General features: G+C 68.6%; 51 protein-coding genes (2 of these 51 cut by a window edge). 16 read left to right on the top strand and 35 right to left on the bottom strand.

The genetic code is table 11. From position 1 onward, the window contains the following. The 5 genes from AB4851_RS05745 to AB4851_RS05725 all read right to left on the bottom strand — a co-directional run. Positions 1-512 carry the 5' portion of a PilZ domain-containing protein gene (locus tag AB4851_RS05745; RefSeq protein WP_414448812.1) on the bottom strand. It extends 388 nt beyond the left edge of the window, so 512 of the gene's 900 nt are visible here — the first part of the coding sequence; it begins with the start codon at positions 510-512; its stop codon lies beyond the left edge, outside the window. Between the two features lie 241 nt (positions 513-753). Next, positions 754-960, bottom strand: a complete 207-nt coding sequence (locus AB4851_RS05740) for a YbdD/YjiX family protein (protein ID WP_414440539.1) — start codon at positions 958-960, stop codon at positions 754-756. A 19-nt stretch (positions 961-979) separates the two neighbouring features. Next, the gene (locus tag AB4851_RS05735) at positions 980-3,058 is read right to left on the bottom strand and encodes a carbon starvation CstA family protein (protein ID WP_414448811.1); all 2,079 of its coding nucleotides are present in this window, start codon (positions 3,056-3,058) and stop codon (positions 980-982) included. A gap of 221 nt (positions 3,059-3,279) precedes the next feature. Continuing rightward, positions 3,280-4,314, bottom strand: a complete 1,035-nt coding sequence (locus AB4851_RS05730) for an ABC transporter substrate-binding protein (RefSeq protein WP_414448810.1) — start codon at positions 4,312-4,314, stop codon at positions 3,280-3,282. A gap of 131 nt (positions 4,315-4,445) precedes the next feature. After that, positions 4,446-5,084, bottom strand: a complete 639-nt coding sequence (locus AB4851_RS05725; protein WP_414448809.1) for a LysE family translocator — start codon at positions 5,082-5,084, stop codon at positions 4,446-4,448. Positions 5,085-5,775: 691 nt separating this feature from the next. On the opposite strand from AB4851_RS05725, the gene AB4851_RS05720 reads away from it, so the two are divergent. After that, complete coding sequence (locus tag AB4851_RS05720) at positions 5,776-6,939, top strand: porin (RefSeq protein ID WP_414448808.1); 1,164 nt, start codon at positions 5,776-5,778, stop codon at positions 6,937-6,939. Between the two features lie 112 nt (positions 6,940-7,051). Here the strand turns inward: AB4851_RS05720 and AB4851_RS05715 are convergent, their stop codons facing one another. From AB4851_RS05715 to pqqA, 6 genes are all read right to left on the bottom strand, one after another. Beyond that, a complete protein-coding gene (locus AB4851_RS05715; RefSeq protein WP_414448807.1) occupies positions 7,052-9,040 on the bottom strand; it encodes an alpha/beta hydrolase family protein in 1,989 nt (662 codons plus the stop codon). Continuing rightward, on the bottom strand, positions 9,009-10,190 hold the full coding sequence (gene pqqE / locus AB4851_RS05710; protein WP_414448806.1) for a pyrroloquinoline quinone biosynthesis protein PqqE: 1,182 nt from the start codon (positions 10,188-10,190) through the stop codon (positions 9,009-9,011). Before pqqE ends, AB4851_RS05715 begins: the two co-directional genes overlap by 32 nt. Beyond that, positions 10,187-10,465 carry a pyrroloquinoline quinone biosynthesis peptide chaperone PqqD gene (gene pqqD / locus AB4851_RS05705; RefSeq protein ID WP_414440546.1) on the bottom strand — a complete coding sequence of 93 codons (279 nt, stop codon included), beginning with the start codon at positions 10,463-10,465 and terminating at the stop codon, positions 10,187-10,189. The genes pqqE and pqqD overlap by 4 nt, the downstream gene beginning before the upstream one ends. Next, complete coding sequence (gene pqqC, locus AB4851_RS05700) at positions 10,462-11,214, bottom strand: pyrroloquinoline-quinone synthase PqqC (RefSeq protein ID WP_414448805.1); 753 nt, start codon at positions 11,212-11,214, stop codon at positions 10,462-10,464. The genes pqqD and pqqC overlap by 4 nt, the downstream gene beginning before the upstream one ends. Positions 11,215-11,288: 74 nt before the next feature. Then, positions 11,289-12,200, bottom strand: coding sequence for a pyrroloquinoline quinone biosynthesis protein PqqB (pqqB, locus tag AB4851_RS05695; RefSeq protein ID WP_414448804.1), 912 nt, complete (start codon positions 12,198-12,200; stop codon positions 11,289-11,291). A 107-nt stretch (positions 12,201-12,307) separates the two neighbouring features. Beyond that, positions 12,308-12,385, bottom strand: coding sequence for a pyrroloquinoline quinone precursor peptide PqqA (gene pqqA / locus AB4851_RS05690; protein WP_013691668.1), 78 nt, complete (start codon positions 12,383-12,385; stop codon positions 12,308-12,310). Between the two features lie 249 nt (positions 12,386-12,634). Here pqqA and AB4851_RS05685 point away from each other — a divergent pair, with 249 nt between their 5' ends. Further along, positions 12,635-12,913 carry a DUF2164 domain-containing protein gene (locus AB4851_RS05685; protein WP_414440549.1) on the top strand — a complete coding sequence of 93 codons (279 nt, stop codon included), beginning with the start codon at positions 12,635-12,637 and terminating at the stop codon, positions 12,911-12,913. A 103-nt stretch (positions 12,914-13,016) separates the two neighbouring features. On the opposite strand, the gene AB4851_RS05680 is transcribed toward AB4851_RS05685, so the two are convergent. Beyond that, positions 13,017-13,997, bottom strand: a complete 981-nt coding sequence (locus AB4851_RS05680) for an alpha/beta fold hydrolase (RefSeq protein WP_414448803.1) — start codon at positions 13,995-13,997, stop codon at positions 13,017-13,019. A 162-nt stretch (positions 13,998-14,159) separates the two neighbouring features. On the opposite strand from AB4851_RS05680, the gene AB4851_RS05675 reads away from it, so the two are divergent. Further along, positions 14,160-14,744: a CGNR zinc finger domain-containing protein gene (locus tag AB4851_RS05675; protein WP_414448802.1), complete on the top strand. Its 585-nt coding sequence runs from the start codon at positions 14,160-14,162 to the stop codon at positions 14,742-14,744. A 130-nt stretch (positions 14,745-14,874) separates the two neighbouring features. On the opposite strand, the gene AB4851_RS05670 is transcribed toward AB4851_RS05675, so the two are convergent. The 12 genes from AB4851_RS05670 to AB4851_RS05615 form a co-directional block, all read right to left on the bottom strand. After that, a complete protein-coding gene (locus tag AB4851_RS05670) occupies positions 14,875-17,574 on the bottom strand; it encodes a penicillin-binding protein 1A (protein WP_414448801.1) in 2,700 nt (899 codons plus the stop codon). Positions 17,575-17,599: 25 nt separating this feature from the next. Continuing rightward, on the bottom strand, positions 17,600-19,219 hold the full coding sequence (locus AB4851_RS05665; RefSeq protein WP_414448800.1) for an ABC transporter ATP-binding protein: 1,620 nt from the start codon (positions 19,217-19,219) through the stop codon (positions 17,600-17,602). After that, entirely contained in the window at positions 19,219-20,328 is a 1,110-nt protein-coding gene (locus tag AB4851_RS05660) for an ABC transporter permease (protein WP_414448799.1), read from the bottom strand. Before AB4851_RS05660 ends, AB4851_RS05665 begins: the two co-directional genes overlap by 1 nt. Then, positions 20,282-21,331, bottom strand: coding sequence for a microcin C ABC transporter permease YejB (locus AB4851_RS05655; RefSeq protein WP_414448798.1), 1,050 nt, complete (start codon positions 21,329-21,331; stop codon positions 20,282-20,284). Before AB4851_RS05655 ends, AB4851_RS05660 begins: the two co-directional genes overlap by 47 nt. 4 nt (positions 21,332-21,335) lie before the next feature. Next, positions 21,336-23,183: an extracellular solute-binding protein gene (locus AB4851_RS05650; RefSeq protein ID WP_414448797.1), complete on the bottom strand. Its 1,848-nt coding sequence runs from the start codon at positions 23,181-23,183 to the stop codon at positions 21,336-21,338. Between the two features lie 130 nt (positions 23,184-23,313). Continuing rightward, positions 23,314-26,064, bottom strand: a complete 2,751-nt coding sequence (locus AB4851_RS05645; RefSeq protein WP_414448796.1) for a TonB-dependent receptor — start codon at positions 26,062-26,064, stop codon at positions 23,314-23,316. A gap of 262 nt (positions 26,065-26,326) precedes the next feature. Beyond that, positions 26,327-26,902, bottom strand: a complete 576-nt coding sequence (locus tag AB4851_RS05640; protein ID WP_414448795.1) for a helix-turn-helix domain-containing protein — start codon at positions 26,900-26,902, stop codon at positions 26,327-26,329. A 13-nt stretch (positions 26,903-26,915) separates the two neighbouring features. Next, positions 26,916-28,115 (bottom strand): tetratricopeptide repeat protein, encoded by a 1,200-nt coding sequence (locus AB4851_RS05635; protein ID WP_414448794.1) that lies wholly within the window; start codon positions 28,113-28,115, stop codon positions 26,916-26,918. 16 nt (positions 28,116-28,131) lie between these two features. Next, positions 28,132-28,560, bottom strand: coding sequence for an ExbD/TolR family protein (locus AB4851_RS05630; protein WP_414448793.1), 429 nt, complete (start codon positions 28,558-28,560; stop codon positions 28,132-28,134). A gap of 9 nt (positions 28,561-28,569) precedes the next feature. Further along, the gene (locus AB4851_RS05625) at positions 28,570-28,992 is read right to left on the bottom strand and encodes an ExbD/TolR family protein (RefSeq protein ID WP_414448792.1); all 423 of its coding nucleotides are present in this window, start codon (positions 28,990-28,992) and stop codon (positions 28,570-28,572) included. Between the two features lie 11 nt (positions 28,993-29,003). Continuing rightward, positions 29,004-29,909, bottom strand: coding sequence for a MotA/TolQ/ExbB proton channel family protein (locus AB4851_RS05620; protein ID WP_414448791.1), 906 nt, complete (start codon positions 29,907-29,909; stop codon positions 29,004-29,006). Positions 29,910-30,005: 96 nt separating this feature from the next. Further along, on the bottom strand, positions 30,006-30,710 hold the full coding sequence (locus tag AB4851_RS05615; RefSeq protein ID WP_414448790.1) for an energy transducer TonB: 705 nt from the start codon (positions 30,708-30,710) through the stop codon (positions 30,006-30,008). Positions 30,711-31,602: 892 nt separating this feature from the next. Here AB4851_RS05615 and AB4851_RS05610 point away from each other — a divergent pair. The 9 genes from AB4851_RS05610 (at position 31,603) to AB4851_RS05570 (ending at position 41,108) form a co-directional block, all read left to right on the top strand. Next, positions 31,603-33,432, top strand: coding sequence for an ATP-binding protein (locus AB4851_RS05610; RefSeq protein WP_414448789.1), 1,830 nt, complete (start codon positions 31,603-31,605; stop codon positions 33,430-33,432). Next, complete coding sequence (locus AB4851_RS05605; RefSeq protein ID WP_414448788.1) at positions 33,429-33,839, top strand: response regulator; 411 nt, start codon at positions 33,429-33,431, stop codon at positions 33,837-33,839. Before AB4851_RS05610 ends, AB4851_RS05605 begins: the two co-directional genes overlap by 4 nt. Further along, positions 33,811-34,191 carry an Hpt domain-containing protein gene (locus AB4851_RS05600; protein ID WP_414448787.1) on the top strand — a complete coding sequence of 127 codons (381 nt, stop codon included), beginning with the start codon at positions 33,811-33,813 and terminating at the stop codon, positions 34,189-34,191. Before AB4851_RS05605 ends, AB4851_RS05600 begins: the two co-directional genes overlap by 29 nt. 54 nt (positions 34,192-34,245) lie before the next feature. Further along, positions 34,246-34,584 (top strand): STAS domain-containing protein, encoded by a 339-nt coding sequence (locus tag AB4851_RS05595; RefSeq protein ID WP_414448786.1) that lies wholly within the window; start codon positions 34,246-34,248, stop codon positions 34,582-34,584. Positions 34,585-34,737: 153 nt separating this feature from the next. Further along, positions 34,738-35,595, top strand: a complete 858-nt coding sequence (locus AB4851_RS05590; RefSeq protein WP_414448785.1) for an ABC transporter substrate-binding protein — start codon at positions 34,738-34,740, stop codon at positions 35,593-35,595. Next, on the top strand, positions 35,592-38,621 hold the full coding sequence (locus AB4851_RS05585) for a SpoIIE family protein phosphatase (protein ID WP_414448784.1): 3,030 nt from the start codon (positions 35,592-35,594) through the stop codon (positions 38,619-38,621). Before AB4851_RS05590 ends, AB4851_RS05585 begins: the two co-directional genes overlap by 4 nt. Before the next feature lie 135 nt (positions 38,622-38,756). After that, positions 38,757-39,008 carry a hypothetical protein gene (locus tag AB4851_RS05580; RefSeq protein WP_414448783.1) on the top strand — a complete coding sequence of 84 codons (252 nt, stop codon included), beginning with the start codon at positions 38,757-38,759 and terminating at the stop codon, positions 39,006-39,008. Then, positions 39,005-40,024, top strand: coding sequence for a glycosyltransferase (locus AB4851_RS05575; protein WP_414448782.1), 1,020 nt, complete (start codon positions 39,005-39,007; stop codon positions 40,022-40,024). Before AB4851_RS05580 ends, AB4851_RS05575 begins: the two co-directional genes overlap by 4 nt. Then, the gene (locus tag AB4851_RS05570) at positions 39,942-41,108 is read left to right on the top strand and encodes a glycosyltransferase family 2 protein (RefSeq protein ID WP_414448781.1); all 1,167 of its coding nucleotides are present in this window, start codon (positions 39,942-39,944) and stop codon (positions 41,106-41,108) included. Before AB4851_RS05575 ends, AB4851_RS05570 begins: the two co-directional genes overlap by 83 nt. Positions 41,109-41,237: 129 nt before the next feature. On the opposite strand, the gene AB4851_RS05565 is transcribed toward AB4851_RS05570, so the two are convergent. Then, positions 41,238-41,927 (bottom strand): response regulator transcription factor, encoded by a 690-nt coding sequence (locus AB4851_RS05565; protein WP_414440561.1) that lies wholly within the window; start codon positions 41,925-41,927, stop codon positions 41,238-41,240. A 191-nt stretch (positions 41,928-42,118) separates the two neighbouring features. On the opposite strand from AB4851_RS05565, the gene AB4851_RS05560 reads away from it, so the two are divergent. Together AB4851_RS05560 and AB4851_RS05555 are read left to right on the top strand one after the other, a co-directional pair. Continuing rightward, positions 42,119-43,543: a cache domain-containing protein gene (locus tag AB4851_RS05560; protein WP_414448780.1), complete on the top strand. Its 1,425-nt coding sequence runs from the start codon at positions 42,119-42,121 to the stop codon at positions 43,541-43,543. Beyond that, positions 43,540-44,193: a response regulator gene (locus tag AB4851_RS05555; protein ID WP_414448779.1), complete on the top strand. Its 654-nt coding sequence runs from the start codon at positions 43,540-43,542 to the stop codon at positions 44,191-44,193. Before AB4851_RS05560 ends, AB4851_RS05555 begins: the two co-directional genes overlap by 4 nt. Before the next feature lie 24 nt (positions 44,194-44,217). Here the strand turns inward: AB4851_RS05555 and AB4851_RS05550 are convergent, their stop codons facing one another. Together AB4851_RS05550 and AB4851_RS05545 are read right to left on the bottom strand one after the other, a co-directional pair. Next, positions 44,218-44,739, bottom strand: a complete 522-nt coding sequence (locus AB4851_RS05550; protein WP_414448778.1) for a cupin domain-containing protein — start codon at positions 44,737-44,739, stop codon at positions 44,218-44,220. Positions 44,740-44,883: 144 nt separating this feature from the next. After that, a complete protein-coding gene (locus AB4851_RS05545; protein ID WP_414448777.1) occupies positions 44,884-45,480 on the bottom strand; it encodes a phospholipid-binding protein MlaC in 597 nt (198 codons plus the stop codon). Between the two features lie 314 nt (positions 45,481-45,794). On the opposite strand from AB4851_RS05545, the gene AB4851_RS05540 reads away from it, so the two are divergent. Both AB4851_RS05540 and AB4851_RS05535 read left to right on the top strand, forming a co-directional pair. Beyond that, positions 45,795-48,425, top strand: a complete 2,631-nt coding sequence (locus tag AB4851_RS05540; RefSeq protein ID WP_414448776.1) for an MMPL family transporter — start codon at positions 45,795-45,797, stop codon at positions 48,423-48,425. After that, entirely contained in the window at positions 48,418-49,383 is a 966-nt protein-coding gene (locus AB4851_RS05535; protein ID WP_414448775.1) for a VacJ family lipoprotein, read from the top strand. The genes AB4851_RS05540 and AB4851_RS05535 overlap by 8 nt, the downstream gene beginning before the upstream one ends. Positions 49,384-49,459: 76 nt before the next feature. On the opposite strand, the gene AB4851_RS05530 is transcribed toward AB4851_RS05535, so the two are convergent. From AB4851_RS05530 to AB4851_RS05495, 8 genes are all read right to left on the bottom strand, one after another. Continuing rightward, positions 49,460-50,041 (bottom strand): carboxymuconolactone decarboxylase family protein, encoded by a 582-nt coding sequence (locus tag AB4851_RS05530; RefSeq protein WP_414448774.1) that lies wholly within the window; start codon positions 50,039-50,041, stop codon positions 49,460-49,462. A gap of 41 nt (positions 50,042-50,082) precedes the next feature. Further along, complete coding sequence (locus AB4851_RS05525; protein WP_414448773.1) at positions 50,083-51,423, bottom strand: aspartate aminotransferase family protein; 1,341 nt, start codon at positions 51,421-51,423, stop codon at positions 50,083-50,085. 65 nt (positions 51,424-51,488) lie between these two features. Further along, positions 51,489-52,544 (bottom strand): C45 family autoproteolytic acyltransferase/hydolase, encoded by a 1,056-nt coding sequence (locus AB4851_RS05520; protein ID WP_414448772.1) that lies wholly within the window; start codon positions 52,542-52,544, stop codon positions 51,489-51,491. Positions 52,545-52,731: 187 nt separating this feature from the next. Further along, entirely contained in the window at positions 52,732-52,995 is a 264-nt protein-coding gene (locus AB4851_RS05515) for a hypothetical protein (protein WP_414440570.1), read from the bottom strand. A 16-nt stretch (positions 52,996-53,011) separates the two neighbouring features. Further along, entirely contained in the window at positions 53,012-53,713 is a 702-nt protein-coding gene (locus AB4851_RS05510) for a phosphorylase (RefSeq protein ID WP_414448771.1), read from the bottom strand. A gap of 4 nt (positions 53,714-53,717) precedes the next feature. Then, positions 53,718-56,009, bottom strand: coding sequence for a squalene--hopene cyclase (gene shc, locus AB4851_RS05505; protein WP_414448770.1), 2,292 nt, complete (start codon positions 56,007-56,009; stop codon positions 53,718-53,720). Between the two features lie 293 nt (positions 56,010-56,302). Continuing rightward, positions 56,303-57,151: a presqualene diphosphate synthase HpnD gene (hpnD, locus tag AB4851_RS05500; protein ID WP_414440573.1), complete on the bottom strand. Its 849-nt coding sequence runs from the start codon at positions 57,149-57,151 to the stop codon at positions 56,303-56,305. Between the two features lie 187 nt (positions 57,152-57,338). Continuing rightward, positions 57,339-57,486, bottom strand: the 3' portion of a protein-coding gene (locus AB4851_RS05495) for a hypothetical protein (protein WP_414440574.1). It continues 185 nt past the right edge of the window; the window shows 148 of its 333 coding nt (coding positions 186-333); its start codon lies beyond the right edge, outside the window; its stop codon occupies positions 57,339-57,341.

Raw genomic sequence — 57,486 nt, 5'->3', positions numbered from 1 at the left:
GGCTCGTACGCCACCGCCTCCACCACCGACGTGAACCAGTAGACGGCCGACTGACCGATCGCCATCGCATCGACCTGATCGTTCGGCGCGAAATCCACGGCGCGCGGCTGCAGCGGCCGCACGAACAGCGGGCCGGACGGATGGGTGCCGAGCAGGCGGAAGCGGTTCAACTGGCGCATCGTCGAGCCGCGGCGGCGCAGGCCGATCATCGCGTCGGCAGGCAGCGCCAGACGCGGCGCCGCCGACGCGGACGCTGCCGATTGCAGCGCCGCCGCATTCGCTTCGGCGTCGGCCAGTTGCGCATCGGACACGCAGTCGGCCTGGGCGCTGTCGCGTTCGACACGGCGCACCGGCGCGAAACGCGCGAACAGGAAGGCGATGGCGTCGGCGTCGAGCGTTGCGCCGGCCGGCATCAGCGGCGCGCCGCCGGCGTCGAACAGCGGCCAGGGCAGCGGCGCATCGGCCGTCAGATCGGTGGCGACAACGGGCAGGACGGGACGGGTTTCGGTCATCGGGCTCACTTTGGGCGTAGAGATCTTGATTCGTATGACGGCGGCATACGTAAAAACCTGAGCACGCAGTGATACCTCAAAACGCGGCTGCCCGCATCCATCACGGGATTTTTGTATTGCCTCGATGAATGCGTCGACATGAAAATCGTCGGGTTCGGATTCGGCGCCGAGCGGCGCCCATGAAAAAAGCGCGGGCCGACCAGGCCCGCGCTTCGTTTGTGCTTCCACACCGCTTACCGGCTCAACAGCACTTCCCCGCCCCGCTGCCGTAGCGCGCGTTCTGCCGCTCGCGGAAAAACGCCTCGTACGTCATCGGCTCGCGATCGGGATGCGTCGCGCGCATGTGCGCGACGTAGGTTTCATAGTCGGGCACGCCGACCATCAGCCGCAGCGCCTGGCCCAGATAGCGGCCCGCGCTGCGCAGGTCGTCGCCGAGATCGGTGAACATGGTGCGCCCCCCGTGCCGTTCAGCGCCCGCTGCCGAGCGCCTGCCCGGCGGGCAGCGGCTCGAACGGCGTCTCGTTCGAAGTGGGCCTGGCCGCGCGGCGCGCGCGCAGCACGGCGATCACGCCATACACCGCGATGCTGACCACCACGAACATGAACAGCCCCGCCAGCACCGCGTCGATGTAGTCGTTGACGATGATCCGCTGCATCTGCGCGATCGACTTGGCCGGCGCGAGCACGGTGCCCGCATCCACCGCGGCCTGCAGCTTCGCCGCATGCGCGAGGAAGCTGACCTTCGGGCTGGCGTCGAACAGCTTCTGCCAGCCGGCCGTCAGCGTGCACATCAGCAGCCACACGGTCGGCACGATCGTGACCCACGCGAAGCGCTCGCGCTTCATCTTGAACAGCACGACGGTGCCGAGGATCAATGCGATCGCCGCGAGCATCTGGTTCGAGATGCCGAACAGCGGCCACAGCGTGTTGATGCCGCCGAGCGGATCGACCACGCCCTGATACAGGAAGTAGCCCCACGCGGCCACGCACAGCGCGGTGGCGACGAGGTTGGCCGGCAGCGATTCGGTGCGCTTGAACGCCGGGTGGAACGTGCCGAGCAGGTCCTGCAGCATGAAGCGGCCCGCGCGCGTGCCGGCATCCACGGCCGTCAGGATGAACAGCGCCTCGAACAGGATCGCGAAGTGATACCAGAACGCCATCATCGCCTGGCCGCCGATCACTTGATGGAGGATCTGCGCCATGCCCACCGCCAGCGTGGGCGCGCCGCCGGCCCGCGCGACGATGGTGGTTTCGCCCACCGCCTGCGCGGTTTGCGCGAGCATCTCGGGCGTCAGCACGAAGCCCCATTGGCTGACGGTTTGCGCGACGGCTTCGGGCGTCGTGCCGAGCACGGCGGCCGGCGCGTTCATCGCGAAATAGATGCCCGGCTCGATCACGCTGGCGGCCACCAGCGCCATGATCGCCACGAACGATTCCATCAGCATCGCGCCGTAGCCGATGAAGCGCAGGTTCGCTTCGTTGTCGACCAGCTTCGGCGTGGTGCCCGAGGCGATCAGCGCGTGGAAGCCCGACACCGCGCCGCACGCGATCGTGATGAACAGGAACGGGAACAGATGGCCCGACCACACCGGGCCGCTGCCGTCGACGAACTTCGTCAACGCGGGCATCTTCAGCTCCGGCGCGACGAACAGGATGCCGATCGCGAGGCCGAGGATCGTGCCGATCTTCAGGAACGTCGAGAGGTAATCGCGCGGTGCGAGCAGCAGCCACACCGGCAGCACCGAGGCGATGAAACCGTAGCCGATCAGGATCCACGTCAGTTGCGTGCCCGAGAACGTGAACAGCGCGGCGAGCACCGGCGAATCGTGCACGTGCTGGCCGAACGCGATCGAGGCCATCAGCAGCACGAAGCCGATGATCGACACCTCGCCGATCCGGCCCGGGCGGATATAGCGCGTGTAGATGCCCATGAAGATCGCGATCGGGATCGTCGCGGCCACCGTGAAGGTGCCCCACGGCGAATTGGTCAGCGCCTTCACGACGATCAGGGCGAGCACCGCGAGGATGATCACCATGATCAGGAACGCACCGAACAGCGCGATCACGCCGGGCACGGTGCCCAGTTCCATCTTCACGAGATCGCCGAGCGAGCGGCCGTTGCGGCGCGTCGAGATGAACAGCACGATGAAATCCTGCACCGCACCCGCGAACACCACGCCGGCCAGCAGCCACAGCATGCCGGGCAGGTAGCCCATCTGTGCGGCCAGCACCGGCCCGACCAGCGGCCCGGCGCCCGCGATGGCGGCGAAGTGATGGCCGAACAGCACGTACTTGTTGGTCGGGACGTAATCGAGGCCGTCGTTGAACTTGACGGCCGGCGTCATGCGCAGGCCGTCGAGCTGCACCACGCGAGTGGCGATGAAACGGCTGTAGAAGCGGTAGGCGATCAGGTAGACGCAGATCGCCGCGATCACGATCCACAGCGCACTGATGCGCTCGCCATGGGCGAGTGCGATGGTTCCGAACGAGAACGCGCCGAGCAGCGCGACTGCAATCCAGAGCAGGGTTCCGGAAGCCCGATTCATGGTGTCTCCTGGCTATTTTTCGACATCGTCGCGCCGCAAGACAGCGCGAACTGGCGGACGCGCGAGGCCCGTTTCGACGGGCCCGGCGCTGCCGCGTATTGTTCGCGTTCGGGGTTCCGCTCACAAGCGGACAACTACGTAAGCCCGCTACGTAGCAATGCGTACGGGTAAGTCAGGGGAGCACCGGCGGACGCCGGCGCGGCGGGGGTCAGCCGTGAGGTTCAGCCATGAGCCACGTCGCGCACCGAGATGGCGGCCACGTCCACGCGCGACGGCAGGATCGCATCGCGTTGCGCGCGATCGGCCACGCGTTGCAGCACGGCGATATCGTCGGAGGTCACGGCGCGCTGCGCGATCGACGCACGGCCCGTGATGTCGGCGGCGGCATCGGGCGGCAGGCGCGTCAGCGACGCATACACCTTCGCGTAATCGGTCGGATGCGCGAGCGCCCAGCGGCCGGCCTGTTCGAGCCGCGTCAGCACGTCGGCCAGCGCGGCGCGCTTGGCGCGATCGGCCAGCGTGGGCGCGGGCGAGGTCAGGAAGCCGAGGCCCGAGTTGATGCCGCTGCCGTCGCGCACGATGCGCGCGCCGCGCCGCACCACGTGGCCGTAGTACGGATCGAACGTGGCCCAGATGTCGATGCGCTTCGATTCGAACGCCGCGAACGCATCCACCGGCAACACGAAGCGCACCTCCACGTCGTGCCGCGACAGCCCGCGCTCTTCCAGCGCGCCATACAGTTGGTACTGCGAAATGCTGCCGCGCGCCGACGACACGATCACCGTCTTGCCCTTCAGGTCGGCCACGCTGCGCACCGCCGAATCGGGCTGCACCACGATGCCGAGCGCGGCGGCCGACCCGGCGCGCGTCGCGACGATCCGCAGGTCGGGATCGCCGAGCGCCGCCGTCAGCACCGGCAGGTCGCCCGCGGGCGCCAGGTCGATCGCGCCGGCGCGCTGCGCCTCGAACAACGGCGCGGCGCCCTGGAAATTGGCCCAGCGGAATTGGTAGCGCGTGCCGTCGAGCACGCGCGCGGCCTCGGCCAGCGCGCGCAGGCCGCCGGCCTGGTCGCCGAGCACGAGCGTGACGTTCGAGACATCGATGTCGCCCTGCGCGGCGTGCGCGAGTGGCGGCGCGACGGCGAAACCGGCGAGCGCCGCGCCGGACAGCCCGGCGAGATCGGCAAGTCGGCGCAACGCGCGGCGACGGGCGGGCGACAGTGCGGGCAACAGCGGCTGGGAGGATTCACGACGCATCGATGGTGGCCCCGAATGGCGCCGCGCCCCGGTGGCGCGGCAGGCCGCCAAGATTAAGGAAGCGCGCCGCCGCGACCAACCATCGAAATGCGAAATGCTTATCAGCGGCGGCGGGCCGCTTCAGGCAAGCCTCAGGAACGCAGCGAACGGATGAAGCCCACCGCCAGCACGGCATAGAAGCCGCCGCAGAACAGGCCGAAGGCCTTGCGCGTGCGCGCGAAGAACGGCCCGGCCGCGCGCGCCGAAAACGCCAGCGCATAGCCCATGAAGATGCCGGTGCCGAGCAGCGCGCAGAAGCCCACCAGCACGAAGCTCGTCCAAGCCGGTGCGTGCGGCGACAGCCCGAGCGAGGTCACGGTCAGCCAGGTCAGGATCGCCTTCGGGTTGGTCAGGTGGATGCCGAGGCCTTGCAGATAGAAGCGCGTGAGCCGACGGCCGTGCGCCGGCGCGGCCACGGCCAGCGGGTCCTGCGGCGACAGCGCGCCGCGCACCGCCTTGTACGCCAGCCAGAACAGATACAGCGCGCCCAGCACCTTGAGGGCGATCAGCCATTGCCGGTACGACATCAACAGCGCGGACATGCCGGCCGCCGCCGTCACGCCCCAGCACAGCGAGCCGCTGATCACGCCGGCCGCCATCGCGAACGCCGGCTTGCGGCCGTGATGGAGCGCCGTGTTCGCGATCGACAGATTGGCGGGGCCGGGCGACAGCGTGCCCACCAGATAGACGGCGAACGCGACGCCGAGATTGGAAACCACTTCGACGGACATCGTGACGATCCTTGGGGGCGGTGGCGAAGCACGGAGGGCGACGCGGGCGCATCGGCACGCGTCGGGGTCGGCCGATTATGCGCCGCGCCACGGCGCGCGACAGAGACGCCTGCCACGGCGCACGGCCGGAACTGTCACGTCGTTTCGAGCGGACACTTGGCGGCGAGCGGGAAGAAAGCGAACCATGAAATGGCGATGCACGCGATGGCGCAAGATGAATCGGCAATTCGAATTCCGATTAAAAATCGAAATTCATTATTGCGATTATTGGAGTGTCGCGCATAAAAAAGAGCGGCCGAAGCCGCTCAAGCGTGACTCGTCTGTCTACCCACAGAAAGTGGAAACGAGTGCGCGAACACTAACACCGATCACATCACGCTATTGATCCGATTTAGTTAATTAATCATTGCAGAATCACAAGGAATCAAGCACCGCGGCCTTGCTGCTCAATCCTTGGGCAGAATTGTTTCCAATTCAGACGAAAGTGCGCGGAACAAGCCAGATGATTCGGCTTCATTTTTTCATTTAAAAGAATAATACGGAAAATCTAACAAATCTTTCTGTGTAATCCGTCCGTATTGTTTTCGATACAACACTGAATTTCATTTTTCCGAATTAAATCTGTCTGGTTAGTCTCACGTCACTCCAAAACCACCACACGCAACCCAACTGCCAATAGGAGCTGACACACATGAAACGCATCGCCCTGACGCTCGTTTCGCTCGCATCCATCGCAGCGATGAGCAGCGCCCACGCCCAATCGAGCGTGACGCTGTACGGCCTGATCGACACGTCGCTGACGTACGTGAACCACGCCCAAGGTTCGAAGAATTCCTGGCTGCTGGGCAACAGCAGTAACGGCAACCTGTCGGGCACGCGCTGGGGCATCAAGGGCAGCGAAGATCTCGGCAGCGGCCTGAAGGCGATCTTCCAGTTGGAAGACGGCTTCAACCCGAGCACGGGCGGCCTGGGCCAAGGCGGCCGCATGTTCGGCCGTCAGGCGTTCGTGGGCCTGTCCAGCGACCACTTCGGTACGGTCACGCTGGGCCGCCAGTACGATCCGCTGATCGACCTGATCCAGCCGATCACGGCCGACAACTACTTCGGCAGCGCGTTCGCCACGGCAGGCGACGTCGACAACTACGACAACAGCTTCCGCGTCGACAATGCCGTCAAGTACACCTCACCGCTGATCTCGGGCGTGCAGTTCGAAACGATGTACTCGTTCGGCGGCATCGCCGGTTCGACGAGCTCGAAGCAATCGTACTCGGCCGCCGTGTCGTACAACGGCGGCCCGGTGGCCCTGGCTGCCGGCTACTACTACGCAGCGAACACGGCCGGCAACGCAGGCCAGCGCGCAGGCTGGTCGAGCACCTCGGACGGCACGTTCGACGGCCCGATCAACGGCGGCTACCAGACGGCGCACTCGCTCGGCATCGCACGCGTGGCCGGCCAGTACACGTTCGGCGCATTCACGGCCGGCGCGAGCTACAGCAACGCGCAATACAGCCGCGACGGCGCCTCGACGTTCGCCAAGGCCGAGCGCTACAACACGGGCCAGGGCTTCCTGAACTACCAACTGAACCCGTCGCTGCTGCTGGGCGTGGGCTACAGCTACACGAAGGCCACCGGCGACACGTCGGCAACCTATCACCAGGCATCGCTGGGCGCGGACTACACGCTGTCGAAGCGCACCGACATCTACATGACGGCCGCCTACCAGCACGCCAGCGGCACGACGCGCGACTCGGTCACGGGTCAGACCGTCGCCGCGCAAGCGTCGATCGGCTCGTACGGCTACGCCGGCACGAACTCGCAAACGCTGGTCAACCTCGGCCTGCGTCACCGCTTCTAAGCATCGGGGCAACGGCGCGGGCGGTTCGCTTCGAATCGCCCGCGGCACCCGCGCAAACGAATGGCCGCCCTCGGGCGGCCATTTTCATTGCAGCGACGACAGCGGCAGCGCGTTACAGCGCGCCGTCGAGAATGCGCCGGTAGAACGCGTGCTCGGCGTCGAGCGCGTGCGCCTGGTTCGCGGCCTGGCGGAAGCCGTGCCGCTCGTCGGCGTAGTAATGCACCTCGTTCGGCACGCCGTTCGCGTCGAGCGCGGCGGCCATCGAGCGCGTCTGGTCGGGCGTGACCACCGCGTCCAGCTCGCCCTGGAAGAACACCACCGGCACGCGGATCGCATCGGCGTGCACGAGCGGCGTGCGCGCCAGATAGCGCTCGCGGTCGGCCACCGGATCACCGATCAGCCAGCGCAGGTAGCGCGCCTCGAACTTGTGCGTGTGCGCGTCGAGTTGCAGCGGATCGCTGACGCCGTACAGGCTCGCGCCGCCGCGAAACACCTCGCGGAACGCCAGCGCGCACAGCGCCGTGTAGCCGCCCGCGCTGCCGCCGCGCACGAACGCGCGTTCGGCATCCACCAGGCCTTGTTCGGCCAAGTGCGCGATGGCGGCGCAGGCGTCGTCGACGTCGGCCACGCCCCAGGTCAGGTGCAGCGCCTGCCGGAACGCGCGGCCGTAGCCGGTGCTGCCGCGATAGTTCAGCAACACGATCGCGAAGCCGCGCTGCACCCAGTATTCGAGGCGCGGGCTGTACACGGCATAGTTCGCGGCGGTCGGGCCGCCGTGAGCGAACACCACGACGGGCGGGGCGGTGCTTGCGGTCGCGTTGGCGTTGGCGTTGGCGTTGGCGTTGGCGTTGGCGTTGGCGTTGGCGTTGGCGTTGGCGTTGGCGTTGGCGTTGGCTGCGGCTGCGGCTGCGGCTGCGGCTGCGGCTGCGGCTGCGTCGGCATCATCGGCCGCCTCGGGCAGGTACAGATAACCGTAAGCCTCGCCGTCGCCGCTCGGAAAGCGCAGCGCGCGCGGCAGCGTGATCCGCTCGATCGGCATCGACGGCGTGACCGCGCGCAACACCTCGACGCGATGGTCGCGGCGATCGATCGCGAGAATCGCGGCCGGGCAGGTGGGCGACGCGGCGATGCAGTACAGATGCGTCGCGTCGGCCGCCAGGTGATGGAACTGGCTGTAGTCGAGCGCGAGCGGCGTCAGCGTGCCGTCGGCGTCGCGCACGCCGAGCCGGCCCCAGCCGGATTCGAACCAGGTCGAGAAACTGCCTCCGCCGTCGAGCGGCAGCCAACTGCATGCGCCGAGCTGCCACGGCGCGGCGGCGTGGTCGCCGGCCTCGGCCGGCAGCGGTGCGAGCGCGGCCGTGTTTTCCTGACCGGCGCCGTCGCCATCGAGCCGCCACGGCTGCCAGAAATTCGCGCGATCGGTCAGGCACACGAGCCGCCCCTCGGCGTCGAACGCGGGCTGCTGTACGGCCTCGTCGTCGGCCGCGCCGGCGATCGTGCGCGCGGCTTCGCCGCCGTCGCGCAGCATCAGGCGCGTGGCTGTCCACGGTTGATGCGGATGCTGCCATTCGATCCAGGCAAGCCGCGCGCCGTCGGCGCTGCGCACCGGCGCGGCGTAGAAATCCGCGCCCTCGGCCAGCACCTCGCGCGCACCGTCGAGCAGGCCGATCGACACCAGCCGGTGCGTCTCGCCATCCTGCTCGACGGCGAGAATCCGGCCATGCGCGTGGCGCAGGTCACCGTAGCGCAACCCTTCGGGCGTCAACGGCTGCGGCTCGGCCAGGCTGTCCGGCGCGAAGCGGTAGATGCGCTGGTCGCGCTCGTTGACGAACGCCAGGTGCTCGCCCGCCACGCAGAACGCGCCGCCGCCGTATTCATAGACGCGCCCGCGTGCGCTGAAGCCGTCGGGGCACACGCACTCGATCGCGCCGTTGCGCGCGCGCCAGATCCGGCACATCGCGTCGGCCGGATCGTATTCGGTCCAGTAGACGCCGGACGCGCCGGCCGTCAGTTCGACGAAATCGCGGCCGGCGGCCACGGCTTCGGCGGCCGTCAGCGGGGCGGCGCGCTCACGGGTTGAGTCGTTTGGATTCCTTGGCATTTCGGAAGATCAGCGGGTGCGTGGTAGTGGGCCGGGGCTGCACGGCTTCATCGCGCGCGCGCAGGATCACCGGGTGATGGGGCGACTTGCCGCAAACCGGGTCGGCATTGGCCGCGTCGCCGGTCAGCATGTAGGCCTGGCAGCGGCAGCCACCGAAATCCTTCTGCTTCTCGTCGCACGAGCGGCACGGCTCGGGCATCCACGCATCGCCGCGAAAGCGGTTGAAGCCGAACGAGTCGTGCCAGATATGCCGCAGGTCGTGATCGCGCACGTTCGGGAACGCGATCGGCAATTGCCGCGCGCCGTGGCACGGCAAGGCGGTGCCGTCGGGCGTGACGGTCAGGAAGATGCTGCCCCAGCCGTTCATGCAGGCCTTCGGCCGCTCCTCGTAATAATCGGGCGTCACGAAGATCAGCTTGCACGGGTGATTCTGCGCGGCGAGCTTCTCGCGATAGTCGTTGGTGATGCGCTCGGCGCGCTCCAGTTGCGCGCGCGTGGGCAACAGCGCCTCGCGGTTCAGGTAGGCCCAGCCGTAGAACTGGCAGGTCGCCAGCTCCACGAAATCGGCATCGAGCGCAATGCACAGCTCGATGATGCGATCGATGTGATCGATGTTGTAGCGGTGCGTGACGAAGTTCAGCACCATCGGATAGCCGTGCGCCTTCACCGCGCGCGCCATCTCGAGCTTGTGCGCGAACGCCTTGTCGGAGCCGGCCAGCATGTTGTTGACCTGCTCGTCGCTCGACTGGAAGCTGATCTGGATGTGATCGAGGCCGGCGCGCTCGAACGCGTCGAGCTTGGCCTCGTCCAGGCCGATGCCCGAGGTGATCAGGTTGGTGTAATAGCCGAGCCGGCGCGCCTCGGCGATCAGCTCGGGCAGGTCGGGCCGCACCAGCGGCTCGCCGCCCGAGAAGCCGATCTGCGCGGCGCCCATCGCGCGCGCCTCGCCCATCACGCGCACCCAGTCGGCGGTCGTCAGTTCCTCGCCCTGTCGCGCGAAATCGAGCGGATTCGAACAGTACGGGCATTGCAGCGGACAGCGGTAGGTGACTTCCGCGAGCAGCCACAGCGGCAGACCGACCGGCACGGCCGGTGCGGCGGCGGAAGCGGGCGCAGAAACGGAAGCGGCGGTGGCGAGGGCGTCCGTCATTCGCGCAGTTCGATCCAGTGCTTGTCGAGCGCCACCAGCATGAACTGTTCGACATCCTCACCGAGTTCGGGCACGCCCGGAAACTGCGCGTCGAGTTCGGCGACGATGGCGGCCACGCTGCGCTGGCCGTCGATCAGCCCGCCGATCGCGGCCGCGCTCTCGTTCAGCTTGATCATCCCTTCGGGGTACAGCAGCACGTGCGCGTCCTGCGCCGGCTCGAACTGGAAGCGGTAGCCGCGCCGCCAGACCGGGGTGCGTGATCGATCGAAACTCATGGTGCGATTCCCTTGTGCCAGGCACGCTCGGCGGTGACGGTGTGATATGGCGGTCGGTTCAGCTCGTAGGCCATCGACATCGCGTCGAGCATGGTCCACAGAATGTCGAGCTTGAACTGGAGGATTTCGAGCATACGCTGCTGCGCGTCGTGGCTCGTGTAGTGCTGCAACGTGATCTGCAGCCCGTGCTCCACGTCGCGACGCGCCTGGCCGAGCCGCGAGCGGAAGTAGTCGTAGCCGGCCGGGTCGATCCACGGGTAATGGCGCGGCCAGGTGTCGAGCCGCGACTGGTGAATCTGCGGCGCGAACAATTCGGTTAACGAACTGCTGGCCGCTTCCTGCCAGCTCGCGCGGCGCGCGAAGTTGACGTAGGCGTCGACAGCAAAGCGCACGCCCGGCAGCACCAGCTCCTGCGAGCGCAGTTGATCGGGATCGAGGCCCACGGCCTGGCCGAGACGCAGCCACGCCTCGATGCCGCCGTCCTCGCCCGGTGCGCCGTCGTGATCGAGCAGGCGCTGGATCCACAGCCGGCGCACCTCGCGATCGGGGCAATTGGCGAGGATCGCCGCATCCTTCATCGGGATGTTGACCTGATAGTAGAAGCGGTTCGCGACCCATCCCTGGATCTGCTCGCGCGTGGCGCGCCCTTCGTACATGGCGACGTGATACGGGTGATGAATATGGTAGAGCGCGCCTTTGGCGCGCAAGGCCTGCTCGAACTGTTCGGCGCTCAGGGCGGTCTGGCTCATGGTTCCTTCCATTCCTTCCAGTGGTTCGGATGTTGCGGGGCGGGCCGAGGCCCGCGAAACGGCGCGGCCTGCGTTCAGAGGTCGATCCGCATGCCGTCGAACGCCACCTCGATGTGCCGCCGCGCGAGTTCCGCGCGTTCCGGCGACGCTTCGTCGAGGATCGGATTGGTGTTGTTGATGTGCGTGAGGATCTTGCGCGGCGCCGGGAAGCGTTCGAGCACCTCGATCATGCCGCCGGGGCCGCTCTGCGCGAGATGGCCCATCTGGCGGCCGGTGCGCGTGCCCACGCCGCGGCGCTGCATCTCGTCGTCGTGCCAGAGCGTGCCGTCCACGAGCAGGCAATCGGCTTGCGCCATGCGGGCGGCCAGCGCGTCGTCCACCACGCCGAGGCCCGGCGCGTAGTACAGCGTGCCGCCGGTGCGCAGGTCTTCCACCATCAGGCCGATGTTGTCGCCCGGATGCGGATCGTGACGATGCGGCGAATACGGCGGCGCGGCGCTTTCCAGCACGAACGGCAGGAAGCGCAGGTTCGGGCAGGCCGGCACGGTGAACGCGCGCTCCGGCTCGACCGGGTTCCAGCGCAGGCCGCCGTTCCAGTGGCGCAGCATGGTGAACAGCGGAAAGCCGGTGCTGAGGTCCTCATGAACCATGTCCGTGCACCACACGTCGAGCGGGCAACCCTCGCGCAGGCTCAACAGCCCGGTGGTGTGATCGATCTGGCTGTCCATCAGCACGATCGCGGCGATGCCGGTGTCGCGCAGCGCGCGGCCCGGCTGCATCGGCGCGAACTGCTGCAACTGGGCGCGGATGTCGGGCGAGGCGTTGCAGAGCACCCACGACACGCCGTCGTCGGAGATCGCGATCGACGATTGCGTGCGGGCGCGGGCGTCGACGCTGCCGTCGCGAAACCCGGCGCAGTTCGCGCAATTGCAGTTCCATTGCGGAAAGCCGCCGCCGGCGGCGGAGCCGAGGATCTGGATATGCATGCGTGTGATCGGTGAGGGGCCGACGCCGGCACGAACGCCGGGGCCGGCCACAAGAAAAATAGCCTCGGCGAACCGAGGCTAGGCATGGCCTTGGGAGCGGCGTCGAATCAACGATTCGAGATGTACATCGTGATTTCGAAACCGAGGCGCAGGTCGGTGTAGGCAGGCTTGATCCACTTGGACATGGCAATTCTCCATTCGGGCGATACGGGCAGCCCGGCGTGACGCCGGGCACGAGACGACCGTGAAACGCCAACGCAAACGCGCGGCAGGAGCCGCGCGACTGGTTTTTGTTTCGGAAAGGTCTGCGGGCATCCTATCACTTTGTCCGATCCGGTGAATTCCGGCGCCAGCAAGCGATCGTGCCCCGTGACCGTGGCAAAGCCGCTGCGCTAAGATGCCTGCTCCTCTCCCTCTCGCCCCCGCCGCCCGCCATGAGCATCGAATTGACGAAGGAAGCCCGCGCCGACGCCATTGCGTCGCTGCAGCGCTATTTCGAAAGCAACATGGACGAGCCGATCGGCAATGTCGCTGCGGGCGCGCTGCTCGGCTTCTTCCTGGAAGAAATCGCCCCGACCGTCTACAACCAGGGCGTCGCCGACGCGCAGACGCACCTCCAGGAGCGGCTCGCGGAACTCGACTACACGGTGCACGAGGACGAATTCACGTACTGGTCGCGCCAGGCGCCGAAGGCCAAGAGCCGCAGCAAGTAACGGGCCTCGCGGCGGCGGCTTTTGCCGCTTTTGCCGCAGTGGGCACTGATACCGTGGATACGTTATCCGGCCGCGCCGTTTCGTTCGACGCGGCCCGCCTCGCTCAACGGCGCGGCACGTTCTGGTCGAGGAAGCGGTGGATCACCGGCGCGATCTCGGCCACGTTGGTTTCCAGCGCGAAGTGGCCCGCGTCGAAGAACTGCACCTGCGCCTTCGGCACGTCGCGCTTGAACGCTTCCGCGCCCGGCGGCAGGAAGAACGGATCGTTCTTGCCCCACACGGCCAGGATCGGCGGCTGGTACTTGCGGAAATATTCCTGGAACGTCGGATACAGCGCCACGTTGCTCGCGTAGTCGCGGAACAGGTCGAGCTGGATCTCGTCGTTGCCGGGGCGCGCGACGAACGCCGCGTCGAGCGTATAAGCCTCGGGGGCGACCTGTTCCGGGTCCTTCGCGCCGTGCGTGTATTGCCACTTGATCGCATCGGGCTTCAGGAACGCGCGCAGCGCGTCGCGATTGGCCTGCGACGGGTCCTTCCAGTACTTCTGGATCGGGTTCCAGCCGTCGCTCAGGCCTTCCACATAGGCATTGCCGTTCTGCGACACGATCGCCGTCACGCGCTCCGGATGCGCCGCCGCGAGCCGCCAGCCCACCGGCGCGCCGTAGTCGAACACTTCCAGCGCGTACGTGTCGAGATGCAGGGTTTCGGTGAAATGATCGATCGTCTGCGCCAGATGATCGAACGTGTAGGCGTAGTGGCTGCGATCGGGGCTTTCGGTGAAGCCGAAGCCCGGCAGATCGGGCGCGATCACGTGATAGCGGTCGGCCAGACGCGGCATCAGATCGCGATACATGAACGACGAAGTCGGGAAGCCGTGCAGCAGCAGCACGGTGGGCGCCGACGGGTTGCCGGCCTCGCGGTAGAACACCTTCACGTCGTCCACCTGCACGTAATGGTGACTGATCACGGGCGCAGCGGCGGCGCGCACATCGGGCGACGCCGCGTGCGCCTCGGCACCGCCCGCAAGCCCGCCGACCACGCCGACCGTCATCAGCGCACCCATCAGCAACGTATTGATCTTCATGGCAAAACCTCAGATTGAAATGTGACCCGGAAACCCGCACGGTTGCCGTCTAGCGTCATGTAACTGGCAACAACGTTTTTTCAGGTTACGGATGCTCAACGTAACCTGTCAACAGGTTTTTTATGAGTTACAATCCGTCCATCGATTTTCCGGGGGTTCAGGATGAGCACCGCAAGCACGGCCGAGGGCGCGACGGCGCTGTTCGTCGGCGACGATCTCGCGCTCGATTTCATCAACACGAAGTACGGCGTGGACGACGGCCGGCGCGACCTGCTCACGAGCGACGCGGCCGTGGTCGACTGGCTCATGCAGGCCGGCGTGCTGCCAGCCACGGATCGCGGCACCGCGCCGGCCGGCCTGCTGGACGCGGCGCTGGCGCTGCGCACGAGCGCACGCACGCTGGTCGAGCGGCGTCAGGCCGGCCAATGGGCGGACCCGACCACGCTCAACGCGGTGCTGGCGTCGGGCCGCCATCATCTGGAATTGCAGTGGACGCAAGCGGGCGAGCCGGCGCTGGTGTCGCGGCGCACGGACCTCGGCGCGGCGGCGGTGCTGCTGCCGGTGGCCGAGGCGCTGGCGCGGCTGCTGGCCGAGGCCGATTTCGGCCTGGTGCGCAAATGCGAGTGCGACGAGTGCACGCTGCTGTTCCACGACCGCACCAAATCGCATCGGCGGCGCTGGTGCAGCATGGCGATGTGCGGCAACCGGATGAAGGTCGCAGCGTATCGGGCCCGGCAGAAGGGATGAGCGAAGGGGGAGGCGCGGGGATCGGGGCGGTGGAGCGCCCGCGTAGGCGGTGGAAAGGCAGGACAAGCCGTGAAGCGCGATCGCGGTGCGGCGGCGGTTTGAGCCGCTGCCGCGCCGCGATCGGTCGGGATCAAGGATTCGTGCCGTTGCCGCCCGTGGAGGGCGCGTCGGGCGTGGGCGTCGGCGAATCCGAAGGCGGCTCCGACGGGAAGCCATTGCCTGCGCCTCCGCCGTTCGCTCCGGCGTTGCCGGGGTTGTAGGCACCGTTTCCGGTACCGCCGTCACCCCCGCTCGCGCCATTGCGTCCACGATTGCCCGCAGCCGGCGCGGGCTGCTGCAACACCGGCGGCGCGGACGCGCTGAACGTATCCACCCCCGACGCCGCCCGCGCACCCGCCGCGCCGCGATTCAGGAACGCGCCGAGCGGGTCCGAACCACCATCGGCCGCCGCCGCCGTGCTGGCAGCGCTAGCGGCACTGGCCGCGCTCGCCGCCTGCTGCTGCGCCTCGTCAGGCACCGGTGCAGGCGCCGGCGTCGCACGCGGCTTCGCCGGCGCGGCCGTCTTCTCCGGCTTCGACGGGAACAGATACGTCATCCAGTCGGTCAGCTTGACGCGCAGCGTATCGAAGAAGCCCGGCGGCGATTCGGTGTCGAACTTCGCACGCGCATCGATCAGCCTGGCGCGCAACGCACGCTGGTAGAAATCGCCGACCATCGGCAACGCGCTGCGCGCGCCTTGCCCCCAGTTGTCGCCGAGCGTGACGCGACCATCGTCGAAGCCCACCCACGCGCCCGCCACGAGCTGCGGCTGCATCAGGATGAACCAGCCGTCGGTATTGCCCTGCGTGGTGCCGGTCTTGCCCGCCACGTCGCCGCGAATCCCGAAGCGCGAGCGGATCGCCGCGCCGGTGCCGCGATTGATCACGCCGCGCAGCGCATCGACCAGCGTGCGCGAGGCCGACGCCGACAGCGTGCGCTCCGGCGGCGCGGGCGCGAATTCGGCCAGCACGTTGCCGTTGCGATCCTCGACCTGCGTGACCATGCGCGGCTCGACGTAGCTGCCGAGGTTCGCGATGGTCGCGTAGCCGGACACCATTTCCTTCAGCGTGACCGGGCTGGTGCCGAGCGCCAGCGACGGCACCGCTTCCAGCGTGCTGTCGCGCACGCCCATCTCGCGCGCGAGCCGCGCCACCTTGACCGGGCCGACCTGCTGCATCAGTTGCGCGGTGATGCGATTGCGCGAATAGGCGAGCGCGTCGGCCAGCGTCATCGGCTTGCCGGTGGGCGGCTCGGCGTCGTCGGGGCGCCAGATCTCGCCGCCCTTGAGCGGGATTTCGACGGGCTGGTCGATGAACGTGTCGGACGGCTTCATGCCGTCGGCAAACGCCGCGCCGTACACAAACGCCTTGAACGTCGAACCCGGCTGGCGACGCGCCTGCTGCACATGGTCGAACGGCTCGTTGGTGAAATCGCGGCTGCCCACCCATGCGCGGATCGCGCCGTCGCGCGGGTCGATCGCCATGAAGCCGGCCTGCACGTCGGCCTTCGCCTTGCACAGATTGCGCAGAAAATCGCGATCCTTGTCGAGCGTCTTGAGTGCGGCCGCGTCGTCCGCGCCGCCGTCGCGCGCGGTATGGTATTCGGGCGTCTCGCGGATGAAGGTCTGGAACAGCGGGCTGCCCGCCGCGCAGCCGCTGCCCGAATTCCACATGCCGTTCGCGACGCCCTGCAACTGGTTGGCCTGCAGGCGCAGCGCCTGCGTCGCCATCGCCTGCAGCCGCGAATCGATCGTGGTCCTGACGATCAGCCCATCCGAATAGACGTTGTAGTCGTTGCGGTCGGCCCAGCCGATCAGCCATTTCTTCAGTTGCTGCGCGAAGTGCGGCGCGGGGCCGGGCGGCTCCTTCTGGCGCTCGAAATCGATGCGCAGCGGCTTCTTCTGCAACACCGCGAACTGCGCCGGCGTGAGCTTGCCGAACTTGACCATCTGCCCGAGCACCGTGTTGCGCCGTTGCAGCGCGCGCTCGGGGTTGATCACCGGGTTGTAGTAGCTGTTGCCCTTGAGCATGCCCACCAGCGTGGCGCTGTCGAGGATGTCGAGCTGATCGGCGGATTTGTCGAAATAGGTGCGCGCGGCCATCTCCACGCCGTAGGCGTTGTAGAGGAACGGCACCGTGTTCAGGTAGGTTTCGAGGATCTGCGGCTTGCTGTAGACGGCCTCGATCTTCAGCGCCGTGATCGCTTCCTTGAGCTTGCGCGTGAGCGTGGGGGCGCGCCCGATCTCGTCGGGATACAGGTTGCGCGCGAGCTGCTGCGTGATGGTCGAGCCGCCCTGACGGTCGCCCGAGAAGGTGTGCAGTGCCGCGCCCGCGGTGCGCTTCCAGTCGAGGCCGTGATGCTCGTAGAAGCGGTGATCCTCGGTCGCGATCAGCGCATCGACCATGTGCGGCGAGATGTCGGACAGCGCCACCCATTCGCGGTTGGACGGCTTGAACTCGGCCAGCAGCTTGCCGTCGGACGACATCACCTGGGCCGGCGCATCGACGCGCGCCTTGCGGATATCGCCGATGCTCGGCGTGAACGGAATCAGGATCACCACGTACAGCGCCAGCAACGCCGGCAGCGCGGCCACCGCGATCAGCACGCCGCGGCGCGTAGGGTGCCGGACATGCCCGAGCGCACGCGAAACATACGGCCGGGCGTGTTCGACGGCGGCGGCCACCCGGGGCCGGGCGGCGTCCCGCCAGGCGGCGAGGCGGGACAACAGACGAGTCAGGAAACGACGGCTCACGCGAAACACCCGGAAAGGCGAAAGCGTGCATCGTATCAAAGCCGCCGTCCGCGTCTCCCGACCGTTACGGCAAGGCCGGCATCGACGACGCCAGCAAGGCCCGCGTATAGGCGTGCGACGGCGCATGCAGCACGTCGAGCGCGTCGCCCGCCTCCACCACGCGCCCGCCCTGCATGACGATCACGCGGTGCGCCATGGCCCGCATCACGGCCAGGTCGTGCGTGATGAACAGGTAGCTCAGGCGGTATTTCTTCTGCAGATTCGTCAGCAGATTGAGCACCTGTTTCTGGATCGACACGTCGAGCGCGCTGGTCGGCTCGTCGAGCACCAGCAGCTCCGGCTCGACGGCCAGCGCGCGCGCGATGGCGATGCGCTGGCGCTGGCCGCCCGAGAACTCGTGCGGATAGCGCAGCATCGATTCGCCCGCCAGGCCCACCTCCTCCAGCAGCGCGGCGATTCGCGCGCGCCGCGCAGGCGGCGTCAGGTCGGGCCGATGCAGCGCCAGCCCCTCGCCGACGATCTGCTCGACCGTCATGCGCGGCGAGAGCGAACCGAACGGATCCTGGAACACCACCTGCATGCGCTTGTACAGCTCGCGCTTGCCACGCGCGCCGCGCACCTCGGCGAGCGGCAGCCCGTCGATCTCGATGGCGCCGGCCGCCGGGCGTTGCAGGCCCAGCACGGTGGCGGCGAGCGTCGATTTGCCGGAGCCGGATTCGCCCACGATGCCGATCGTCTCGCCGCGCCGCAGCGTCAACGCCACCTCGTGCACGGCGCGAAACGCGGTCTTGCCGACCAGCGGGCGCCAGCCCTTGGCGGCCACGCGGTAATCCACCGCCACCTGCCGCACGTCGAGGATCACCGGCGCGTCGGGCGCCACAGGTTCGACGGCGCGCATCGGCTCGCTGTCGAGCAGCCGCTGCGTGTACGGATGCTGCGGATGCGCGAACAGCTCGGCGGTGGCGTTGGTTTCCACCAGCACGCCCTTTTCCATCACGGCCACGCGCTGCGCGAAGCGCCGCACGAGGTTCAGGTCGTGGGTGATCAGCAGCACCGCCATGCCGCGCTCGGCCGCCTCCTGCTCCTGCAACGCAATCAGCAGATCGACGATCTGCTGACGCACCGTCACGTCGAGCGCCGTGGTGGGTTCGTCGGCCAGCAGCAGGCGCGGCCGGCACGCGAGCGCCATCGCGATCATCGCGCGCTGGCGCTGGCCGCCCGAAAGCTGGTGCGGGAAGCTGTCGATGCGGCGCTCCGGCTCTGGAATGCCGGTGCGGCGCAGCAGCTCGATGCCGCGCCGCCGCGCCGCGCCGGGCCGCAAGCCCTCGTGCAGACGCAGGCTTTCGGCGATCTGCTTGCCCACGGTGTAGAGCGGATTGAGCGCCGTCATCGGCTCCTGGAACACCATTGCGATGTCCGCGCCGCGAATCCCGCGCATCTGCTGCTCGGTCTTGCGCAGCAGATCCTCGCCGTCGAGCAGCATGCGGCCCGACAGATGCGCGTCGCGCACCAGCCGCAGCAGCGACAGCGCCGTCACGCTCTTGCCGGAGCCCGATTCGCCGACCAGCGCGACGCGCTCGCCGCGCTCGATCGCCAGCGTCAGGTTCTGCACGGCGGCGCGCCCGCCGAAGCTCGCGGAAAAATTCTCGATGCTCAACAACGGCCGTGCGTCGTGGTTCGCCATCACTTGCCTCCGCCGAATGCCGAGCCGCGCGCGCGCGTGTCGAGCGCGTTGCGCAGCGCATCGCCCATGAACGTCAGCAGCAGCAGCGTGACCACCAGCGCGGCGAACGCCGAGATCGAGATCCACCACGCGTCGAGGTTGTTCTTGCCCTCCTGCAACAGCTCGCCCAGGCTCGGCGTGGGCGGCGGCACGCCGAGGCCCAGGAAATCGAGGCTGGTCAGCGACAGGATGGCCGCGCTCATGCGGAACGGCAGGAACGTGATGACGGGCGTGAGGCTGTTGGGCAACACGTGCCGCCAGATGATCTGCAGGTTCGTCAGGCCGAGCGTGCGTGCGGCCTTCACGTAATCGAGCGCGCGGTTGCGCAGGAATTCGGCGCGCACGTAATCGGACAGCACGAGCCAGCCGAACATCGACAGCAGCACGAACAGCAGCCACAGCGACGGGTTGAAGATCGACGCGAAGATGATCAGCAGGTACAGGTCGGGCATCGAGCTCCAGATCTCGATCAGGCGCTGGCCGATCAGGTCGGTGCGCCCGCCGTAGAAGCCCTGCGCCGCTCCCACCGCCACCCCGATCGCCACGCCCGACAGCGTCAGCGCGAACGCCATCAGCACCGACAGCCGGAAGCCGTACAGCAACCGCGCGAGCACGTCGCGGCCGAACTGGTCGGTGCCGAGCCAGTTGCTGGCCGACGGCCGGGCCGGATACGGATTCTTCGCGAAGTAGTCGATCGTGTCGTAGCGGTAGCGGCTCGGCGGATAGACCGCGAAATTGCCGTGCGCTTCGAGGCGGTCGCGAATATACGGATCGAGATAATTGGTCTTGGCCGGGAAATCGCCGCCGAACAGCGTTTCGGGGTAATCCTTCATGATCGGGAAGTAGTAGTGCCCGTCGTAGCGGACCACCAGCGGCCGGTCGTTCGACAGCACGTCGGCGAACAGGCTGGTCACGAACAGCGTGGCGAAGATCACGAAGCTCCAGTAGCCGAGCCGCTGGCGGCGAAACCGCCGCCAGGTGCGCCGCCATGGCGACAGCGACGCTTGCAGGCCGGCCACCGGGTCAGTGGTCCAGGCGGGAGAATTGGATGCGCGGGTCGACGAGGACATAGCAGACGTCAGCGATGAGTTTGGTGATCAGACCGATCAGCGTGAACAGGAACAGCGAACCGAGCACGACCGGATAGTCGCGGCGGATCACCGAGTCGTAGGACAGTTGCCCCATGCCGTCGAGCGAGAACAGCGTCTCGATCAGCAGGTTGCCGTTCAGGAACGCGCCCACGAACGCGGCGGGCAGCCCCGTGACGAGCGGAATCGCGGCGTTGCGCAGCACGTGCTTCCAGAGCACGTCGCGCTCGGGCGCGCCCTTGGCGCGCGCGGTCAGCACGTATTGCCGGCCGATCTCCTCCAGGAACGTGTTCTTGGTCAGGATCGTGACGATCGCGAAGTTGCCGATCACGGCCGCCGTGACGGGCAGCACGATGTGCCACAGGTAATCGAGCAGCTTGCCCATCGCGCTCAGGTCGTCGAAGTTGTCGGACGTGATGCCGCGCATCGGGAACACCTGCCAGAACGTGCCGCCGCCGAACAGCATCAGCAGCAGCACGCCGAGCACGAAGCCCGGGATCGCATAGCCGCTCAGCACCATCACGCTCGTCACGGCGTCGAAGCGCGAGCCGTTGCGCACCGCCTTCGCGATGCCGAGCGGCACCGAGATCAGGTAGGTCAGCAGCACCGTCCACAGCCCCAGCGTGATCGACACCGGCAGCTTCGAGCGGATCACGTCCCACACGCTGCGGTGCGCGAAATACGACTGGCCGAGATCGAAGCGCGCGTAGTTCCGCAGCATCATGAAATAGCGCGTGAGCGGCGGCTTGTCGAAGCCGAACTGCTTCTTGATCTGCTCGATCTGCTGCGGATCGACGCCCTGGCTGCCGTGATAGCCGCCGGCCCCGCCGCCCTCGCCGCCGCGCGATGCGCCGTGGCGCAACTGCATCAGCACCTGTTCGACCGGGCCGCCCGGCACGAACTGGGTGACGGCGAACGTGATCGTCACCACCCCGATCAGCGTCGGGATCATCAGCAGCAAACGTCTCAGTATGTAGGCGAGCATTGCGTCACTCCTTGCCGCCGGCAGGCGGCCGCTTGCGGTACCAGTAATCGATGATCCAGTCCTCGTACACATAGGACTGCGGAATGGTTTTCGGGAAGCCGAGCGTGGTCTTGTAGCCGATCCGCGCGTTGGGTAGGTAGTACTGCGGCACCAGGACGTAGAGGTTGATCAGCACGCGGTCGAGCGCGCGGGTGGCGGTTTCGAGTTCGTCGAGCGTGTTGGCCGACTGCACGGCGCGAATCAGCGCATCGACCGCCTTCGACTTCACGCCCGGATAGTTCTCCGAACCGACCTGCGAGGCCGCCGCGCTGCCGAAGCGGCGCGTCAGTTCGGCCCCGGGGATCGTCACGGGCGGATAGATGAAGGTGGTCATGTCGTACTGGAAGTTGTCGAGCCGCTTCTGGAACAGCGCGCTGTCCAGCTCGTGCAGCCAGGCGTGGATGCCGAGCAGCGCCAGCGCCTGCGTGTACGGCAGGATCAGGCGGTCCATGCCGGGCTGGTCGTCCATGATCTCGATCGTCATCGGGTTGCCGGCGGCGTCACGCAGCGCGCCGTCGCGGTAATGCCAGCCGGCCTGCTCCAGCAGCGCGCGCGCTTCCTTGAGGTTGTCGCGCTGCGAGCTGGGCGGCAGCGTGCTCGGCTGGCGCACCATCGGGCCGAACACTTCGGGCGGCAACGTGCCGCGAAATGGTTCGAGCAGCGCCAGCTCCTTCTCGCTCGGCATGCCGGTGGCGCCGAACGGGCTGGCGTCCCAGAAGCTGTTGGTGCGCCGGTACTGGCCGTAGAACATCATCCGGTTCATCCAGTCGTAGTCGAACGCGAGCGCCAGCGCGTGACGCACGCGCACGTCGCGGAACATCGGGCTGCGCAGGTTCATGATGAAGCCCTGCATCTGCGGCGGGCCGTCGGGGAATTCGCCCTTCTTCAGCAAGCCGCTGTCGAAGTTCTTGCCGACGTAGCGGCGCGCCCATTGCGTCGAGCTGTATTCCATTCGCGCGTCGATGTCGCCGGCCTTGAACGCTTCCAGCATCGAATACTGATCGACGAACAGCTTGAAATCGATGCGGGCGAAACGGAACATGCCGCGCCGCGACGGCAGGTTCGCGGCCCAGTAATCGGCGTTGCGCGCGTAGACGATCGAGCGGTCGTTCCGGCGCGCGACGATCCGGTACGCGCCGCTCGCGATCGGCGGCACGTCGACGATCTGGTCGAACGGCGGACGCGTGCCGTCGGGGCGCATGCCCCACTTCGGCGAGAACACCGGCAGGTCGCCCGCGATCAGCGGCGCGGAACGCTCGGGGCGTTTGAAATCGAAACGCACGGTGTGGGCGTCGATCGCCACGGCGCGGCGGATCACCTCGAACTGCGCGTTGAACAGCGGCGAGGCCTGCGGGCTGGCCAGCGTGTCGTAGGAGTACTTGACGTCGGCGGCCGTGACCGGATCGCCGTTCGAGAAGCGCGCGGCCGGGTTCAGGTGGAAGGTCGCCGAGGCGTGGTCCGGCGCGATCTCCACGTCGTCGGCAATCAGCGGATATTCGGAGGCGAGTTCGTCCCAACTGCGCTGCATCAGCGTGTCGAACATCAGGTTCTGGATGTCGGGCGCGGGCGAGCCGCGCACCAGGAACGGATTCAGCGAATCGTAGCTCTGCGCCTCGTTGTAGTTGTTGAAGCTGAGCGTGCCGTCGGCCGGCGCGTTCGGATCCGCGTAATCGAAATGCGTGAAGTCGGGCGGGTATTTCGGCGCGTCGTACTGGGCGATCGCGGGCACCGCGAACGCCGCGCCCGGCACGGCGCACACGGCCGCCGAGGCGGCCCATGCGAAGGCGGCCGCGCGCGCGAGCCTACGCCACATGGCTGGTTTCATCGTCATCCTGCTGGGGCGCCGCGCCGCACGCCGCCGGCGCGCCCCGGTGAAGAGGTGGATCGAACACAAGCCCGGCGCGGCGCGAGCGGCTGGCCGCCGCTCGCCGCGCCGAGTCGCGTCAGAACTTGTACGTCGCGCCGATCTGCGCAAAACGACCGATATACGTGTAGATCGACTGATCGTAGCCGGTCTGGCTCAGCGTGCCGTTCGCGAAGATCGGGTCGTACGGCGGCGTGCGGTTGAAGATGTTGTCGATGCCGCCGTAGATCGTCCAGTTCTTGAAGCCCGTGTAGGTCACCATCAGGTTGAACTGGCTGTACGAGCCGACCTTGGCCGGCGCGGGCGCCGGCAGCAGGTTCTGCGCGTACGGGCCGGTGAACAGCCAGGTCAGCGCCGCATCCCAGCGATGGTAGGTCCAGTCCAGCGTGGTGTTGCCACGCCAGCGCGGGAAGCTGCCGCCGAACGGCTGGGTCAGCGTGAAGTTGTTGCCCGCGCCGTCCACCGGGGCCGCGCCCGGCTGGCCGATCTTGAAGTTCTTCACGTAGGCCCAGTCGCCCGACAGCGTGATGGTGCCGAGGCCCTTGAGCGGCACGGCCTGGCGGAACGTCGATTCGAAGCCGTTGGTGTCGAGGTAGCCGAGGTTCTGGTACGGCGTGATCTTGTACAGCAGCGCGCCGGTGCTCGGGTCGGTCACCGTGCTGGTGGGGTCGCCCTGCCCGATCACGTTGTCGACGCGGATCTTGTACCAGTCGAGGCTGAAATCGGTGTAGCGGCTCGGCGAGAGCTGGAAGCCGATGTTCAGGTTGCGCGTGCGCTCCGGCGCGATGTTCGGGTTGCCGACCGTGATCGAGGTGTAGTTCTGGCCGGTGGCCGAATCGACCTGGCTGCCGATGGTGCGCGATGAGCTGTCTTCCACGAAGGTCGGCGCGCGGAAGCCGCGGCTGTACGACGTGTACAGCGTGAGCTGCTGGGCCGGCTGGTAGCGCAGCGCGAAGCGCGGCGAGAACGCGCCGCCCACATCGGAGTAGTGATCGTAGCGGCCCGACTGGCTGAACGTCAGGTTCTTCAGGATCGGCACGTTGACCTGGTAATAGACGGCGGCCACGTTGCGCTGGCCGTTCACCGTCTGCAGGTTCGGCGACACCACCTGCCCGCTCAGGAATTCCGAGCCGGGCGACAGGAATTCGCTCTGGTGCGTGAACTGCGCGCCGAGGCCGAGGCCCACATCGCCGGTAGGCAGATGGAACAGCGTGGGCGTGGACAGCGTGGCGTCGATCGTGTCGAGCTTCGAGATGCCGAACGTGCTGGCATCCTGATACAGCCCGTTCAGGCCGTTCGGCGTGGCCGACGGGTTGGCGAAGTTCAGCGTGCCGTTCTGGTAGATATTGTTCAGCGCGTTGACGTTGAGTTCGTTCGAGAACGAGTTCGACACCGTGCTCTGCGAATGGCTCAGCGAGGTCGCCCAATCCCATTCGCCGCCCACCGGCAGCCCCACCGAGCCCTTGATGCCGGTGGCCGCGCGCCAGAACGTGGAGTTGGTTTTCTCGGCGAGCGCGTTCGGGAACGTGTAGGTCAGCGCGGACGGCACGCCCGTGGTGTTGTACGGGTTGCTGACCGGCACCACGGTGTTGAACGGCGAAAGCTGCTGCGTCGCCGGGTTCCAGACCAGCGCCGGGCCTTGCGGGTTGCCCACCGGCCGCACGCCCTGGTTCGAGGTGGACGAGATGCTGCTGATCATGAAATCGCCGAACGCGGTGGTCTTGTCGTCCACCTTGAAATCGCCGTGCAGCTTGGCGTTCAGGCGCTCGGTCATCGGCAGGATCGACATGCTCTGCGCGGTGTTGACGCCGCACACGGTGCCGCCCAGGCCGTTGGTGGCCGCCAGCGAGTTGGTGCCGGCCGGGCGCACGCTGCCGCCGGGGCAACCGGCCAGCGCCTGTGCGTTGCCGCCGGGCAGGTTCCAGTACGACGGCGAGAGCACGGATAGCCCGCCGGGCAGGCCGGTGAAATCCTGGCTGCGGGTCGAATCGCGGTCGGCCAGCGTGAAGCCGTTCGACTTGTAATAGCTGGCCGCGGCGGTGATGTTGAAGCGGTCGGCGTTCAGGTCGCCGAAGCCGCCGAGCACGCCGAACTTGGCGGTGCCGTCGCCGTTGCCGCTGTTGAACGCCGAGCCGAGGCTGCCGTCGAGTTGCAGGCCTCGAAAATCGTGCTTGGTGATGATGTTGACCACGCCGCCGATCGCGTCCGAACCGTATTGCGACACCGCGCCGGTCTTGACGATCTCGATCCGCTCGATCGCGTTGAGCGGGATGGTGTTCAGGTCGAAGAACGAATCGTCGGCGTTCGAGAAGAACGCGAACGGCGCGACGCGCTGGCCGTCCACCAGCACCAGCGTGTATTTCTCGGGCAGGCCGCGCAGCGCGATGCCGGCCGCGCCGGCCGCGAAGCTGCTGCTCTGCCCTTCGCTCCAGCTATTGGCCGAGTTGGCGGCGGTGTTGCGCAGGAAGTCGGCCACGGTCGTGGCGCCGCTGCTGGTGATGTCCTTCTGGGAGATCGTCTGCACCTGGTTGAAGCCGACCTTGTCCGAGCTGCGGATCAGCGAGCCGGTCACTTCGAAGCGCTTGATCTGCGCCACCTTCGGCTTGGTTGCCGCCGCGCCCGACGCGCCGGTCGGCGCCGCCGCCGCTTCCGGCGCGGCATCGGCCTGCGCGACCGTCACGGCCGGCCCGGCCGCCAATGCATCGGCCACCGCCACCGGCCCGGCGGCCGGCTGGCTCTGCGCGAACGCCGGTACCGCCAGCGTCGCCGCGAATGCGATTTCCGCCCAGACGATCTGCCTGACCGCCAACGCCAATACGCTCTGTTTCATCTTGCCCCTCTCGCTGAACAAATAGACCCCACCCGTTGCGCGCCGGAATCTCGTGAAATCCGTTGACCGCTCATGCGGCATCGCGTTTCGGTTCCGTGAACAAACCCTGTATTGCCGATTCACTGCCCGTTGCCAGACTGCTTTTTTTCACTGCTCGTCAACGCGTGGTTCGCACCGCATTCCGAAACCCGCATTTTTATTAGTCCTGCGAACTATCTTTCATGAGCGACAGCACGTTTTCCCGCGTTCTCCGCCGAGCCCTTCAAAACAGGCGTGGCGTCCCCACCCAGACGACCCAGGCCTCCTCGGCCGACGCATTGCGCCAGGCACAGGCCACCGTCGCCTCGTAATGCACCGAATCGCCCGGCTTCAGCGTGAAGCTGCGGCCGTCGAGCGTCAGCGCAATCTCGCCGCGCATCACATACACGAACTGCTCGCCGGTGGGCGACGCCGTGGCGGTACGCGCCTGATGGGCCGGCATCTTCACCAGCACCGCGTCGAGCTGCCTGCCGTCCGCCTGGCCCGTCAGCCGTGCGAACGAGGTCGTCGAATCGGCGAAGCTGAAGAACTGCAGCGACTCGGCGCGGCGCACCGATTTCGCCTCGCTCGGCGCCTCCACGAAGTACTGCATCGTCACGCCCAGCGCCCGCGCGATGCCGGCCAGCGATTGCAGCGACGGCGTCGCGCGCCCGCGCTCCACCTGCGACAGAAACGGCTTCGACAGCCCCGCCATCGCCGCCACCTCGCTGAGCGTCAGGCTCAACCGCTGCCGCAGCACGCGGATCCGGCCGCCGATCGCCGCCGACGCGGACATCGTTTCCTCACTGAACGGAGCCATGGTCGGCCGCCGTTCATTTCGCGGCGACGAGGCCCCACAGCCCCGCCAGTTCTGCCGTTCCGTCATGCCCGCCGTGGCTCAGCGCGCGGAATGCCTGCTGCGCGCGAGCCTTGTCGCCGGCGACGTAATACGCCTCGCCGAGCCGCAGTTGCGCGAGATCGGGATGCGCGAGGCCGCCCTTGGCGATCGCCTGGCGGATCTGCGCGAGGCCGTCGGCCGGCTTGCCCGCGAACACGAGGTTCAGCCCGGCATCGACCGGATCGACAGGGTTGGCCGGATCGGGCGGCGCCAGCAATCGCTTGGCGGCCAGCGCCTGCAGCCGCTTCTCGCGATCGGCCTGCGCATCGTGACCGAGCGCGCCCGACACAAAGCCCTGATCGATCACCTGCTTGCCCTCGGCCGTGGAGCCGGCCACGATCGCGAGCTGCGTCATCTCCATGTAGTCGCCCGCGCTGCTCAGGCTCCCGGTGGCGCGGCGCAGGCGGTAGATGTCGAGATCGAGCGAGGACAGATAGCCGGGCCGGGAGCGAATCGCATCGAACAATTGGCTCTGATACGCCGGGTTCGGGTAGCGCACGGCCAACGATTCGAGCGCGCTCAAATAGGTCGCGCCGTCGTTGGCGCGCTGCGCACAGGTGGCCAGCATCTGCAGCGACGCCTCGTCGGTCGCCCGGCCCGCACGCGCGTCGGCCTCCACGACCGGCTTCAGCGTGGCGATCACCGGCGTGCAATCGTTCGACAGGTAGTAGGACTGCAACAGCAGCGTGCGCATCTCGGGATCCGCTCCGCCCGCCTTCTGGTAGCGCTGCGCGGTGCGGATCGCCTGCGGATAGCGCTTCGACTGGAAATACAGCCCGGCCAGCGCGGCGGCCGTGCGCTGCTCGTCGGCCGCCCCCGCATGGTCCGACGCCAGCACCGCCTCGTAGGCCTGCTCGGCCGTGGCGGCGTCGCCGGCCGCCATCGCCGCCGCGCCGCGCATCTCGTCGACGGTCAGCGCCTCGTATGGCGTCTTGTTCGGCACGGCCTGCGCCAGCGCGATCTTGCCGAGCGCATCGCGATACTTGTGTGCGCGGTACAGATCCTGCGCGGCCGACAGCGGCCGGGCCACGTCGGGCCGCAGCGTGTCGGCAGCGTGCGACGCGCCCGGTGCGCAGGCGACAAGCATCCCCAGCGCGGCCGCCTGCGCGGCGCGCTTCATCCGTTGATCGATCATCGCGGTGTCCGGTTCGTTACTGCATGTACTGTTCGTTGCCGATCAGGCCGATCTTGGTCGCACCCACGCGTTGCGCGGCCGCCAGCACGCCGGCCACGTCGCGATACGGCACCAGCTTGTTCGGACGCAGGTGGATTTCCGGCTGCACCGGCTCGGCCGCTGCGGCCGAGAGCTTCTGTTCGAGCGCCGCCCGGTTCGGCACCGGCGCGCCGTTCCAGGTGGTGGTGCCGTCGAAGTCGATATCGATCTGCACGATCTCGGGCGGCTTGGGCGGCGGCGGCGGGGTGCCCACCGGCAGGTCCATCTTCACCGAGTGCATCTGGATCGGAATCGTGATGATCAGCATGATCAGCAGCACCAGCATCACGTCGATCAGCGGCGTGGTGTTGATGTCGACCATCACCTCCGGCTCACCGCCGCCACGCGAGGACACGTTCATTCCCATCGTCTGCTCCTAGCCCCCGCGCGCGGGCGGCTCCGTTATGAAGGACACCTTGGCGATGCCGGCCCGTTCGCAATCGGTGATCAGGCGGCCGATGAATTCGTAGCGCGTGTCCTGATCGCCGCGCACGTGCACGTCGGGCTGCGGGTTCATCTGCGAGATATCCTTCAGCTTCGCGAGCAGCGTCGGGCCGTCGATCAGCTTCTCGCCCCAGAAATACTGCCCTTCGCGATTGACGGCGATCTCGATGCTCTTCGGCGTGGTCTGCAACGGCTGCACGGTTTCCTTCGGCAATTGCAGCGGGATCGTGTGCGTGACGACCGGAATCGTGATCAGGAAGATGATCAGCAGCACCAGCATCACGTCGACCAGCGGCGTGGTGTTGATGGCCGAGATCACCTCGTCGTTGTCGTCCTGCCCGACGCTCATGGCCATGATTCGCCTCCTTAGCGGCCGAGCGAGGCCGCAGGCGCACGCACCGCGCGGCGACCGCCGCCGGCCAGCACCACGGTGTGCAGTTGCGCGCCGAAGTTGCGCACGCGCTCCATCACCGTCTTGTTGCGTCGAACCAGGAAGTTGTAGCCGAGCACCGCCGGCACCGCCACGGCCAGGCCGATCGCGGTCATGATCAGCGCCTCGCCCACCGGGCCGGCCACCTTGTCGATCGAGGCCTGACCCGCGATGCCGATCGCCGTCAGCGCGTGATAGATGCCCCACACGGTGCCGAACAGGCCGACGAACGGCGCGGTGGAGCCGACCGTGCCAAGGAACGCCAGGCCGTCCTGCAGGCGGTTCGACACGTTGGTGATACCGCGCTCGACGGAGGCGTCGATCCACGTATTGCGATCGACGGCTTCGAGCAGCACTTCCTGATGATGCTCGCCGGCCTCGATGGCGGTTTCGGTCAGGAAGCGGAACGGCGAGGCTTCGTCGAGCAGCTTGACGCCGTCGGCCAGCGTCGGCGCGCTCCAGAGCTGCGCGTCGGCGTGCGTGGCGCGGCGGTTGGCGCGCAATTGTTCGAGGAACTTGGTGACCATGATGTACCAGCTCCCCATCGACATGATCACGAGCAGCACCAGCACGAAACGCGCGACGAAATCGCCTCCCTTCCACAACGCGCCGAGGCCGTACGGATTGCTGACCGCCTCGGTGGCGGCCGGCTCGGGCGGCGGCGCATCGGCGGGCGCGGCTTGTGCCGGCGCGGCCTGCACGGCGGCGCTGGCCGACGCCGCGGCCGCATCGCTCGACTGCGCATACGCCGCCTGCGGCGCGAACAGCACGGCCGGCGTGACCAGCCCGGTGGCGGAAATCATCATGCTTGCCGCAAGCGCGGCGATCGAACGCTTTGCCATACCCACTCCTGTTTTTTCGGTGTACTGACGAATACGCGACGGTCTTCGCCATCCGGCGCCGACCTCGCGGCCAGCGCCCGTTTCGGATTGATGGACTCAGTTCAGATTGAACGAGAACGGAACCTGCACGCGCACCGGCTGACCCTGGCCGACGCACTTGAACTGCCTGACCGCGTCGAACGCGGCGCGATCGAGATCGGAATCGGCGGACTGCGCCACACGCTCGTTGGCGATCTTGCCGTCGGCGGTGACGGTGAATTCGATCAGCACCTCGCCCGTGATGTTGTTTTCCTGCGCGGCCTGCGGGTAGCGGATCGAGCCGCGGATCTGATCCGAATTCGGGCAGACCACGCCGACCTCATGGCTGACGGGCTTCGGCGCGGGCACCGGCGGGGCCACCACCGGCGGCGCGGCGACCGGCGCGGACACTACGGGCGCGGCCTGGTGAACGATCGGCGCGGGCGTCGGCGGCGCCTGCACGGGCACCTCGGGCGGCGGCACGAACGGCGGTGGCGGTGGCGCGAATTTGGGCGGCGGCAGCTTGACGGTCGGCATCGGCGGAGGCGGCGGTGGCTTGACCGGCTCGATGATGCGGGTTTCGATAGGATGCTGGATAACCTGCACGACCTTGGTGGCCAGGCCGTTGAGCAGGGCGTAGATCAGCACGACGTGCAGCAGCAGCACGATGGCGATGCCCGCGTAGCGGCGCACCGGTTGCTTGCGCGCGGCGTCGTATTGGCGGGGACGGCCGAGCTGCGCCAACCCGCGATTCGACGCGGCGAGGCCCTCATCAATTTTCATTGTCAAATCAATCCCCCGGACGGGATGCGCCCGGCAACATGACCGCGCCTGGATCGGGCGCGGCCGGCGTCTCGTAACCGGCGCGACGGCACACGGCGCCCATATCGTTCGGATTCCGAATCGATAGCGCCGGACCTTTCCGCCCGGATGATAAAACTGCCAGACCTGCGTTGTCGTTTCGCCCGCCGCGCATCGGAATCGACACCCTGACGGCATCGCGCTCCTTCACTTCACGACGACCCGCACGGCGGTGATCGACCGTCCGACGGTTCGCCGCCGGTTTGCGGCGTGACTTGGGAGCAGAAGATAGCGCATAAAAAAAACGGTCGTCAAACTTTATTTGATGACTACACACTAAATTTGGAGGGTTTATTCGAATCACTGCCAAACATCCTTGAAAACCATGCTCAGCAAGGGTTTACGCGGTTTTCATTAATGCTTTTGTAAACCGATTTGTTAATCTATTTTAGATAAATGCTTATGCACGATTTACGTGCATTGCACCAAATTAAGCAAACCTGCACCATTGCAATTCACGCGCATCGGAAAAACAAAATGGCGATTTCCACAAGCGCCCGGCGGCCGAATGCGAGCTTGGCGTATCGAAAATCGATCGCCGTGAACGGGCTGCGACGGCGCTCGTGAAGCCCGCTTTTCGCCCTTGATCGACGAGTTCATTTTTCCCAAATATTTCGCATTCCGAATATTCAATACTGCGAATTCATCGGCGTATCGCGAGATCGAAAAACTGCCCTCGCGACGCCGTGAAACCCACCGGTGTCCGTCCGCCCATGCCGCCATTTCCCACCGTCATCCCGCCGCCCCGGCCCGATGGCATAATCGTCCGGCCCTCACTCCGTCGCTGCGTGCCGCGCGCCGGCACCTCCCCACGATGACCGATTCGATCACGCTTCCCGCTCCCGACAACCCGCTGCGCGTGCTCGTCGTCGACGACATCGCCGCGAGCCGCACGGAAACCGCCTCGCAAGTGCGCGCGGCCGGCCACCGCGTGATCGAGGCCGACAGCGGCGCGACCGCGCTGCGCATCGTCGAGGGCACCGACGTGGATCTCGTGCTGCTCGACCTGCTGATGCCCGACATGGATGGCTTCGAGGCCACGCGCCGCCTGCGCGCGCTGCACGAGCGCGCCTGGCTGCCGATCGTCGTGATGTCGTCGCTGAGCGGCGCCGAACATTTCGTGCGCGCGGTGGAAGAAGGCGCCGACGATTACCTCGTGAAGCCGGTGGACGGCGCGCTGCTCGCCGCCAAGATCCGCAACATCGGCCACGTGCTCGAGCTGCAATCGCGCGTGTCGCACCTCGCCGCGCACAACCGCGAACTGTTCGATCACGTGGGCGACGCGGTGCTGACCATCGAGGACGGCGTGCGCATCTGCGACGCGAACGAGGCCGGCTATGCGCTGCTCGGCCTGGCCGCGTTGCCCGATGACGGCGTGCCGCTCGATTCGCTGCTGCCCGCCGAGCTGGCCGAACGGCTGCGCACCGATACGCCGCCGGCTTCGTGCCAGGCCCACGTGCGCGGCCCCGCGGGCGACGCGTTCCCGGCCGACATCCGCATCAGCCGCTGGCGCAACAGCACGCGCCCGCGCGTCTCGCTGGTGATCCGCGATCTGACCGAACAGCGCCGGCTCGACCGCCTCAAGGACGATTTCCTCAGCACCGTCAGCCACGAGCTGCGCACGCCGCTCACCTCGGTGAAGGGCGCCATCGATCTGCTCGCGGGCGGTGCGGCAGGCGCCTTGCCCGCGCCCGCGCAGAAGCTGGTGGATATCGCGCGCCGCAACGGCGAACGGCTCGGCCGCCTGATCGACGACGTGCTCGACGTCGCCAAGCTCGAAGCCGACCGCATGGCGCTGCAACGCCGCGCCTGCGCGCTCGATACGCTGCTCGACGAGGCGCTGGCCGCCAACCTCGACTACGCGCGCCGCGCGGGCGTGGTGCTCACGCGCGTCGGCAAGCCGTTCGGCTGCGAGGTGTGGGTCGATCCCGACCGCTTCCTGCAGGTAATGGCGAACCTGCTGTCGAACGCGATCAAGAATTCGCCGGTCGGCGGCGCCGTGGAAATCCGCGGCCACGCCGACGGCGCGCGCGCCCGGATCGCGGTGCGCGATCACGGCGGCGGCATCCCCGAAGCGTTCCGCGCGCGCATCTTCGAGAAATTCTCGCAGGCCGACGAGCGCGACCGCCGCGTCGGCACCGGCACCGGGCTCGGGCTGCATATCACGCAGGTGCTGGTCGAGCGCATGCACGGCCGGGTCGGGCTGGTATCCACGCCGGGCCACGGCGCCGAATTCCACGTGGACCTGCCGCTCGGCGACGCCTCGGCCACGCTGCCGCCGGCACGCCCGGTGGCGTTCGTGATCGACGCCGATGCGCTCGCCCGCGCCCGCACGGCCGCCGCGCTCGCGCCCCGATTCGACACGATCGAGGCCGCCGCGCCCGACGCGCTGGGTGACGCCGCCGTGATCGCGCCGGCGCTGCTGGTCGCCGATCCCGCGCCGGACAGCACCGAAGCGGCGCACCTCGCGCGCCGCCTGCGAGAAATCGCCGGCCCCGCGCCGATCCTGCTCTACACTGACGACGTTCCGGCCGCCGCTTCGGCACTCGCGGCCGACCGGTTGCCCAAACGCGGCACCGACGACGATGCGCTGCTGCGTGCCGCGCGGCGCATCGCCCACCCCGACGGAGGTTCCCATCGATGAGCGCGACGCTCCACAAGGTGCTCTGCGCGGAGGACGACCCGGATATCCGGGCGATCCTCGAATTCAGCCTCGGCGCGGTTGGCGGCTATGAAGTCCGGCTGTGCCCGGACGGCGCCGACGCACTGGCCGAGGCCGACGCATTCCAGCCCGACCTGATCCTGCTCGACGTGATGATGCCGACGCTGAGCGGCCCCGACACCATGCGCGCGCTGCGCGAAAGGCCGGCGTTGCGCGACACGCCGATCGTGCTGATGTCGGCGCGCGCGCTGCCCGACGAAATCGAGGCGCTGCTCGAACACGGCGCCACCGGCGTGATCGTCAAGCCGTTCGATCCGATGACGCTGCCCGAACATCTGAAGATCTACTGGGATTACGCCCGTGATAAACGCGCCGGACACGCCTCCTGAATTCGAGCGCCAGCTCGCGTTGCTGCGCGCGCGCTTCACCTCCGGGCTCGGCGCACGCCGCGACGAACTGACGGCCGCCTGGCACGAATGGAACGCCCTGGCGGGCACACCCGATGCCGACCGGCCGCGCGCGGTGCTCGCGATCGCGCTGCACCGCCTGGCCGGCGCGGCGCTGTCCTACGGCTTCGAGGCGATCGGCCAGGCTGCGCGCGCGCTGGAAGGGCGCATCACCGCCGACGGCGCGCAGCCGGACAGTCAGAGCGCGCCGTTTGCGGCGCTCGTGGCCGGTATCGACGAGGCGTACGCCGGCGCATCGCGCACCGCCCCCGACACGCCGCCCACGGCCCAATAGCGTCCCCGTGCCGCCGCCCGCCGGGCCGCGGCCAGCCCCAAGAGGATCATCGAGATGGAATTGCAGACCACCCACGCGCCGTCCGGCCCGCTGCTCGTACGCTCGGCCGACCCGCATCTCGACGCCGGCAACGTTCAGGCGTTCAAGGATGCGATCGCACCGCTGCTCGCCCAGGAAGCGCGCATCGTGTTCGACATGTCGTCCCTGAGCTTCGTCGACAGTTCCGGCCTCGGCGCGCTGATCGCGTGCCTGCGCGAGACGCATCGGCGCGGCGGCGATTTCAAGCTGTGCGCGATGACCAAGCCGGTCAACGCGCTGTTCGAGCTGATGCGGATGCATCGCGTGTTCAGCGTGCACGCGAGTGCCGACGACGCGCTCGCCGCGTTCGCGTGAACCCGGGCCGCCCGGCGCACTGATGCCGAAGCGGTCCGTCACGATCGCGCCACACTTTCCGTCCCCACCCATGCTGCAATGCACGCCCGACGGCCCAGCCAGCCCCGGCCGGGCAGCCCACCGATGCGCGCGGAACGCGCAAGGAACGACACGATGGCCCGCTGGCCCGACCTGCGCACTCTGACGAAACGGCTGCCGCGCCGCCCGCCGGCCCGCGCCTCGGCCCATGCTTCGGCCGCACTGCTGTGCGCCGCGCTCGCGAGCGCCGGCAGCGACGCCGTCGCCGGCAGCGTGCTCGATCGCATCCACGCCACGCGCACGCTGCGCGTGTGCCTCTCGCAAAGCGACGCCGGCATCAACTACCGCGACCCGCGCACCGGCCAGCCACGCGGGCTCGACGTCGATCTGGCGGCCGCGTTCGCCACCGATCTCGGCACCCAGCTCGTGATGATCGACACCCGTTTCGACACCTTCGCCGACGACCTGCTGGCCGAGCGCTGCGACATCGCCATGCTGGCGATCGCCGCCACGGCATCGCGCCATGCCACGCTGCGCTTCAGCAAGCCCTACCTGGAAGGCGGCATCGTCGGGGTCGCATCGCGCGGCAGCGAGGTGGTGCGCAGCTGGGCCGATATCGACCGGCCCGGCGTGCGGGTGGGCGTGCAGCGCGGCTCGCAGGTCGAACCGCGCCTGCGCGAGACGCTCGGGCACGCGACCATCGTGGTGCTCGACCCGCAACGCAACCGCGAGGACGAGCTGCAATCGGGCCGCATCGACGTGCTGATCGGCGGGCTTCCGTATGCGCACCGGCTGCTGGAGAATGCCGAGTGGGCGCGGCTCGTCGCGCCGCCGCAGCCGTTCGATCCGATGCCGTACGCGTATGCGGTGCGCCCCGGCGACGATGCCTGGCTGCACACCGTCGACGCCTTCATCACGCGCATCCAGCACGACGGCCGGCTCGCCGCCGCGGCGCGCCGCCATCACCTGACCGAGGTCATGCTGCTCCAGTGAAACGAATCGAAGCGATCATCCGGCATCACACCGCGCACCTTCCGGCCTGGCTCACCAGCCGCTCGGTGCTGATCGGCGGCACGCTGGCCGGCGCGCTGCTGATCGGCGCGGCCGGCGCGTTCGCCTGGTGGGAGCATCGCGGCGCGATCAACGACGAACGCAACGCCGCCGTGATGCTGGCGCGCGCGCTCGACGACGAAAGCGGGCGCGCGATCGGTACCGCCAATTCGATCGTGCGATCGATCGACAGCATGCTCCAATCGCCCGACCGGGCGGGCGCCGGGCTGGCCGACGCGCTGCTCGCGCGCACCATCACCGGCACGCCGGCGATCCGCAGCGTCTCGCTGGTCGACAGCGAGGGCGAGGTGATCGCCAGCTCGTACGAGCCGAACGTGGGCATCCGCATCGATCAATCGCGGCTGCCGGGGCCGCGCGTGCCGAACGCCGACGGCAATCTCACGATCGGCCGGCCGCTCGCGGGCCGCGACCTGGCCGATTCGCTGCTGGTGCGCGGCGCGCGGCCCGCGCCGCCCAATGGGCTGCCGCTGCGCTTCATCCCGCTCGCGCGCACCAGCGTGACGCCGAGCGGCGACGTGGTCCGCATCGTCGTCTCGCTGAACCCCGATTACCTGAAGAGCACGTTCCAGATGCTGCTGGCCGACGCGCCGCGTTCGGCCGCGCTGGTCATGCTCGACGGCACGCCGGTGATATCCACCGGGGCGCCGCTCGACAAGGACGACAACCTGGCCGGCTCGCCGCTGTTCCGCACGCGGCTGCCGCATGCCGAAGCCGGCGCGTTCTCCGCGCTCGACCTCGACGGCGTGAGCAGCATCGGCGCCTATCGAACCGCGCGGCGCTGGCCGCTCGTCACCATCGTCGCCACCCCGGCCGATCGGGCGCTGGCCGGCTGGCGCGCGCTCGCGTGCTGGGTGGCGTTCGGCGCCGGCGCGGTGCTGGTGCTGTGGGGCGTGGTGTGCACGGCGGCCGCGCGCAGCCTGCGCCAGAACGCGCTGACCATCGCCGCGCTCGGCCAGTTGATGCGCGAGATCGCGAGCAGCGAGGCGCGCAACACGGCGGTGCTGACCAGCGCGATGGACGGCATGGTCACGCTCGACGCGCTCGGCCACGTGGTCGAGTTCAACCGCGAGGCCGAACGCATCTTCGGCTACCGCGCCGAAAACCTGATCGGCCAGCCCGGCGAGGCGCTGCTGCCCGACGAGATCCACGAACTGATGCGCGAACGCGCCGCCGGCGAGGACGATCGCTCGAACGCGCCGCGCAGCCGGCTCGAACTGAACGCGCGGCGCGCCAACGGCCGCGTGTTTCCGGCCGAGATCTCGGTCGCGCCGGTGGACGTGGACGGCGAGCTGTTCTACTTCTGCACGGTGCGCGACCTGTCGGAAGCCAAGCGCGTCGCGCAGGAGCGCGCCCAGTTGCTGGCCAAGTACCGCGATTCGTCGTCCGACCTGCGCGGCCTGAAGAACGCGCTCGACGAGCACGCGATCGTCAGCATCGTCGCACCCGACGGCACATTCCTCTACGCGAACTCGATGCTGGCGTCGGTCAGCGGCTATCCGAGCGACGAGCTGATCGGCCAGTCGTTCCGCCTGCTGCGCCCCGACGACGCCGCCGAACAGGCCGTGGACCGCCTGCCCGAACTGATCCGCGAAGGCGCGCCGTGGAGCGGCCAGCTCGTGCACCGCCGCCGCGACGGCTCGCTGTTCTGGACCGCCTCCACGCTGGTGCCGATCATGAACACGTCGCAGAACACCAAGCACGCGTTCCTGATCCAGACCGACATCAGCCAGCAGGTGGCCGGCGAACACGCGCTGCAGGCCGCGCAGCGCGCCGAACTGGAACTCGGCGCGGGCATCCAGCGCGGCCTGCTGATCGGCGACCTGCCGCCGGCCGTGCACGGCTGCCTGATCGCCAGCTTCAACGTGGCCTCGCGCGGCATCAACGGCGATTTCTTCGATTGGTTCGAATTCGACGAAGGCTGCTTCGACCTGCTGGTCGGCGACGCGATGGGCAAGGGCGTGCCGGCCGCGCTGCTCGGCGCGGCGCTGAAGATGCAGTTCTCGCGCTCGATCGCCGAGCTGATCGCGCACGGCGTGCCCGGCGCACCGCGGCCGTCGCCCGCGCGCATCGTGGCGCACGCGCAGCACGCCATGCACGCGCGGCTGCAGGCGCTCGACAGCTTCGTCACGCTTTGCTACCTGCGCATCGACCGCGCGCGCGGCACCGCCACCTGGGTGGGCTGCGGGCACGAGGAAACCATGGTGTTTCGCGGCAAGGCGCCGCCCGAATTCCTGCGCAATCAGCATCCGCCGCTCGGCGTGATCGAGGAGGACGAGGTGTTCGAGGATACGGTGCGGCTCGGCGCGGGCGACACCGTGGTGCTCTATTCGGACGGCCTGACCGACGCGGTCGATCGTGCCGGCGAGCGATTCGGCCTGAATCGTTTGTCGTCCACGCTGCGCGGGCTGCTGCCGAGCCACCGCCGTCCCGGCACGATCGTGCGCGGCATGCGCGCGGCGGTCGAGGCCTTCACGCACAGCGCGCGGATTCCCGACGACATGACGATGCTCGTGCTGCAACTGCCGGACGGCGAGGCGGGCGCGCGCCGCGCGCGACTCGACCTGCCGCGCACGCTGTCGCAGTTGCAGTTGCTGCGCGGCTTCGTCATGACGCACGCGGCGGCCGGCATCGGCGAGGACGCCGCCGCCGCGCTCGCGCTGGCCGCCGTCGAACTGGCCAGCAACGTGATGCGCCACGATTCGCAGCCGGGCGACGGGCCGATCGAGGTGGTCTGCACGGCCAATCACGGCGTCGCCACGCTCGAATTCGTCTACGACGGCCGGCCGTTCACGCCGCCGGCCGAGCTGGCGCCCGACTTCTCGGGCGAATCGGAAGGCGGCTTCGGGCTGTTCATCATTCGGGAAAGCTGCGACGAGGTCAGCCACGCGCACCTCAACGGCATCAATCGCGTGCTGCTGACCAAGCGGCACCCTACGGTGTCGATCTGACACCACTGCCGTGGCGGCCGCCCAGGCCGCCACGGCAGGAGCCGTTTTCTCCTCAAATCCCTCGAACGTCAGGCATCCGGCCCTTTATAGGTACCTACGTTTGCAGTTTCGTCACGATTCCTCGGCCGATTCGCGTTGAAATACGCCCATCCACGCAGCAGAGGCTACGCGATGATCGCAATTTCTTTGGACGCGCAACAACGTTGCAGCCGCCAGTCGGGCTGCAGGCAGGACGACGTTCGCCTGCAGCCGGGACGGATGCGTCATCTGCCGCAATCGGCCCGCGAATGGCGCCGGCTGCGCGCGAACGCCGCGCCGCTGCGCCGTCAGCCCGCGCCGTGCTGGGTCGGCAGCGCATTCCGCGCGCCGATGGAGGAAGAATTTTGAACGCGCCGCGCATCGCCGTGGTGGTGACGGGGCGCGATCGCGGCGGCGCGCTGTCGCGCTGCCTGCGCAGCGTGCACGGCGCCGATTGGCATGATCTGCCGGTCGAGGTGATCTACGCGACCGATGCGCCGCTCGGCCGGGACGCCGCGCTGGCCGCCCTGAAAGGCGCCCGCGTGGTGCGAGCCGAATCGCTGTCGGCCCACCATCCGGTCACGCGCGGCGCGATGCGCAACGCCGGCTGGCGCGCGACCAAAGCCGACACGGTGCTGTTTCTCGCCGCCGATACGCTGCTCGACCGTCAATTTCCGCGCAAGGCGCTCGCCCAACTCGAACGGCACGGCTACGCCGCCGTGCGCGGCCAATGCCGCGAAGCGCTGCCGCATCAGTCCGGCTACGCGGCCGTGGTCGACCTGGACGGTCTGATGCCGGCCGGCGACGCGCTCGATTGCGCCGGCGATGCGCTGTACCGCCGCGAAGCACTCGATGAAGCCGGCGGCTTCGACCCCTATTACATCGACGGCGAAGCGGCCGACCTGTGCCACCGCCTCAACGCGCAACGCTGGCAGATCGCCGAACTGGACCTGCCGATGGCGCGCCACGACGACGCGCTGGCGCGCTTTGGCGACTACTGGCGCCGCGCGGTGCGGATCGGCGAATCCTATGCGGCCGCCGATGCGCGCGCCGAAGGCCGCGCCGCGTTTCCGCATGGCCATGCGCCGCAACGCAACCTGGCCTGGAGCGCCGCGCTCGGCGTGGCGCTGCTGACCTTTTCCGTGCTGCTCGCCGTGCTGCCGCAGATCGCGTGGAGCATCGCCGCGCTGTTCGCCGCCGCGCTGCTGCACACCACGCTGAACGCCCGCTCGAATGCCGGCGATTGGCGTCTTGCCACGCTCTATGCGCTGCATGCGCATCTGCAACAACTGCCGATTCTCTATGGCCAACTCGCCTATCGCAGCCGTTACGCCGCCGCACGTGCGCGACGCGCGGCTCGCCACCAGCCTGGCGAAGCGCAATGACGAGGCCGGCCGCGCGCCAGCGCCGGAATCCACCGTGATCCGGCTCTATGGCACCCGGCAGGCCGCGCCGTCCGACACCCGCCCGTCCCCGCACAAGCACGTGCTGGCCCGACGGGCGTTGTCGATCCTGATCGTCGCGCACAACGCCGCCGATCGGATCGACACGCAACTCGAGATGCTGGCGGTGGCCGCGCGCTATCGCGACTGGCAGGTAATCGTGATCGACAACGCCTCGACCGACGGCACCGCCGAGCGCATCGAGGCGCGCTTCGACTGGGTGCGGCTGATCCGCTCGCCGGTCAATCTCGGCTATGCGGCCGCCTGCAACCTGGCCGCGCAGGAAGCGCTCGGCGCGCTGCTGCTGTTCCTGCATCCCGGCGCTCACGCGCAGCCCGCGATGATCGCGCGCGCCGCCGCGCGCATGCTCGTCAATCCGCAGGTGGGCATCGCGGGCGGGCGGCTGGTCGATCGGCAGGGCTACGACGTGCCGACCTCGCACCGGTTCCCGACCACCCTCGGCGACGCGTTCGCGTGGCGCGGGCCGGCCGCGCATGGCGAGCAGTCGCGCCATCCGGCGCTCGATCCCGACCTGCTGCCGCGTCCGCCGGCGCGGCGCGTCGATTGGGTGTCCGACGCGTTCGCGATCGTGCGGCACGACGTGTTCCGCTATCTCGACGGCTTCGATACGCGCTTCTTCATGTATTGCGAGGACATCGATTTCTGCCGGCGCGTGGGCGAGGCCGGTTTCGAGGTGATGGTGTGGCCGGACGTGCGGGCGCGGTTCGTGGCGCGCACCCATGCCGATGCCTGGTTCGAACCGCAGGCGGCGGCCCAGCGCGAACGCTGGCGGCTGCGCAGCCGCCTGCTCTATCTCGGCAAGCATCGCGGCACGACCAGCGCGTGGCTCGCGAACCGCGTCGAATCGGCGTGGCTCACGCTGGCGGGATGGGGGTATCGCTGCGGCGGCGGGTTGTCGTCGAGCGGGCAGGGGCATCGCCATGCGCTGGCGCGACGCGCGCAGGTGGAAGACGCCTGGCGCGCCACCGACGGCGGCCGAAACGCGCCGCCCGGCCCGTGGCAATGACGCCCGCCGGTACGACGATCGAAACAATCGCAGGGAATGAAACGAAAACGCCGCAGCGCGTCGCGATGCACGACGCGCTGCGGCGTTGACCGCCTTGTGAACGCCGCCTTGTGACCCGGCCGCCCGGCTTTACTCCGGCGCGTCGAGCCGCACGCAGCGGTAGCCGTAGCCGTAGATCGGGATCACCTTCCAGCCGTTCGAGCCGTCGAGTTGCAGCTTCTTGCGCAGGCGGCTCACGTGGGTGTCGACGGTGCGCGTGTCCACGTCGGCATGCACGCCCCACACGCGGTTCAACAGGTGATCGCGCGACAGCAACTGGCCCGGGCTCTGGAACATGTAGACAGCCAGATCGAATTCCTTCTGGGTCAGATCGACCGCCGTGCCGTTCACGGAGATCCGCACGCGCTGGATGTCGATCTCGTAGGCGCCGAGCGTGAGCGGCGCCTTGCCGCCCAGCCCGTAGCGGCGCGCCACGGCCGCGATCCGCGCCAGCATCTCGGCCGAACGGGCCGGCTTGACGAGGTAATCGTCGGCGCCGGCGCGCAGCGCGGTCAGCACGGTCTGCTCGTCGTCGCGCGCGGTCAGCACGATCACCGGCACGTTCCAGCCGAGGTTGTCGCGCACCCACTGGATCATCGCGTCGCCCGTGGTGTCGGGCAGCATCCAGTCGATCACGAGCAACTGGTAGCGGTCGTTCTTCAGCGCCTCGGTGAATGCGGCGCCCGTTGCGAAACCCTGTGCGCGATGCCCGCCATGTTCGAGCCACAACATGATCAGGTCGCGTTGGTCGGCATCGTCTTCCAGCACGGCGGTCAGCATTGCGGGTACTCCATCCAGAAAATGGCCCCATCTTACTCACCCCGTGGGCGATTGGGAAATCGACTTCTCACATCGCCGCGCGCACGAAGCCGGCAAGCGTGCACGGCCGGCCGCGCTGCGGCGCGGCGAAATCGCGGACAATAGCGCCGGCGCCCGCCCCACGGCGGGCCGTGTTTCCCCGTCGACCGAACATGAAACTCAAGGCGAAGATCCTCCTGCTCGCGATCGTGCCGTTCCTGGCCGCGATCGCCGCGATCGGCTTCGGCGTGCGCCAGCAGGCCACGTCGCTGGCGCGCGCGCAGCACGAGACGATCGAATCGGCCTATCTGGCCAGCAAGGAACTCGAACTCAAGCATTACGTCGAGCTGGCGACCAGCGCGATCGCGCCGCTGTACGCCGCCTCGCGCGACGGCGCGGCCGGCGAGGACACGCGGCGCGCCCAGGCGCTCGAAATCTTGCGCAAGATGGATTTCGGCCCCGACGGCTACTTCTTCGTCTACGACCTGCAGGGCAATTCGCTGATGCATCCGCGCGAGCCCGAGCGCGTGGGTCGCAACTTCTGGGCGATGCGCGACGCATTGGGCGCGCCCACCATCCAGCAGTTGGTGGATGCGGCCTCGCACGGCGGCGGCTACGTGCGCTACCAATGGCAGCGGCCGTCCACCGGGCGCATCGAGGGCAAGCTCGGCTACGTGGTGGCGCTCGAACGCTGGGGCTGGATGCTCGGCACCGGCATCTATCTCGACGACGTCGACCGCGCGCTGGCCAACATCGACGCGCGCGCCTCGGCCGAAATCGACAGCACCATGAAAGGGCTGGCCGCGATCGCGCTAGCCGGCGCGGCCGTGATCGCGTTGTGCGCGCTGGTGCTCAACGTCAGCGAATCGCGCCACGCCGATGCGCGCCTGAAAGCGCTCGCGCAGCGCGTGGTGGAATCGCAGGAAGACGAACGCGCGCGGCTCTCGCGCGAGCTGCACGACGGCATCAGCCAGATGATGGTGTCGGTCAAGCTGATGCTCGAATCGGTGCTGGAACGGCTCGAACGCGGCCCGGCGCGCGATGCGTCGGCCGAAGGCGCGCTGGCCAAGAGCGCCACGCGGCTCGGCGACGTGCTGCGCGAGGTGCGCCGCATCTCGCATGCGCTGCGGCCCGCGATGCTCGACGATCTCGGCCTGGCCGCCGCGCTCGATCAGTTGATCCGCGAATTGCAGGGGCAGGGCGAGAGCGGCGTCGAGATCGGCTACACGCAGGTCGCCCATTCGGGCGCGCCGCCGCTGCCGGCCGCCGTCAATACCGCGCTGTTCCGGATCGCCCAGGAAGCGCTGACCAACCTGCTGCGCCATGCGCAGGCCACGCGCGGCGCGGTGTCGCTCGACATCGGCGCGCATTCGGTGGCCCTCAGCGTGGCCGACAACGGCCGCGGCTTCGACGTCGAACGCACCCAGGCCGATCCGCACCGCGGCGTCGGGCTGCGCAACATGCGCGAGCGCATCGCGGCGCTCGGCGGCATCCTCACGATCCGGTCGCAGCCGGGCCACACGGTGATCAGCGCGCGCGTGCCGCTGCGCGCCACTGCGCCCGCCGCCGCCCGACCCACCGACACGGAATCACGATGACGGCTTTCTCTCCCGACGCTTCGGCGCCCACCGCCCGGCTGTTGCTGGTCGACGATCACCCGCTGGTGCGCGACGGCCTCAAGATGCGGCTCGAAGCCGTGCCGGGCCTGGTGGTGGCCGGCGAGGCCGGCAATGCGGCCGACGCGCTCGCGCTGGCCGCATCGCTCGAACCCGATCTCGCGCTGATGGATGTCGGCATGCAGGGCATGAACGGCATCGCGCTGGCCGGCGTGTTCCACGAGCGCTTTCCGGCGATCCGGGTGGTGATGCTGTCGATGCACGACAACGTCGAATACGTGACGCAGGCCGTGCGGGCCGGCGCGAGCGGCTATCTGCTGAAGGATTCGCCTGCCAGCGAGATCGTGCGCGGCATCGGCGCGGTGCTGGCCGGGCAGACCTTCTTCAGCGAGGGGCTGGCCGCGCGGATGATCCACGCCAGCGCGGGGGCCGGGCCGGTGGAGCGGCTCACGCCGCGCGAGCGCGACATTCTGGATGCGCTGGCCGAGGGGCTGTCGAGCAAGCAGATCGCGCAGCAGAACGGGTTATCCGTGCGCACCGTCGAGACGCACCGGCTCAACCTCAAGCGCAAGCTCGGCATCGAGGGGCAGGCGGAATTGATCAAGTTCGCGGTGGAACAGCGCCGCCGTTAAGCGGTGGGCGGCGAGCCGCGGGCCTCAGCGCGCGAGGCGCGCGACGGCTTCGGCGTGCTGCGGGAACTGGCGCGCGAGCGCCTGCGGGTCGGCCAGCTCGAATTCGGCGAACTCGAAGCCCGGCGCGACCGTGCAGCCCACCAGCGCGAACCCGGCCGAGTCGGCGCAGGCCGCGCCGAACCAGCGCCCGGCCGGCACCACGGCCTGGCTCACGGCACCGGGATGCAGCAGCGGATTGCCGAGACGGTGGATCACGAGGCCGTCGGCATCGTCGAGCAGGTAGACGTCGAGCGGATCGCCCGCGTAGAAATGCCAGACCTCGTCGGAGCGGATTCGATGCCAGGCGGAATACGCGCCGTCGCACAACAGGTAATAGATCGCCGTGGAGGCGCTGCGCGACGCGCCGTCGGCCTCGCGCGCCACGCGCAGCGGCGCGCGGTAGGTTTCGCGGAAATAGCCGCCTTCGGGGTGCGGCAGCAGCGCGAAACGCTCGATCAGTTCGGCGGCGGCGGGGTGGGCGGAAGCGGGCGCGGCGGTAGGCGGCATCGGAAGCACCTGGGAGCGGAGGGGGCGGCGCGGGCGCGCCAGGGCAGCAAGGCATGTGCCCGGACCGACGGCGAAACCGGAGCGGGCGGCCTGCAGATCAGGCCGGCCGGGGCGCATCGGCTGACGGGCCCCGGCCGCATCACGTCAGTTGACGCGCGCGTTGTGCTTCTGCAGGAACGCGATCAGGCCGTCGATGCCGCCCGCGGCGAGCTGCGCCTTGAACTGGCCTTGATAGACCTGGATCAGCCACGCACCGGACATGTCGATGTCGTAGATCTTCCAGTCGTTGCCGTCCTTGCCGAGCCGGTAGCCGACGTTCTGCGTGTCGCCCGGCGTGGTCACGGTGGACTGCACCAACGCATCGCTGCCGTTCGCGCCGCCCGCCTTGAACGAGAACTTCGCGTCCTGGCCGCCGAGCTGGGCCAGCGAGGCCGCATAGGTGCGCGTCATCAGGAGCCGAAATTGCTTGTACAGCTCCTGTTGCTGGGCCGGGCTGGCCTTGCCCCAGTCGGCCCCGACGGCGATCCGCGTGGTGCGCTCGAAGTTGGTGACGGGCAGAAAACGCGTCTCGACGACCTGCGTGATCTTGCCCATGTCGCCGCCGCGCGCGCCCGGATCGGTCTTCATGGCGTTGACCGTGCCTTCGACGGCGTTACGAACCACGTCCACGGGGGCGCTTTGCGCGAAAGCCGACACGGAGACGGCCGCCGCAGCGACGAATGCAATCAGATGACGTTTCATACGGTGTTCGTGCTCGCTAAAAAAGAAGCCGGCGCCAATAGGCTCCGGATCGAAACAGTATAGCGGCCCGAGCCCGGCGCAGCGCCGTCGAACCCGCTGCGGAGCGCGCCGTTACGTTTCGCTTACGTTTGTCACGGACTACTGACATGATGTGGCCGGCGGCGCGCCGCATCCGGCCACCCGATGCCGGTCGGGTCGGACGCTTTTTCCGCCGGTCGCCCCGGCCAGCACCACTGCGTGGGGAAACAGCCCCGAAATCGTGGCGCCGGTATACTTGAGCACTTTGTCCGAAGGACGTCCCGCCAGCCCGCCCCATGCTGACAACCCTACTCGTCCGACTCGTCGCCTGGTCGGTGCGGCGCCCGTTGCTGGTCGTCGCGCTATCGCTCGTGATCGCCGCGTTCAGCGGCGTCTATACCGTCCAGCATTTCAAGATCAACACCGACATCAGCAAGCTGATCGACAACGCGCCGCAATGGGCCGCGCTCGGCAAGGCCGTGGACGACGCGTTCCCGCAGCGCAGCCAGACCCTCCTCGCGGTGGTGGAAGCGCCCGCGCCCGAATTCGCCTCGGCCGCCGCCAACGCGCTGGCCGCCGCGCTGGAGAAGGACACCCAGGCCGGCAAGATCGGCCAGGTGTCGCTGCCGGCAGGCGGCCCGCTGTTCGAGCGCGACGCGCTGCTGTTCCTCACGCCCGACGACGTCAAGCGCACCACCGCGAAGCTCGCCGACGCCCGCCCGCTGGTCAACACGCTGGCGCAGGACCCGAGCGTGCGCGGCCTCGCCACCACGCTGTCCACCACGCTCGGCCAGCCGCTGCTGACCGGCCAGGTCACGCTGCCGGGCATGAAGACGCTGCTCGCCCGCGCCGCCGCCACCGTCGACGATGTGCTGGCCGGCAAGCCCGCCGCGTTCTCGTGGCGCGCACTGGTCGATAGCGATTCGGCGAAACAGCCGGCGTTCGCGTTCGTGACGGTCGAGCCGATGGTCAACTACGGCGCACTGAAGGCCGGCGAGCAAACCTCCCAGACCATCCGCGCCACCGCCGCCTCGCTCGGCCTCGACAAGCGCTTCGGCGCCGTGGTGCGCCTGACCGGCGAGCAGCCGCTGGCCGACGAGGAATTCGCGTCGGTGCAAGACGGCGCCGCCGTCAACGGCATCGGCACGCTGATCGTCGTCCTGATCATTCTGTGGCTCGCGCTGCGCTCGAAGCGGATGATCGGCGCGGTGCTGATCACGCTGGTGGTGGGCCTGGTCGTGACGGCCGCGCTCGGCCTCGCGATGGTCGGCTCGCTGAACATGATCTCGGTGGCGTTCATGGTGCTGTTCGTCGGGCTGGGCGTGGATTTCGCGATCCAGTACGGCGTGAAATACCGCGAGGAGCGCCACCGCGATCCGAACCTCGATCACGCGCTGCTCGGCGCGGCGCATGCGATGGGCATGCCGCTCTCGCTGGCCACGGCGGCCGTGGCGGCCAGCTTCTTCTCGTTCCTGCCCACCGCCTATCGCGGCGTGTCGGAGCTGGGCCTGATCGCCGGGGTGGGCATGTTCGTGGCATTCCTGACCACCATGACCCTGCTGCCCGCGCTGCTCAAGCTCATGCACCCGCCGGGCGAGGCCAAGGCGCCGGGCTTCCCGCGCCTCGCGCCAGTGGACGATTACCTCGACCGGCACCGCAAGCCGATCCTGATCGGCACGCTGGCGGTGGTGATCTGCGCGCTGCCGCTGCTCACGCGCCTGCATTTCGACTTCAACCCGCTGCACCTGAAGGATCCGCACACCGAATCGATGGCCACGCTGATCGCGCTGAAGGATTCGCCGGAAGCGGGTGTCAACGACGTGCACATGCTCGCGCCCACGCTGGCCGACGCCGACGCGGCCGCCGCGCGCCTCGCGAAGCTGCCGGAAGTGGGCCGCACCACCACGCTCACGTCGTTCCTGCCGCCCGACCAGCCCGAGAAGCTCGCCACCATCAAGACGGCCGCCGACACGCTGTTGCCCGCGCTGACGCAACCGGCCGCGCCGCCCGCCGCCGACGCGCAACGCGTGGCCGCGCTCAAGCGCGCTTCGGCGCTGCTCGAATACGCGTCGGAAGATCACCCCGGCGCGGGCGCGGCGGAGGCCAAGCATCTGTCGCAATCGCTCGCCAAGCTGGCCGCCGCCGATGCCGCCGCGCGCGACCGCGCCGAGGTGGCGTTCTCGAACACGCTGACCCTCGCGCTCGGCCAGCTCGCCTCGCTGCTGCAGCCGTACGAGATCACGCGCGCGAACCTGCCGCCGCAGATGGTGCGCGATTGGGTGGCGCCCGACGGAAGCGCGCTGGTGCAGATTTCCCCGAAGGTGCCGCCGGGCGTCGACCCCGGCGACGACACCATGCTGCGCCATTTCGCGCAGGCCGTGAAACGCGCCGAGCCGGCCACCATCGGCGGCCCGATCTCGATCCTGCATTCGGCCGACACCATCATCAAGGCGTTCCTGCAAGCCGCCGCGCTGTCGCTCGTGTCGATCACGATCCTGCTGTGGATCACGCTGCGCCGCTTCGGCGACGTGCTGCGCACGCTGATCCCGCTGCTGGTGTCGGGCGTGGTCACGCTCGAGCTGTGCGTGGTGTTCGGCATGCCGCTGAACTTCGCCAACATCATCGCGCTGCCGCTGATGCTCGGCGTGGGCGTGGCGTTCAAGGTGTACTTCGTGATGGCATGGCGCGCGGGCCAGACCGGCCTGCTGCATTCGAGCCTCACGCACGCGGTGCTGTTCAGCGCCGCGACCACGGCCACCGCGTTCGGCAGCCTGTGGTTATCGCATCACCCGGGCACGGCGAGCATGGGCAAGCTGCTCGCGCTCGCACTATCCTGCACGCTGATCGGCGCCGTGGTGTTCCAACCCGTGCTGATGGGCAAACCGCGCGTGCCACGCGCGCCCCAATCTCCCGACATCAATGAATAAACTGCGAATCCTGGCCGCGAGCCTGACCGCCGGCGCACTCCTGAGCGGTTGCGCGACCGGCCCCAACCGTACCCCGGGCGACCCGCTCGAACCGATGAATCGCGTGATCTTCTCCGTCAACGATACGGTCGACACGCATTTCGCCGCGCCGATCGCGCGGGGCTACCAGAAGGTCACGCCCACGCCGCTGCGCACCGCGATCAGCAGCTTCTTCTCGAACATCAGCGACATCGGCAACGTCGCCAACAACCTGCTGCAATTGCGCGTGACCGATGCCACCGAGGACGTGATGCGGGTGGTGATCAATACGGTGTTCGGCGTGGGCGGGCTGTTCGACGTGGCGACGGTGGCCGGGCTGCCGAAGCACCATCAGGATTTCGGCCTGACGCTCGCGCGTTGGGGCGTGCCGGCCGGCCCGTACCTGGTGCTGCCGCTGTTCGGGCCGAGCTCGTTCCGCGACGGCGTGGGCCGCACGGTGGACGTGCGCTTCAACCTGCTGAACTACATCGAGCCGGCCGTGCGAAACCCGATGTACATCGGGCAATTCATCAGCGGGCGTTCCGACCTGCTCGGTGCGTCGGACCTGCTGCAGCAGGCTGCGCTCGACAAGTATTCGTTCGTGCGCGACGCCTACACGCAGCAACGCCAGTCGCAGACGTATCACGGCTCGCTGCTGCGCACGTCGGGTGCGGCCGGCACGCTGCCGGGCGGGCTGCCGAATTACGACGATCCGGGCGCGAGCACCGGCGCGGGTGGCGCGAACGGCGAGCCGACCGGCCTGCCGAACTACGCCGATCCGGGCGCGGATGCAGCAGCGTCGGGCGCCAGCACGCCGGCGGCGGCTTCCGGCGCCGCGGCCACGGCCGCGCCGTCCTCGCCACTGGCACCGTCGATCCCGGTGCCGCCGGCGGCTCCGGCTTCGCAAGCCACGCCAGCCAGCGCCCCCGCCGCGCCCTGAGCGGGGCGCCTCGCACACGCCCCGTCGCGGCCCGGCGGCGCCTCGCTTGCGAAGGCGCCGCCGGGCCGCGATCCGTTTACCGCTTGTCTTCCGCTCCAGCCTCCGACTCCGCGAACGGCAGCGTCTGCTGCCCGTTCGCGCGCATCCCGAACACGTTCAGCGTCATCGCCACCAGCGCGTAGTAGCCGAGCAAACCCACCAGATTGATGACCACCACCTCACCGAAGCGCGCTGCCGCTGCGTCATAGGTCGCGTCGGACACGCGCTGCGTCTCGTAAAGCTCGGTCGAAAAACGATGGATCAGCGCGTCGTCGGCATCGTCGAACACGGGCGTGTCGCCGCGCTGGATCGCTTCGGCCACCGCCTCCGGCACGCCGGCCTGCAGCGCGATCGGCAGATGGATATACCACTCGGCCTGCGAGCGCCAGCGCGCGGCCGTGACGAGAATCGCCAGTTCGGACAGGCGCAGCGGCAAGCCGGTTTCGTAGCGGCAGAACGCACCGAGCCGCTGTGCGTGCTGCGCGAGTTCGGGGCTGTGGATCCAGCCGAGGAACGGGCCGTTCAGGTTGCCGCGCGGGCCGGCGAGGATTTCGTCGAGCACCGCGCGTTGCGCGTCGGTGGCCTGGGCGGTGTCGAACGGGGGAAGGCGGTTGGTCATGTCGGTTCCAGTGTCGAAAATCGGTAGGGGAGCGAGCGCGCTTATCGTAACGCGCCGCTCGACGCGAGCGCCGCATCGAGCGCATCGGCCAGCCGCTCGACGATCGTCTCGATCTGCGCGGCGGTGCTGATGAACGGCGGCGCGAGCAGCACGTGATCGCCTTGCCGCCCGTCGATCGTGCCGCCCATCGGATACACCATCAGCCCGCGCGCCATCGCCTCGCGCCTGAGCGCGGCGTGCAGCTTCAACGCGGGATCGAACGGCGCCTTGCTGTCGCGGTCGGCCACGAACTCGACGCCGACGAACAGGCCGCGCCCGCGTACGTCGCCCACCGCGGCATGATCGGCGAAGCGTTCGCGTAGTCGCGCGCGCAACTGTTCGCCGCGCGCCAGCACGTTGTCGAGCAGGCGCTCCTCGGCGATCACGCGCTGCACTTCGAGCGCGGCCGCGCAGGCGATGGCATGGCCGAGATACGTATGGCCGTGTTGAAAGAAGCCGGTGCCGCCGACGATCGCGTCGTAGATGCGATCGCACACGAGCGTCGCGCCGATCGGCTGATAGCCGGCGCCCAGCCCCTTGGCGATGGTCAGGATGTCGGGCGAGATGCCGTCTTCCTCGCAGGCGAACAGGTAGCCGGTGCGGCCCATGCCCGACATGATTTCGTCGAGGATCAGCAGCACGCCGTACTTGTCGCAGACGGCGCGGATCTTGCGGAAATACTCGCGCACCGGGGGCACCGCGCCGGCCGTGGCGCCCACCACCGTTTCCGCCACGAACGCGGCCACGTTCTCCGGGCCGAGTTCGAGGAACGTGGCCTCGAGTTCGTCGGCCAGGCGCTGCGCGAACGCATCGGCGCTTTCCTCGGCGCGCTGCTCGCGATACGCGTAGCAGGGGCTGACGTGATGCGCGTCGATCAGCAGCGGCAGGAACGGCTCACGCCGCCACAGGTTGCCGCCGATCGCGAGCGCGCCCAGCGTGTTGCCGTGATAGCTCTGCCGGCGCGCAACGATATGGCGGCGCGCGGGCTGGCCGATCTCGACGAAATACTGGCGCGCGAGCTTCAGCGCGGCCTCGATCGCCTCCGAGCCGCCGGACACGAAATACACGTGACCGAGCCCGGCCGGCGCGGCCGCGACGAGCCGGTCGGCCAGTTCCTCGGCCACCTCGGTCGTGAAGAACGACGTGTGCGCGTAGGGCAGGCGATCGGCCTGGCGCTTGATCGCCTCGATCACGCGCGCGTTGCTGTGACCAAGGCACGAGACGGCCGCGCCGCCGCACGCGTCGATATAGCGCTTGCCGTTCGCATCGATGATCTCAATGCCGTCGCCCGCCACCGCGACGGGCAGCGAGGCGCGCGGGGCGCGGTGAAATACGGTAGTCATGCTGGGCTCCTGGGGCTGGAATGCCGGTCGATACGCAATGGGGAAGAAAAGGGGAGGCCATCGCCTCAGCCTGCGTCGCGTGTCACGCGCAGCGCGAAACCGGTCACGCCGCCACGGCGCACCGTGACATCGACGCCGCTCGCGTCGATGTCGAACGCTGCCGTAGCGAGCGTGTTCTCGTCGTCGGGGTCGGCCGGATCGTCGCGGAAGATCGGCAGGCCGGGGCCGCCGCGATCGGCAAGCAGGCCGGTCAGCGCGTCGATGGAAGGGGCATGCGTGGCGTTCGACGTAGGCAACGCCGGCAGCAACACCGCGAGCCGCGCCTGCCGATCGCGCGACGATGCGGTGACGATCTGCGCATCGGCGTCCGCGTTCGGCCCGGCGTGCACGAGGTGGTTGGCGTGGCCGTACACGCCCTCGACGGCCAGCACCGAGGTGCGCGCCGCGCTGGCCTCGACGCTGAACACGCGCACGTCGCCCGCGCAGCCGAGCAGGTGGTGAAAGCCGCTCGCGCGCGGCATCTCGCGCAGGATCGCGAGCGCCGCATCGAGCGAACCGGCATCGAGCACCGCGCGCGCCAGCACCATGCGTGGCACGCCGGCCGCGGGCGCGGTGATGCGCACGTTGTTGATGGTCTGCACGAGGCCGGCGCGGTTCACGGCGAACGTATGGCCCGGTAGCGAACCGGGGTAGTAAAAGCTGATGAAGCCCGGCCCGCGTTGCGGCCGCACGTCCACCAGCCGGCAGCGGTCGAGCAGGAACGGATCGCCGTCCTCGTTATGCGCGATGCGCCGCGCGCCGGGCGTGCAGGCCGCGACCGTCGTGCAGCCGTCGCCGGTGCGGTTCAGCAGCTCGCCTCGGCAATTCCATGCGAACACGAGATCGGCGGGCAGGCCGAGGCCGGCCGCGATGCCGTCGATCTCGGCGACCGCCACCGGAAACGCCGCCTCGGCCGCGCGCCGCAGCACCGGAAGCAGCGGATCGCCAAGCCGTGCCGCAACGGCCTGCCAGGCGGCGCTGCGGGCGCGATATGCATCCATCTCGGGGCGCGCCAGTTCGCCGAGCTGCCGGCCGATCTCGTACGGCGTGCCGGCAATGACGACGGGGTGAAGTGCTTTCATTGATGACCTTGCGGATACAAAAACGGAAATCGGTTGTGCCGCTGCCGGGCGGGGTCGCATCGGCATTCGACAACATACGATTCACAAATTGTATATCCCAACAACAAATGTTGTCACGCAGGACGACATGACATCGCCGCTGTTGCGGCACGCATCGGAGAAGGGAAACGAGCGGCCTGGAAGCCGCTCAGGTGGCGACGCCGCGATCGCTGCCGGGCGGCGTCAGCAGGCGGTCGTCATGCAATCGCGCGCGGCAGGCATCGGCGAATTGCCGTGCCAGTTCCGGCTCGGCGAGGAAGCGTTGCGCCTGCGTGTCGGTGATGCCGTAGTGTTCTTCGTAGTCGACCAGACGGTTCGATACCGGGATCGACAGATAGCGGCGGCCCGACGGGGATTCCGTGCCGATCGCGTAGCGGCCGGCACGGGATACGAAGGTATCGAGGAAGGGCATGGCGGCCGGCCCGGGCTTACAGTCCGCGCCAGGCGCCTTCGCGTTCGAAGGCGTGACGCGCCTGGATCAACGCCGTCTTGGCCGCGCGCGCGTCGCCGGCCAGCTTCAGCAGCGCGCCGAGTTGCGACGGCTGCTTCGCGAGTTCACGCAGGATCGGCACGATCGCGGTGGTGCCGTCGTCGCGCAGGCCCGCGGTGGCCGCGGGTGGCAGCGTGCGCCACGCCGGATCGACGATCGCACGGCACACCGCGAACGGCACGCCGCGCGCCGCCGCGAACGCGCCGGCGATATGCGATTCCATGTCGACGGCCAGCGCACCGTGACGGGCGTGCAGCAGGGCTTTCTGCTGCGCGTCGATCACGGGCGCGCCCACCGCCGCCATCCGCCCGCGCCGCAGCGTGAGCGCGACCGGCGTGCCGCGCAACGCGGCAACGAGCCGCCGGTTCCAGGCGGCGTCGGTCACCATTTCGCCGAACGGGCCGTCGATCGCATCGGCAATCACCAGCGCGCCCGGTTGAAGATCGGGCGCGAGGCCGCCCGCCGTGCCGAAGCTGATGATGCCGGCGCAGCCGCGCGCCACGGCTTCGGACAGCACGCGTTCGAGCCGGTCCGCGCGCGCCGCGAAGACCGTCTCCACGCCATCGCCGCGCGCAATTTTTGCCTCGAAGGCCATGCCGGTGACGGCGATGACCGGTGCCTGGGTCGTGAGCGTCGCCATCCGTTTACATGCCCACCGTGACGCGCGTCGTGCCGGCTCGCGTCAAGGCCCGGAAACGCGCCACCGCCCACAGCGGGAAGAACTTGCGATAGCCGTGATAGCGCAGATAGAACACGCGCGGGAAGCCGGTGGCCGTGAAGCGCGCTTCGTCCCACAGGCCGTGCGCCTTCTGCTCGGCGATCAGCCAGGCGATGCCGCGCGCGACGGCCGGATGCGCCACTTCACCGGCCGCCATCAGGCCGAGCAGCGCCCAGGCCGTTTGCGACGCGGTGCTGGTGGCGGCTTCGTAGCCGCGATAGTCGAGCTTGTAGCTGTCGCCGTCCTCGCCCCAGCCGCCGTCGGCGTTCTGGATCGACAGCAGCCATTGCGCGCCGCGCTGCACGCGCGGGTCGTCGTGCGCGAGGCCGGCCGCATTCAGCGCGCCGAGCGCGCTCCAGGTGCCGTAGATGTAGTTCATGCCCCAGCGGCCGTACCAGCTGCCGTCCGGCTCCTGCTCGGCGAGCAGGTAGTCGAGCGCGCGCTGCGCGGGCTGGCTGTTCGCCGTGGTTTCGCCGAGCTGGGCCAGCATCGACAGGCAACGGCCCGACACGTCGACGGTCGGCGGATCGAGCAGCGCGCCGTGATCGGAGAACGGGATGTTGTTCAGGTAGTGATGGGTGTTCTCGGGCTCGAACGCGCCCCAACCGCCGTCGCTGCTCTGCATGCCGACCACCCATTCGCGAGCGCGCGCGATGGCGTCGCGGTCCACGTCGGATTGCGTGAGGCCGGCCGCGCGGTCCATCGCCAGCGCCACCACGGCGGTGTCGTCCACGTCGGGGTAATGCGGGTTCGCGTACTGGAACGCCCAGCCGCCCGGACGCACGTTCGGACGGCGCGAGATCCAGTCGCCGCGCACGTCGAGGATCTGCAGCGGGCGCAGCCATGCGAGGCCGCGCAGCACCGCCTGCTCGGCGCGCGGCTCGCCGGTTTCGAGCAAGGCGTGCGCCGCGAGCGAGGTGTCCCAGACGGGCGACAGGCAGGGCTGGCAATACGCCTCGCCGTCCTCGTCGTCGTCGATCACGAGCAGCTTCTCAAGCGAGCGGCGCGCCGTGGCGCGGTTCGGATGATCCTCGGGGTAGCCGAGCGCGGCGTACATCATCACCGAGTTCGCCATCGCCGGATAGATCGCGCCGAGGCCATCCTCGCCGTTCAGGCGCTCGTCGACGAACTGCACGGCCTGACGGATCGCGCGTTCGCGCGAGTAGCGCGGGAACAGGCCGTCGACCAGGCGCAGCAGGCCGTCCACGCCACGGAAAAACGTGAACCAGCCGGGGCTTTGGTGGCCCTGGCGCGGCAGCAGGCCGGCGTTGACGGGCGGATTGACGAACAGCTCGTCGACGCGCACGCCGAGCGGGTTCTTCGCCAGCGGGCGTTTGGCGCTCAGCACGAGCAGCGGCACGGTGACCGTGCGCGCCCAGTACGACACCTTCGACAGATGGAACGGGAACCACTGCGGCAGCAGCATGATCTCGACCGGCATCATCGGCACCGCGTACCACGGCACCACGCCGAACAGCGCGAGCTGGATGCGCGTGAAGACGTTCGACATCTCCGCGCCGCCCATCGCGTGGATCGCGTTGCGCGCGCGGACCATGTGCTCGGCATCGACATCGTCGCCGATCAGCTTCAGCGCGAAGTAGGCCTTCACGCTGGCGCTGACGTCGGGGCGGCCTTCGGCGAACAGCGGCCAGCCGCCGTCGGGCAACTGGATGCGGCGCAGGTAACGGCCGATCTTGCGTTCGAGCGCGGGATTCGGCGTCTCGCCGAGGTAATGCACGAGCAGCACGTATTCGGCCGGGATCGTCGCGTCCGCTTCGAGCTCGTAGACCCAGTGGCCGTCGGGCCGCTGGTCGGCCAGCAGCGTATCGATGGCGCGGGTGATCGCGGTGTCGAGTTCGGCGGTGTCGAGTTCGGCGGTGTCGAGTTCGGCGGGGGCGGGGGCGGTGACGGCGGGCGGCGCCTCGGCGGCCGGGGTGGGCGCGGCGAGCGTGGCGGGGGCGGTGACGGCGGTTGCCGCAGCTACATCGGCGGGGGCAGCGGGCGTCACCGGCACGGCTTCAACAGACGGCGTGGCCGGCACGGCCCGCGCAACGGCGGTCGCTGCCACATCGCCAGGCGCGGCAGGCGCGACCGGCGTGGCGGTTGCTCCCGCAGCCGTTTCAACTGCCGGATTCGCGTGCAGATCCCCGGTGGCGGGCCGTGCGGCGCGGTTCGGTTGCGCGTCGTCCGGTGTGGTCGAGTCGGTGAGATCGTTCATCGGTCCCTCTTTATCATGCGGTGCGTGCGGTACGGCTCGGCGGCACGCGCCGTCGATCGACGCGGGCAGGGCGGCGGTGCCGTCGCCCGCGAACAGCGAATCCGGCCCGCGCAAGCGCAGGGCCGGGCGTTTCAGGTTCAGCCGAAACCCCGGATGTGCGCCCAACGCAGGAGCAGCGCAATATTCCGGCGAAGCGGGTACTCACATTGAGACATACCGCCGAAGCGTCGAACCGACGACCCTGCGATGCGGCGGACGAGCCGCCGATCGCCCGGTGGCGGCATGCCATCGGATCAGAAAAGCGCGTAGCGCAGCAGGATCAACAGCATCCGCAGACGCGGCTTGCGCACCGGTGCGCGTGGCGCGGCAAAGCCCCGCGCGAGCGCGGCCTCGAGGATGCAGCGATAGGCGCCCGACATGATGCGCGGCGCGCGAACCTGCACGCGAGGCGTGCCGTCCATGACCCGGTCGGCATGCGCGAAATGCGCGGCGGCGCGCTCGGCCAGCGTCGCGCACACGCGCGGCAGCGCCGGATGCGCGGCGATCGTCTTCGGATCGGTGACGGGAATGCCTTCGCGTTCGAGCAGCTCGCGCGGCAGGTAGCAGCGGTCGATGTCGGCGTCTTCGTCGATGTCGCGCAGGATGTTGGTCAACTGCAGCGCGCGACCGAGATGGTGCGCCAGCTCGATGCCCGGCGCTTCCTGCATCCCGAAAATTCTCACCGACAGGCGGCCGGCCGAACTCGCGACGCGATCGCAATACAGATCGAGCGTGGCTTCGTCGGGCGCGCAGATATCTTCGGCGGCATCCATCGCCATGCCGTCGATCATGTCGTGAAAATCCTCGCGCTTCAGGCCGAACTTGCCGATTTCGCGCGTCAGCGGCACGAGCGAGGCGCGCGGCGTGCCGGCGAAGCAGGCGTCGATATCGGCGCGCCAGCGGTCGAGGTCGGCCGCGCGGACGTCGCGCGGGCCGCCCTCATCGGCAATATCATCGACAGCGCGGCAGAACGCATAGACCTGGAACATCGCCTCGCGCTGCGCCGCCGGCAGGATTCGCATCGCGCGATAGAAGGAGCTGCCCGATGAAACGGCAGCGGCGTCGGTTTGGGTTTCGTCCACGGCTAGATTGCTAACGGCCAAGACAGGCTCCGCTAAAACGCCCTCGCGGGCGATGGAAGTAGCCACGCCCGATGGGGATGGAGTTGCGTGCTAGATGCGCGAACGATGCGCGCAGACAGGCTTGATTGACCGGCGGATGGCCGGAAATGGCGGGAAGTATAGCAATGTTTGACACCCGCTGCCGCTTGTCGGGCGCGGGCTCGGCCGCTTACGCGAACACCATGTCGCGTTGCAGATCGAGGGCGATCAAGCCCATCGCGCGCGCCAGTTGCAGCACCTGCCGGCGATCGAGGCGCGAACCGATGAAGCTCGTGACCTGACCGTCGAGATCGGCGGTGAACTGGAAGGTCGCGCCG

Origin of the sequence: Burkholderia sp. 22PA0099 (genome assembly GCF_047497165.1) — a bacterium.
In the GTDB taxonomy this organism is placed as follows: Bacteria; Pseudomonadota; Gammaproteobacteria; order Burkholderiales; family Burkholderiaceae; genus Burkholderia.
This window is presented reverse-complemented; position numbering and strand designations above follow the sequence as displayed.

Excerpts from the sequence above, each read along its gene's own strand:
- AB4851_RS05740 (WP_414440539.1), bottom strand. The coding sequence starts at position 960 with ATGTTCACCGATCTCGGCGACGACCTGCGCAGCGCGGGCCGCTATCTG.
- AB4851_RS05735 (WP_414448811.1), bottom strand. The coding sequence starts at position 3,058 with ATGAATCGGGCTTCCGGAACCCTGCTCTGGATTGCAGTCGCGCTGCTC.
- AB4851_RS05730 (WP_414448810.1), bottom strand. The coding sequence starts at position 4,314 with ATGCGTCGTGAATCCTCCCAGCCGCTGTTGCCCGCACTGTCGCCCGCC.
- AB4851_RS05725 (WP_414448809.1), bottom strand. The coding sequence starts at position 5,084 with ATGTCCGTCGAAGTGGTTTCCAATCTCGGCGTCGCGTTCGCCGTCTAT.
- AB4851_RS05720 (WP_414448808.1), top strand. The coding sequence starts at position 5,776 with ATGAAACGCATCGCCCTGACGCTCGTTTCGCTCGCATCCATCGCAGCG.
- AB4851_RS05715 (WP_414448807.1), bottom strand. The coding sequence starts at position 9,040 with ATGCCAAGGAATCCAAACGACTCAACCCGTGAGCGCGCCGCCCCGCTG.
- pqqE (WP_414448806.1), bottom strand. The coding sequence starts at position 10,190 with ATGACGGACGCCCTCGCCACCGCCGCTTCCGTTTCTGCGCCCGCTTCC.
- pqqD (WP_414440546.1), bottom strand. The coding sequence starts at position 10,465 with ATGAGTTTCGATCGATCACGCACCCCGGTCTGGCGGCGCGGCTACCGC.
- pqqC (WP_414448805.1), bottom strand. The coding sequence starts at position 11,214 with ATGAGCCAGACCGCCCTGAGCGCCGAACAGTTCGAGCAGGCCTTGCGC.
- pqqB (WP_414448804.1), bottom strand. The coding sequence starts at position 12,200 with ATGCATATCCAGATCCTCGGCTCCGCCGCCGGCGGCGGCTTTCCGCAA.
- pqqA (WP_013691668.1), bottom strand. The coding sequence starts at position 12,385 with ATGTCCAAGTGGATCAAGCCTGCCTACACCGACCTGCGCCTCGGTTTC.
- AB4851_RS05685 (WP_414440549.1), top strand. The coding sequence starts at position 12,635 with ATGAGCATCGAATTGACGAAGGAAGCCCGCGCCGACGCCATTGCGTCG.
- AB4851_RS05680 (WP_414448803.1), bottom strand. The coding sequence starts at position 13,997 with ATGAAGATCAATACGTTGCTGATGGGTGCGCTGATGACGGTCGGCGTG.
- AB4851_RS05675 (WP_414448802.1), top strand. The coding sequence starts at position 14,160 with ATGAGCACCGCAAGCACGGCCGAGGGCGCGACGGCGCTGTTCGTCGGC.
- AB4851_RS05665 (WP_414448800.1), bottom strand. The coding sequence starts at position 19,219 with ATGGCGAACCACGACGCACGGCCGTTGTTGAGCATCGAGAATTTTTCC.
- AB4851_RS05660 (WP_414448799.1), bottom strand. The coding sequence starts at position 20,328 with ATGTCCTCGTCGACCCGCGCATCCAATTCTCCCGCCTGGACCACTGAC.
- AB4851_RS05655 (WP_414448798.1), bottom strand. The coding sequence starts at position 21,331 with ATGCTCGCCTACATACTGAGACGTTTGCTGCTGATGATCCCGACGCTG.
- AB4851_RS05650 (WP_414448797.1), bottom strand. The coding sequence starts at position 23,183 with ATGTGGCGTAGGCTCGCGCGCGCGGCCGCCTTCGCATGGGCCGCCTCG.
- AB4851_RS05645 (WP_414448796.1), bottom strand. The coding sequence starts at position 26,064 with ATGAAACAGAGCGTATTGGCGTTGGCGGTCAGGCAGATCGTCTGGGCG.
- AB4851_RS05640 (WP_414448795.1), bottom strand. The coding sequence starts at position 26,902 with ATGGCTCCGTTCAGTGAGGAAACGATGTCCGCGTCGGCGGCGATCGGC.
- AB4851_RS05635 (WP_414448794.1), bottom strand. The coding sequence starts at position 28,115 with ATGATCGATCAACGGATGAAGCGCGCCGCGCAGGCGGCCGCGCTGGGG.
- AB4851_RS05630 (WP_414448793.1), bottom strand. The coding sequence starts at position 28,560 with ATGGGAATGAACGTGTCCTCGCGTGGCGGCGGTGAGCCGGAGGTGATG.
- AB4851_RS05625 (WP_414448792.1), bottom strand. The coding sequence starts at position 28,992 with ATGGCCATGAGCGTCGGGCAGGACGACAACGACGAGGTGATCTCGGCC.
- AB4851_RS05620 (WP_414448791.1), bottom strand. The coding sequence starts at position 29,909 with ATGGCAAAGCGTTCGATCGCCGCGCTTGCGGCAAGCATGATGATTTCC.
- AB4851_RS05615 (WP_414448790.1), bottom strand. The coding sequence starts at position 30,710 with ATGAAAATTGATGAGGGCCTCGCCGCGTCGAATCGCGGGTTGGCGCAG.
- AB4851_RS05610 (WP_414448789.1), top strand. The coding sequence starts at position 31,603 with ATGACCGATTCGATCACGCTTCCCGCTCCCGACAACCCGCTGCGCGTG.
- AB4851_RS05605 (WP_414448788.1), top strand. The coding sequence starts at position 33,429 with ATGAGCGCGACGCTCCACAAGGTGCTCTGCGCGGAGGACGACCCGGAT.
- AB4851_RS05595 (WP_414448786.1), top strand. The coding sequence starts at position 34,246 with ATGGAATTGCAGACCACCCACGCGCCGTCCGGCCCGCTGCTCGTACGC.
- AB4851_RS05590 (WP_414448785.1), top strand. The coding sequence starts at position 34,738 with ATGGCCCGCTGGCCCGACCTGCGCACTCTGACGAAACGGCTGCCGCGC.
- AB4851_RS05570 (WP_414448781.1), top strand. The coding sequence starts at position 39,942 with ATGGCCAACTCGCCTATCGCAGCCGTTACGCCGCCGCACGTGCGCGAC.
- AB4851_RS05565 (WP_414440561.1), bottom strand. The coding sequence starts at position 41,927 with ATGCTGACCGCCGTGCTGGAAGACGATGCCGACCAACGCGACCTGATC.
- AB4851_RS05560 (WP_414448780.1), top strand. The coding sequence starts at position 42,119 with ATGAAACTCAAGGCGAAGATCCTCCTGCTCGCGATCGTGCCGTTCCTG.
- AB4851_RS05555 (WP_414448779.1), top strand. The coding sequence starts at position 43,540 with ATGACGGCTTTCTCTCCCGACGCTTCGGCGCCCACCGCCCGGCTGTTG.
- AB4851_RS05550 (WP_414448778.1), bottom strand. The coding sequence starts at position 44,739 with ATGCCGCCTACCGCCGCGCCCGCTTCCGCCCACCCCGCCGCCGCCGAA.
- AB4851_RS05545 (WP_414448777.1), bottom strand. The coding sequence starts at position 45,480 with ATGAAACGTCATCTGATTGCATTCGTCGCTGCGGCGGCCGTCTCCGTG.
- AB4851_RS05540 (WP_414448776.1), top strand. The coding sequence starts at position 45,795 with ATGCTGACAACCCTACTCGTCCGACTCGTCGCCTGGTCGGTGCGGCGC.
- AB4851_RS05535 (WP_414448775.1), top strand. The coding sequence starts at position 48,418 with ATGAATAAACTGCGAATCCTGGCCGCGAGCCTGACCGCCGGCGCACTC.
- AB4851_RS05530 (WP_414448774.1), bottom strand. The coding sequence starts at position 50,041 with ATGACCAACCGCCTTCCCCCGTTCGACACCGCCCAGGCCACCGACGCG.
- AB4851_RS05525 (WP_414448773.1), bottom strand. The coding sequence starts at position 51,423 with ATGACTACCGTATTTCACCGCGCCCCGCGCGCCTCGCTGCCCGTCGCG.
- AB4851_RS05520 (WP_414448772.1), bottom strand. The coding sequence starts at position 52,544 with ATGAAAGCACTTCACCCCGTCGTCATTGCCGGCACGCCGTACGAGATC.
- AB4851_RS05515 (WP_414440570.1), bottom strand. The coding sequence starts at position 52,995 with ATGCCCTTCCTCGATACCTTCGTATCCCGTGCCGGCCGCTACGCGATC.
- AB4851_RS05510 (WP_414448771.1), bottom strand. The coding sequence starts at position 53,713 with ATGGCGACGCTCACGACCCAGGCACCGGTCATCGCCGTCACCGGCATG.
- shc (WP_414448770.1), bottom strand. The coding sequence starts at position 56,009 with ATGAACGATCTCACCGACTCGACCACACCGGACGACGCGCAACCGAAC.